The sequence below is a fragment of the Methanosarcina spelaei genome (assembly GCF_002287235.1).
Lineage (GTDB): Archaea > Halobacteriota > Methanosarcinia > Methanosarcinales > Methanosarcinaceae > Methanosarcina > Methanosarcina spelaei.
Genome location: NZ_LMVP01000146.1, coordinates 1 through 43041 on the forward strand (window position 1 = coordinate 1; position 43041 = coordinate 43041).

Below are 43041 nucleotides of genomic sequence, written 5' to 3' on the forward strand. Positions count from 1 at the left end.
TGGCGCGGACATACCCCGTTGCTTGCAGCGGGGTGCGCCAGCGCAACTTTGATTTGTAAGTCCCAAAATAAGCGTTATCGAAGTCGGAGAAGATAACGAGTACGGCCATTCCCATACAGAAGTCCTTGAATGATTACGAAAAGCTCCCTTAACTCTGTTACGCAACTTTTATTCTTTAACACATATATAATTTCAACACATATATCTGGCCTAATAAGATAATTTAGGATCTGAGAATTTAGGATCTGAGAATTTAGGATCTGAGAAATATCAGGAAGTGAGCAATCGGGCGATGAAAACTTCCTCGATAGTCTAAACTATCTTTTTTGAACTGAATGTTTAAAATTATAATTTTGGATTGAAATTCTGATTTTTATTGCTTCTTCAGCTCTGTAGAAAATTCTAACGTGTATTTTTCCACCTAATCTAAGCTGAATGACATTATGTTTTTGCATATTTAATTTCAGCCTCTTACAGTTGAGTTAATGGTTTTTTTACAGAGTCAGTAATAATTGACGGAGGTTTAAGGAGGTAGATATAATCAAAACAATAAAAGTACCGGATTCTATAGATACCTCAAAAGAGTTACAAAAGTTGATTGATTCAACAGGAAATACATCAGTTGAATACACTTTTTTGAAAGATCATAATATCGTAATCAATTCACTCCTACGCGTTAATAATAACACTACCTGGGACGGGAATGGTTGCAAATTTACATTGATGGAAAATGCACCAGTTGAGATCTTCGGAGAGCAGGTGCCGTTAATAGCTCCTAAATGTTCTACAGCTGCGGAAAATCTCATTTTCCATGACATTATTTTTGAGGGAAACAGGGATTATCAGAAAGAAGTTGAAGCCCTATATCCCAAACCCTGGGGACATGGATACCATAACTTTTTCACATTGGGTGACCTGCACAAAGTGTCATGTTCAAACTCCCTTAACTGTGAGTTTTACAACCTGTCTTTTGAGGACAATCTGGGAGATGGAATAAGAGTCGAAGGCGGCACTAATATATCGGTACACGATATTACGGGAAAACGTGGGGGACACGACATCATTTGTTACAATGCAGTTCTTGGTGGCGAGGTGTACAACCTCAAGGCCGACCTGGCCGTCAATGCTGGAGTCAGGACAAGGTCAGCGAAAAATATCAAAATTCATGACTGTGTTTTGAATGGTGGTACAGGAATGGCATATTCTCCTGGTATGCAGATTCAATCGACTGCCACTAATTGGGTGTCATCTGGGATTGAAATATACAACAATTATATCCATGATACATGGGGTCCAGGAATCCAGGTGGTAGGCAACGTACCGAATAACGAGACTGTCTCGATTCACAACAATTTATTTGTGAGTTGTGGTGCTATGCCTGCAGCGAACAAACTTCCCAACGTGGGAGCTATTGTTTATGATGGATTTCCGGTTGACATTGAATACAATACTGTTGCAGGATGTTATGGTTTCGGTTTTGTTGCAGCGGATTACGACATATCATCTACATATCCAGCAACAGCAACAATCAAACGGAATATTGTCGTCGGGACAAAGAAAGCTCTATATCCCGGAACTGGCTCAGGAGCAGCTATAGCAAATCTGCTTGGCTCAAGATATATCTTTACATGTCTAGAAAACGATATATACGGCAATATATCCGATTTTTACGATGTAGCGCATTCCAGATGTTTGTCCGTAGATCCTCTTTTCGTGGGTTCCGGTGACTACCGTCTACAAACCTCAAGCCCTTGTAGGTTTAACGGATATCAACTTGGAAGATATAATGGGGTGGACGATTAAATGAGGTGGACGATTAAATGAGGTGGACGATTAAGTGAGGTGGACGATTAAATGAAGTAGACGATTAATCTACTCTTGAATATCAATCATTTTCGTAAAATAACTGTGAATATTATACCCACACTAAAGAAACTTCCTTGTCAGCAACAGGTGAAATGCTGAGTAAAAGAATATTAGGACTACTTATATTGTAAATATGCCTGCCTTAAAGTAAAAACTGTTAAATTTATTCTCACTTGCATATTTAATAGCCTTGTTATATTTCTACCTGATCACCTGTCGGTCACATCAATTGACAACAATGCAGTATTTCTTAGTTTTAGTTACACTGCCATTCTCATTCTCAATTGTAAGGCTTAAGTGTAAGGCTTAAGTGTAAGGCTTAAGTGTAGACACCTGGCTTCTTGAACGTGTGTACAGCAGTAAAAACATGTTTACTGCACTAGTCACCGGATGTCTCTGGCTCAAAGACCTGAAAATACTCTGTCGGACTGCCAGTTGTAACACTTTTGAAGTTGACCGAGAGAGTAGCTTTACCAGTTATGATGCCATTTATAATACTGGATTCAAAATCAACAGTAAGTTTTTCTTTACCTTACTCCTCAACTTTAGCACCATATCCGTAACCCTGCTTTACCCAATAAGATTCATCCTGTGGAGTAGCTCCAAGTTTGTTATTAACCATCTTTGTAACTATTTTTGAAGATCCGTCCTTTGTCCATCCGCCAGGACAATCCCACATAACACAGTTCTGAACTTTCAGTGAACCGGAAGCATGCACATACTGTATAGCGGCGTTTCCGGTAGACCCATGCATGTTCCTTATGATGCAGTGGTCAATCATGTTATTGGTCTGAATGTCTTCAATCTCAATTGCACACCAGCCAGAATGAGTGTCATCATAGATAGTACAATACTCAATAAGGCAGTTAGATGCATTGTCAAGCCTTATACCCGTATTAGTCTGAACGTCAATTTTACAGTTAGAAACTTTTGAGTTCGTTGTCCCTCCAAGGAATTCAACAAAGTCATGCCCGACAGAGGAACTAAGACAATTAGATATTATGACGTTGTTTCCTCCCTTACATGTTATACCGTCATTATAGAGGTATCTCTGAAAATTCAGGTTATGTATCTGTACATCACTACATTTTTTAAGCAGGATACAGTTTCTAGTTTCCCCATGTCCGCCATCACCAACACCAGTAGCAGTACTTATGAATTTCAAGCCGCAAATTTCAAAGTTGCTAATTCCATCGCAATAGATCCAGCCATTCGATTCTTTGCCTCCTCTAGCTCCACCAGTATTTTCTTCACCTTGGAATATAGTTTTTTCACAGCTTTCTCCCTGCAATTTAATACCACTTTTCATTATCAGTCGGTCATCAAGTACGTAAGTACCTGCATGAATATAAACTGTGTCTCCAGGTTTAGCATCATTTATTTCATCCTGGATTATGCTATTTTCTTGACCAGGTTCAACGTATAATATACTCATACTTTACCCCCTAATTTATGAATCACTTGGTTTCACAAACTCAAAATCTGCTTCTTTGAATGCCGTTTTTATAATTTTAGAAGTTTAAAAAATTTAACATTTATAGCAAATAATTTTTTTGTAAACTCACCCCCCGAAATGGATAGTTTGATGAAAACATAAATTTGAGTGGAATTTTTATTCCGGAAAAACAGCTAATTGGTCTCGATTTTGGTAAAATAGGTACGTCTGAGTTCCTGATTAAAAAGAAGATTCATTGCAAAAACATCAGAACAAGCATGTAAATATATAGATGATGAACAAAAGTCAAAAGATCCGAGGAAAATGTATCAATATTATAGAACTATTCCAAATAATTGATTAATATATTTGACTTCATCAAGACCAGAGTAGTTTAAATTCTTGATTTGTCCTTTTTTAACCATATTCAAACTTCAATTCCTTTTAAAATTTTACTTGCAGAGCGAAAAGCCTGAAAACTTAGCATTGGATCAATTATCCGCTTTATAAACCTATGATCTTGTTCTATAACGTTATTCAAATACTTGGCTTGTCTAATTTCAACACTTTTAGACAACTTATTTTCATTTTTCAGTTCATGTATGGCAATAGGATAAGCTGGATTCTTTCAACCGTTTTACTCTTGGAATTTGGTTTTGATTAGAACTCAAAGCTTTCTTATCTTCTTTTCTATTTTAGGTGAATATTGATGTACCCATCTCATGATTGTCGTATGGTCGACTTTTATTCCCCTTTCTACCATCATTTCCTTTAAATCTCTATAGTTTAATACATACTTAAAATCCCATCTTACGTTTAATAAGATAATTTCTCCTTCATAATGCTTCTATTCAAAGGAATTTCTGGCATAATAGGCATAATATATAATCCAAAATTTCTACTTATTTCAGTGAATCCCTCTCATAATTTTTTTGCAACAGAATCACAAACACAAGATAATTGGGTTTGAAGGATAAAAAACAGTGCTTGTGTGGGGAAACCGAGCACTAAAGCCGGGAGGAATAAAGATCAATTAATTTTTTGCCATCCTCTTCCAGCTAAAAGACGATTGACATTTGCTTCAATAGTGCCAATTCCCACTACCGGTTCAATTAGTTGTTGTTCATTAGCCGAAGCTTCACGACGCCATTTTAACAGTTTCATGTTTTCTTCCCTCTTTATTTGATCGGGGTTTTTTTGTCGCGTGTCTTCTACTGCCAATTTTTCCGGGACATCAAATCCTAGTTTCCGATAGTAGCCATAAGAGCCACTCATACGAACTATTTTCACAAAATTCACTTGGGTTCTTGTAAGTTCTAATAACTCTTTCAATAACATAGTCCCGGCACCAGGATATTCTTTCTGAGGCGAATGCCTGCGAAAAGAGTTTCCAAACCCACTAATTTCTAAATATTTATCATTTACCTTATATTGTATAAAGGCAATCTCATCTTGGGGATCTCTTGCTACTAAATCACCCAATCCATTCCGACCAACGTCTACTAGATTACCGTTATATTTCCAAGTGTGAATTTTAGTAAATGCATCGAGATCTTGGATCAATAAATCACGCCGACAACATTGTAAAACTCTACTATTTTTTTCAACGGTCCGATTGATTAATAATTTCCCCAATTGGCGTTGGACTGTTTCAAATGACCTCATCCGGAATTGTCCTTCCGCACGTCTCCCCATTTGATCTGCTTCTTTCTCCAACCCTACATCATCATTCATTGCAATTTCTTTCAACTGCATTGTCAGCTGTACCCTCCCTTGCGCCTGCTGAACCACATGCCACGCCTCATGAGGCAAATGCCTTTCCTGCCCCGGAGCTATGTGAATATTTATCCCCTGTGTATATGCCAAAGCCCCTACTTCAGCAGGTTTATCTGAATTATAATGCACCCTCACATCACTCATATCAATCCCTGACAAACTCTCCACGCCAGCCTTGAGGTTATCAGACATTCCTGTATTATTTTCTCTCTTTGTCTGAAGTGGTTCTTTCTCTTGTGGAATTTCCTGGCGCTGGACACTTTCAAATTTACCTTGCAGTGGTTCTTCTTCCTCTGGGATTTCTTGCCGTTGGACAGTCTCAATCGTCTTACCCTGAAGAGGCTCTTCATCTTCTGGTATCTCCTGCCTCTGCACTATAGGAGCTGCGAAACACGAGTTACAGGCAATTTCAGGCTTATCTTCAAATTTGCCTTGTAACGGTTCTTCTTCCTCTGGAATTTCCTGACGCTGGATACCTTCAAACTTACCTTGCATAGGTAGTTCTTCTTCCTCAGGAATCTCCTGCCTCTGGACAGTTCCAACCATCTTGCCCTGTAATGGTTCTTCTTCCTCAGGGATTTCTGAGCGCTGAATAAACGCTTCATGAACTGTAGAAGAGTTTACAATACCTGATATCAACTGTGCAACAGCCCGGTTTCCAATAGTACGCTGTAACTGCATGACATCAGCGTGGGTGAGATATTTTGGATTGATTCTAGCACGCTGAATGATAGAATAAGGATTAGATAAGGGTATCTGGATTATGGGTATCGCTTGCTTCTGAAAGCTTGTATCCGGTTTTTTGGATTGCTGGATTTGCTGGTGTTCGGGCATGAGTAACATCCCTGTGGAGATTGAACTGTTGAATATAAAATACTTTTAATAAATTTATGAAATATTACTCCTTTACAGTATAAGGACATTCTATAGTTGATTGATTTATTAAATGTGGAAAGCGTGGAATTAACTTTGGAAATTCCTTCTATTTCAGTCGAATAACCTGTTAGCTTGCAACGGGGTGCGCCACCTAAACTTTGATTCGAGATTCCTTTTTCGAGTTTTAAGGACAGACCTCAACTTTTTGATCGCTAAAACAGCCTTGTTACAATTGTTCTTCTCCGATGAAATCGCCGACTCCACTATGTTGCCCAGTCAACGGGTCTCTTTTGCCCAGCATTCTTTCAGAGTGCCAGTCCAATAGGTCATAGTTGAATTGATCGCGCGAGACGAGGTTATATGAACGATCTTTATTTTGAAGGTCTCTCCGGTGGGCATCTCCAATTTTCCATACGCCCTTCTCGTCACTTCTATCTTGGGCTGCACGATGCATTGCGTCAGAGCGTGATTCGCAGACTTCAGCATCGCTCCTGACATCGCCAAAATTGGTTTCCAGTTCGATTATGCTTTTCCACATCAGATCCAATGCTTTCACAGTCTCAGGCACCCTTACAGGTTTGGCATTCAGCAATTTTATACATTCCGAAACGTTACAGAAAAGGGCATTTGCATATTGTTTTAAGGTTAAGAATTTGGTTTTTTCTTGTAAGGACAGCTCAAATCCATCTGTGTCACGTTCAAGGTTGTCAATCATAATTGTCATATCTTTTGAAAAACGATATGGGCCATTTGTCAGTAATTCAATTGCAGTAGCTACATTCACATCTTTCTGAATATATTCAATAAAATTCTGTGGCGGTGCCGCTGATTCGTAATGCCAAAAGTTAGTGAACTTGGCTTTGAGTATTACATGTTCAAATCTGTCTTTAAAGGGGTCTGCCCTTGGTCGCTTATCTTCTAAAAAGTCGGAAACCACCGAGTACTGTCGAGTCCTAAATTCACCCTCTGACCAATAATTGGATGAACCAGAGAATTCCTTACAATAAATTTTTTCTAATTTCAGACGATCTTCAGTCTCAGGATGGTATTCTCCAACAACGTTCAATTTCAAACTATTAAGTGGGGAAATAAACTGGATAATTTTATTTTGGATAACAGGACGGTTTAGCAGAAAATGATCTTTTTGACTTGAAGCCATAAAATGACCCTGATGTGTGATGTTTTTGAAAAGCTGGGATACTTTTGGACCCATTACATCCGCTTCATGCTCCAGCCCCTCGTCATCGTTTACCGCTACGCCTTTCAACTGAACAGTAGGTTTTACACGACCTTGTGCCTGCTGCACCACATGCCACGCCTCGTGAGGCAAATGTCTCTCTTGCCCCGGTGCTACATGAATTTCTGTTCCCTGAGTATATGCCAGCGCTCCCACCTCAGCAGGTTTATCCGAATTATAATGTACCTTTACATCGCTCATATCAATTCCTGATAAATTCTCCACGCCAGCCTTGAGGTTATCAGGCATTCCTGTATTATTTTCCTTCTTCGTCTGAAGAGGTTCTTCCTCTGGCATTTCTTGCCGCTGAACCGGCACCTGTTGAACCGTTGAAGAGTTTCGGATCTCTGATAGCAGCCTGCCAACAGCTCTGTTTCCAATAGTTCGCTGGAGCTGCAAAACGTCAGCAGATGTTAATGATTTTGGATCTATTCTGGCACGCTGGATAATAGCTGCAGGACTTGATGCATGAACCTGCTTTGCAGGAATTATTTGTCTTTCAGAAAAAGACCGTGTTCCTCTGGATTGTTTAATATTCTGGTGTTCTGGCACGATCAAACTCTCCGTGGAAGTGGTATTGTCGAGTATAAGGAATTCAAATAATTTAAGATGTAGTATCTATAGGTTTCATATCTCTCAATTTCATCCATGATCCAACATCTTTTGTACTTCGGCCAAAAATTGTACTACAGATTGCTGTAAATAGTTCTTGATCATTATTTTCTACAGAATATGTTAATTGTGCGTTTTTGCATTCTCGGACTCTAGCTAAACAATTACGCTTTTCCGGTCCACAAAACATTCTTTCCGAATAAAACTTGGTTACTTCTAATTTTGCTGCTCCTCCCTTATTCTCCAACTCCTGCAATATAAGTTGTTCCGCATGAAATCCTTCATTGCCACTACTATGTTTTATTATTTTTTCACCACCTGCTTCGACTCAGTACCAAAACCTAGTGATGAATTTAAAGTTCAAAATCACTAGATTTTGTAATTAGTCATAATCCTTGTGACATAACATAAAAATTGAAGTCTTTAGATGTCGAATATTGATTTTGATGATAACTGGACTCTTCTTGCTAACTCAGGTCTTCAATTAAAAAATACGAAAATCACTGGATTTTGGAACAGAGTCACCTGCTTCAGCTACAGCATAATTATTACATGGACAGTAATCATTAACACGTTTTCTTTCTGACACCACATTTTGACTTATATCCACACCGTACTCAATTTGTCTTAGTGGCTTTTGTGATTGTTCTTGCAACTCTTGTTCTTGCGATGGTAGTTCCTGTGATTCTTTTTCTTGCGATTCTTGTTTTTGCTTTTTCTCTGGGAGTGGAGATTTAAAAGGACTTCTGGCCTTTAGTGTGGAACTTAATCCTGTTGGACGATTTTGTCCTGATCTACGCATCATGCATTGCAAAGGTTTTTCTCCCTCTAGCTCTTGCCTCTGAATGATAGGAGTTGCAAAACACGAAGGGCATGTTGCTTGATTATGTTTGCTTCCAAACATTCCTTGCAGCGATTCTTCCTCAGATATTTCTTGCCGCTGAACTGGCACCTGTTGAACCGTTGAAGAGTTTCTGATCTCTGATAGCAGCCTACCAACTGCCCCATTTCCAATAGTATGCTGTAACTGCAAGACATCAGCAGATGTTAACGATTTAGGATCTATTCTGGCACGCTGGATGATAGCTGTAGAATTTGATGCATGAACCTGCTTTGCAGGAATTATTTGCCTTTGAGAAGATTGTGTTCCTCTGGATTGTTTAATATTCTGGTGTTCTGGCATGATCAAACTCCCCATTAAGTAGCGGACTGTACAAGAATTTAAAAAAGTTGACAACATTCATGAAAAAGACCGAACTTCATTTATGTTTCATCTTTCTGCTTTGTAGACGGGTTTTCAGGAGGTTCGGAGTCCGAATTATTCTCTTGCTGCTTTGGAGAAACTGGTGGAATCCGTAAAAATCTCCTTATATCACGTTTAACATCTTCTTTTTCTTCTTTGGAGGCTGCAGGGTTTAGAAGAGTTTTTATGGACTCTATAATTTCCTCTTCTTCAAATATCCCCTTTCCAAAATCCACAGCAGCACGACGCCTTGTTCCCAGATAACCGATTAGAAAGCCATCTATTGAATAACATATGAGTATAAAAGTTCCATATATACCTCCGGAAGTAGAAGCAGCTCCTCCTGCAGTAGTAGCGTTTAATGCCGGTCCGACGTATCCGGAGAATTGCTGCAACGCTTCCGGTACCTGTTTCAAACTAACCAGTGCAATTGTAACTATGCCTGTGGTGAGCCAATCGGAAATTCGCTCAAGATTGGAATTCTCCGTATACAATCTATTTTTGTTTTCGAGATACATCGGTATTTCAGTCGGTTTTTCAGGTGTTTTTCCGGGTTCTATATTTTGCGTTTCAGTTGTACGAGGTATTCCAAAAATGAAGCCGAGAAACAGTCCTGACAGGAAAGTAGCTATGGCAATAAAGATGGATACCCCGAGTATTGAAGCCTTATCGTACCAGCTATGAGGCAGAACAAGTGCATACACAAAAATGATCACCAGACCAAAAAAAGAGATTCCAAATAAAAACAGCATGAAATTCTCTAATTTCAGAAGGTCTGATAAAGATTTCACACCTAATTCCATATTTTAAACCACTCCTGTTATCAGTCATTTAAGGAATTTTCCCGGTTGTAAACTACGACCAAATCCGATTAGCTAGCCATTACAATTGTATTTTCACATCAGTTCCCAGTTTTTTGAGGAATTTTGAGAATTTTCGAGGATGTTAGAAATTAAGGTTTTAAGAACCCTTTCTATTCAATAGACTGAATTAATTTAAAAAATAATTTAAAATATTAAATTCCCTTAAAAATGATCAGGGAGTTAAATAAGAGAAAGAGTTTCGAATAACAAAGGGATCGTCACACACGATACTTGTATAAACAAGACTTACACCTCATAAATCTGGCTATAAAGATATATATCCAAAAACATACTTAAATCGTGCGTTGAATGTAATTTGCTTAAGAACTGATCCGACCTGAGCTGTTCTTACTCCACAACAACCGTTTCCATCTCTATTTTTTGGCCATCGGGTTTTTCTGCAGTTTGGCCTGCTTCTCCTTGCGATTCCCCTATACTATCCGCAGTTGTACTCAACTCCTCAAGCACCTGGATAGCGCCGCTAATTCGCAGCATAGTGTCTCTAAGGTTTGCCTGCTTATTTTCAAGATCTGCAAGCATTTTCTGGCCGGATTCGAATTCGGCTCTGAGTTCTTGTAAACGTTGTTCCAATTGCTTTTCCGGATATTGTTTCATAATAGGTCCTTCTTAGCTTGACAGCACGAATATATCAATAACACCTCTTCCAGATTCAAGCGTACCGATGGCTTTTCCTATAATCGTTCCAGGACTGAAAAATTCTCCATCTTTTATAGGACTAGCCTTCATGGCATGGCCTGGAGTGGAAGAACTAGTTAATAGATCACCCCTCTTTATCGGTCCATTTTCATCCACCACTTTACAGGGAACACGGCCACATAAAGCAACTGGAAATAGATTTGCTTCTTTAGCATCCCCTCCGTCACTTAACAAAAATCCAGGCTTAGTCGACACCACTCCAAGTACCAGAGGATCATTTGGTTTTTCGGACTTGACCACACTATCTTTATCCTGAGCCAGGCAAATAACATCCCCAGACTCAAGATTCACATCAGAAGGATAGTTTTCAGCAAGGTCTTTGCACTTACTCTTAAATGTACCTCGAGCACAGATGTTGCCATCAACATCCCACCTAAGGGCGATATTTTGCCCATTTTTGATTGTTCCTAAAGCCCCGCCGCTATAACCGAATACTACAGGACCATCAATACTCGTATTTTCTGCAAAAGGCTTGCCATAACCATACCATCCGATTCCATGATTGTTATCTATACCTCCTCTCAGCCAGATGTCTTTGTCGTTAATTCTTATGTCTCCTTGGATATCTAACCTGGCTGATGGATTTGTAGTCCCAATGCCAACATTGCCCTGTACAAGTAGGTTCCCCTTCCCCGGTTCTACATCCCACCAGTCGCCCGTCGTTATCCCCCTGTAAAAACTTGCACGATACGCAAAATGAGTACCGCTTGGGAAATTGTTATCCGGGTTAATCCGTAGAAAAGGGTCACTCCCTTGAAATGCATTTTGTCCAAAGAGCCTGATCTGTCCGTATACATCAAGAGTATCTTTTGGATCCGTCGTCCCTATGCCTACACTGCCTTTTACAACTAGGGTTTCTAACTCACTAGCATTTGCCTTTATATTCCCGTTTACTTCTAACCTGGCTGATGGATTTATTGTCCCGATGCCGACGTTGTGTCCCTGAGGATTAAGACAAATATCTCCGCCAGAAGAACCAGAACTTTTAAGGCAATTTAGCGATGCGTAACCGCCTTTTTTTTCGCTGATTTCCATAATTAGACTGGTGTACCCACCAGCTGATGTATTGGGATTGCCTATTACAATCCCACCTCTGCCTTGAGGATCTACATTCAGCTTGGCTGAAGGAGTAGTTGTCCCGATACCGACGTTGTCCTGTACAAGTAGGTTTTGATTAGAATTAATAGTCCCTGGTACAGTGATACTCCCACCAAAAAACGTATTATCTGCACTCAGTTTTAGCGTTGGAATATTCCTGGTCGAGTTTCCGCAAATCGTCAACTCGGAGACAGTGCCTGTATCATTTGAACCATTTGCTTCAAGAAGAAGAAAATTATTTTCCCCAGCAATAAGTAATTGTCCTTCTTTTTCTGATCCCAGTTTAATCTTTGTTCCATTGACGTGTAGTGCACAATCTGGGTCCGTCGTTCCGATGCCAACTTTGCCTTTTACAACCAAGGTTCCTAACTCACTGGCATTAGCCTTGATATTCCCGTTCACTTCTAACCTGACTGATGGATTTGTTGTCCCGATACCGACATTGGCATTAATTCCTAAGCTTTTAAAGTCTTCCCCGTTCTCTCTGGTAAATAAAACGCTATCATCGTAATCAGGTACGGTAATCTTGAGGCCGCCTCCATCGCCTGGACCTATTTTTCCGGTGACTATGTCCTGAACAGTACCCTCAACATCATTACCGGACCGTTGGATCCTAAGCTCTTCTACGGACTCACCAATTAAGCGTCGACAATTAGGGAGATCGCCATCTCTAGCCTTCAATTCAGCCAATTTTCCGTTATCATTTATCACAGCAACAGCTAGAATAATCGATTTACTTCCATTATTTTTTTCACTTATGTAAGAATCGATTGGTTGCAACCTCACCCAGGGTACCTGCTCCTTCATCCCGACAGCTCCTTGATCAGATCGAAGAATCTCTGAAAATTGTATTGTTACGTAGAACTTCTTTCCTGCAGAATACTCTGCTGTGCTAAGCTTAACAGGTACTAATACCTCGTGATGGTCGCCTCCAGGTGGATTTTTGCCAATGTCACCATGTCCTGTATCTGAAAGTGAAATAAGCTGACCATCAATATCGATTGCAACTCCAGGATTAATTATTACCTCTCCTCCACCTATGGTACCTGTAACCTCCAGACCTCGAGCTATACCCCAATCATGAAGGTTAGAGTTATGCATGCGATCTATAGGAAGATGGAATTCTTCAAAGTCCTCGTAATGGTTTTTACCAATATGATCAGGTTCAAGACAATCGAGTTCCGATTGGGATTCAACGTCCTTTCGATTTCCGGTACTTAGTTGGAGTCGATCTGGGATATAATATATATTTCTTTTAACTGTTTCGAATGCCATTTTCAACACTTCCTTTCATTTCGATTTGCGATTCATCCACCAGGAAGTATTTCCTGGCTTTTGTTCATTAACAATGTTCGCAATCTCCCGGCGAATTCGGAGTTGATCTTCAAGTGAGGTGTAACGCTGCGCAGAAAAAAGAACCACGACACCAAATTCATTCGGTTCTTTCCTCCAAATCCTGGAAGGGAGTTTACCAACAGATGGAAGGTATTCGCCTTTGTCTGTAATGATGAGATTTCCTCTTCTGTCAATTACCATTTTTGTCGGATTTACGAATTTTCGCTCATATGTTACCCTGGTGATAGTTGGCGAATTTTGTGATATATTCTCTATTCGATAGATTGCAGCAGGCTCAGCCATTTTCCTGTTATCCTCTTGAACCTTGTATCCCCATCGAACCCCTGTATCGCATACAAGGAGAGATTGAGAGTTTTCAAAGACCAGGCAGACAGGAAAAATTAGTGGATTGTTTTCAGCCTTTACATTTTTCAAAATGGATGTTTCTGACCAGTTGCCGTTAGGATCGACCCCTACCCTTATAAGATCAGCCGGATCAGAACCGTATTGATCCTTTGCATCAGCAACAATATAACATCCCTCGGAATCTATCGCCAGAGCAGTAGGCTCAATGACTCCTCGCAAAGGATGTTCACTAACAGCCATAGGCGGTCCTTTGTTAACAACGATGATCTTCTGGCCACTATTTACTTCAGGGGAGCGCGGGTATTCTCCTTGGGGATGAACACCGCGGTCCAAGACAACAAATTTTCCAGAACTATCCAATATCATATCCACGGGATGAACGGCTGGAAAAGTCGGATTACTGGATTGATTAATGACCACTTCAATACTCGGATTGAATCTGTAGATAGCAGATTTAACTGAACTCGGGAGATCAATTTCTCCTATATCCACAACATAGTAGTTGTCCTGACCATCGACGACTACTGCAGTGGGATTCTTCAGGCAATCACTGACATAGATAGGTTTCGGCATTGGTATTGAAGAGCTTGGATCAACCTTCCATTCAAGATCTCCTGTGCTGGACAATTTCCACAGTGAAGCTGGCTGTTTCATTGACAAAGAGCTATCGCCTTTATCGACAACGATATAGTTGTTTTCATTATCTACTGCGATAGCGGATGGATGAAGTAAAGTAGTCACCAACTTGTCTTCGTTTGAATTGTCTTCGTGTGTATTAGTTTCGCTTTGGAGTGAAATTGCATTGCTGTAGGCAACTGTATGAAGTACAGCAGTGCCGTTCTCTAAAAATGTAGCGCGAAATACGGCAGCACCATCATCGATAGCTATCCGTGGTTTTGAGTCTGTCGCGTAAGCGTCGAGATAAGCTTGCAGACCTTTTTTTAACCCACGCTCTTGGTATATGGGAACTATATCTGAGATAATTTTTCTCTTCTGATACTCGCTAAAGTCCTCTGGTAATGTGAGTGCAACCCATGATGCCAACCATGGCAAGAAATTCTTATTTGTTTTCCATGGATCAAATATTTGGTTAAGTTCATCGATAGTTTTTTCAAAGTTATTATGTTCGTTGGGGCCGTTGCCAATAGAAAGATCATCTGAAACTCCGCTCAGAATTTTCTCAAAAATACAGAGCACACGACCCAAAAAAGACGAGGAATCATTTTCCTGTGTCCAGAGGACAGATGGAAGGTAGTCGACGTAACTGCTAACGTTTGTCATGGTAATTTTAGCTCCTTATTTTAGGCCTTGTTTACTATAACATTGTGACTTCCACACTGTGACTTTCGGAACTACAAATTATCTCATAATCTGCTAGTTCTACCCAAACACCTGGATCTGTATCAAGAGAAAACGGTCGAGTTGGAGGTATATAGAGGGGGGTTTGAGCATTAATAGATAAATCAGAAATGAAACCAATATCCGAACCTGGTTCGATGTAGTCGAATAAAGTAGATATTGTGATATCCTGTCCAACTTCCCATCCATTCCCCTCAGGACCTCCCAAGACAGGGTGAAGAAATTTCTTTATTTTTTCTTTGATTTCATTCTTAAGCTGATCGGATTTACGTGGATCTGGAGTTAGTCCGATATCTACTGCTTTTTGCCAAATATTGATTGTAACTGTTACATGGATTGGTAAATATCGAGGATAAGTAACAAGCAGCTTGGAAGTCAAAGTGCGCCGTTCATCAAGATAATCGGAAACTTGCTGAATTAATTCTTCAGAAGGCTTAGGTGCACGATCACTCAGAGAAGCGTCCGGTACAATGATTACATTTACATTACCTGTAGATCTGTTCAGCCCTCCGAATGTCCATGGATCGCCTATTTTCGCACTTGGTAGACAATCATACTGTGAAAATAGTCTTGGTGGAAGACACCTAACCTTTTTGACAGCCGGTGTAGCTTCTTTTACCAGGTACTCATAGTCTTCTACCGTAATAGCACGATAGCGGTTACGTAATATCTCAGGTCCGCGACGTTTAGTCTCTTCGATATCTTCTTCATCAAAACCACCCTCTGCAGCCCCCGGATTCGTCACCGAAATGACACCTGCAACATATGTCCGCATGGAATTTACTGTATTTGGAGGCACATTACCTTTAACACCACCTTCCACGTAACGATATGTCTGAGCGCGGATTTCACAATCTATCGGAGGAATTGTTCCGTAGCCTTCAGGAGATGTAGTAGAGTCGTAGTTGCCAAAGCTAATCTTACCGGTCACCGGGTCCAATCGGTAACAATTGCCCGGGCCTCTATTGAAATCGTCGCAGAGCGCCCAGGTCTCCCACTCTCCGAACCCACCGCCCACCTGAGGTTTTCGAACCTGAACTACTAAATGGTCATAAGGATTCATTGTCCTTGGCCTTTTAAAAAGAAGACGATTTTTAAGTTCGAAAGACTGAAAGGGTTTGCCGTTGCTCACACCCAAAAACTCAGGTTGAGTTATTGTAATGGCATTTGTTGCAGAAACGCTGTTAAAGAGGATATGATGTAAATCTATGTTAATATCATCTTCTCGAAAGTTATCTATCTTGATACCTATCCAGTATAAGGATTCGTTTTTTATGTCATCCTTAGTTTGAGGAGGAAAAGATCCTTCCCAATCTTTAGGTTTTTGGCTTGACCAGTCATCAGGGACTTTGAAAGAAAAACGCCCATTTTTTTGAAATGTATTGGTTTCATCGATGATATTTTTATTTTCTATCTTAGACCAGGATCCTGGAGGGAGTTCATTTTTATCAGTATATTTTGGTGAATATGACAAGGTAATACCAATGGGAACCCCATTATTATCCATTTTCACCGGTTTATCAAAACCGAAGAGCAAGGAGATCTCTTTATCGCTTGAAGTATCGAAACCAAGAATAATCATTTTCGACTCATTTTTTTGTCCTAGAAGACTGCCCAGAATGCTGAGAGTCATTTTAGAAAGAGGGGATGTTATAAGATTAGCAGTCACGTCTTGATAATTGCTCTTTTCGTCTCTGATAAAGGCAGTTTGAAGGTTGATTGGTAAAAGATATAAATTATCATCCGTTTCAAAAACAATGCCTTCTTCCGTTTCGGTCTGCTGCGTAGCAGCCAGACTTCCCTTAGGTACTATTGCTGAGGTTGTTTCTGGAGCTGTTCCTGGAGCTAAACCGTAAGTTAAAAATGTTGATGCCGGGACTGCAGGGTCCCTGGTTATACCCAGCAGATTCAAAAACTCGATATAGTTTTTTTCAGGTACTCTATTCAGCCGGTAAATCATCCCTTCAACAATCCAGGCAAATAGCTCAATCAGAGTAATACCGAGATCGCTGGGGTTATGGTCCGTCCACTCAGGTGCGTACTTGGGAATGAGAACCCTGGCTTCATTGACAATATCCTGCCATGTTCGGTCGTCTAAATTTGGTGATTCCAGCCTACCATTTGACATATTTTCCTCCCTTCTCAATAGAACATCCAGAATAGCCAGAATACAAGCTATCTGAATGAAAATTTCTTCAAAACCGTTGTTACTAAATGATCGACATTTTTAGCTGCCCTGTACTGTAAAAAGAACTAAGGCATGTAAACCGTCATATCTGTAAAATAAGATGCTGCAAGGTTCTTCTTACGAAAATAACCTTAACGCGGTGAATTATGGAGTAACAGGAACTGCATTTGAACAAGGACGCGGAAAAACTCTTTAGACAATCAAAATCTATGTTGAGAATTAAAAAAACCAGGAAGAAAAAACACATCAGCAATAGAACTATTTGATTTTGAGTGAGTTCACGTATCAAACCGCCTTCCCAAACATCCGCTGCTGCTTCGAGTAAGGTAAATAAGCATAACTCTGACTATTACTCCGAATCTATCGCTCCAAATAAAAGGGATAGACAAGATTTCCCGGCTCGTTGGTAGACTTTATTCTATAATAAACCTGGATTATTAGTCTCTCTTCTGAATTATCATTTTCTACAATCACTTCATCCAGAGCGATGCGGGGTTCCCACTTTGTCAAGCCTTCTTCAACATAATGCCGTGCCAGATTAGCAGTTGCAGCATTGTTCGGTGCAAAAACAAGACTCTTTAAATTACACCCGAAGTCTGGCCTCATTACACGCTCATTATACTGAGTCCCTAAAATAATCAGTATGGACTCCCGGATTTTCTGTTCCTGTTTCGATACATTAATCCCGCCTCGTTGATTGGTTTGTAGTGGGAATGCAAAACCTTTGCCGAGAAAATCGGTGTTCATGTTAATCACCTCTGAATATAGTGCAACATTTTACCCTCATTTTTTAGTGAATGCGATTCTAATTCTTTGAGTAGGATCTCTTTAAAAGATAAAATAACCTTCGAATTCAAAAAAACATTTAAGAGTTAATCTTAAGGTGATTGTTGCTTTTTTGCTGGTACAGAAGACTAAATTCAACTTTGAAATTATTTACTTCTAATCTCCTATGTAAACAGAGCCTGTTGCATTTACTTTTGCATTCGTGACTTGCAAAGTAGTAGATGACGGCGAAGGAAAAGTCCAGGTATTTGCATCATCTTTGTCTCTGACAGCTTGCTTTTCATTTATAAAAACTGTAGAACTACCTTTTTCAATCGTTGCATTATTTTTGACAGTATTTACTACTGTACCTCCCCCAAGTTGGTCACCTGATTTAGGTGTTGAATTACTAGTAGCCTCGCTGTCACTTCTTGCTGCAGGCTTGCTCAATATAAAAACGTTAGAACTGCACGATTTATCAATAGAACCTTTATAGGTGAAAGAAGCTAGACTATCAGTAGGTTTACCAGACGGTGAAAGTATCTGGATCCAAACCGTATTAGTTCCATCTGAACTGATCTCATCACCCTCTTTTGCTGCTGGTTCTGCCATATACATCAAACCTTCCAAATTTCATTAAATTACAATTGAAGTAAAGTTTTAGTTTGAAATTACAGCTATCATTCTGAATTATGCTCAAATTCAGTACTGGACTAACCCTCGTTATCAGTTTAGATGTATTTCCTTTCCTTTAATTGTAACATTACCTTTTGCCTCAATAATTATATTTCCCGTTGCTGAGTCCATTTTTATCATCGATCCTGCTTTATCCTGTAAAAGAAGATTTTCGCATCCCGGCGTCTCGTCAAACACTATTTGCATTCCTGATTTCGTTTTGATAATTTTCTTTTCGTTTAAGCCCTTGTTCACCTCAGGCGGCCTTTTCTCTCCGTTCCAGAAGCTGCCAAGAACGACAGGTTTGTTGACATCTCCATGTTCGAATGCTACCAGTACTTCGTCACCGATATCCGGCAAGAAATAGGTTCCCCATGAAGTATTCTTATTACCTCCTGCCATAGAGACAGCAATACGGGCCCAGTTGCTCAAATTGACGTCTGAAAGGTGAGGGAATGATAACTGAACTCTTCCCAATCCTTCGGGGTCGATATTATTTTCTACTTTACCTATGACAACACCCTGAATTTTTCTCTGCTCGTTTGGAGGAGGCATTTCCGAAATTTTATTTCTCAGGCTCTGGAGCAGTGTGCTGGTATATTTCTGGGAGACCTCAAACTGTGTTGTATAGCCGCTCTCATTTATTGTGTGCGTTACTCTGCTGAGTGTATATTTTCCACTAAAACGTTTGCCAATTCCCCTTATTTCAACCATATTCCCTGCTCTGAGTTTGGGGTTACCGATAGTGCTCCCGGAACCTTCAAACAAGCCTTGAAGGAGCTGCATGAGAATCGATTTGGCAAGCATTTTTGCATCAAGATAATTATCCACGGGCTTGTCACGCATAACGTTTCTTCCCAGTTTTACCAGTTGATCGACAAAATCACTGCCGAGCCGTTCAATAATATCGTCCAGGTCAGACCCGAGAGAAATCGCAGGCAATATGGCAACGATATTTTGGGCAAGTTTATAATCATACCCGCGGACTTCCTGAATTCCGAACTGTCCGGAAGTAGATAAGCGGGGGCTGAAGCTGCTCAGGTTTTCACCCCATTCCAGCACTACCATTTCCGTTTGGGGGCGTGGAAGTCTGAAATAGAGCTTATCCCAGCGAACATACACATGAAAAGCGTTCCTTTCAGCAAGTTCTTTCAAAAGTGCCCAATCACTTCCGGTTTGCTGAACAGAATCCCTGGGAGGGGTCAACGCCGGGTCAACCACCGGTATAAGCAGGTTTTCAGCTGCAATCCGGGCAGCAATCAGGCTGTCGTTCACGTACTTGAATGTAAACCTCGACGGACTATTATGCCGCATACGGTGGGATTTATCGTACCCTGTGATTGTAATTGTCGGAGCTCCACCTTGAGGGAAAGATGGATTTATTGCCGTAATCTCACCCAGCATCATTGGTTGCAGGTCTCCGGCATAACCCATGTAAACCTCAACATCCTTGCCCATATTGAATAAACCTGAGTCTGTAAAACGCAGATCAGCGTTATTGAGCCGTAATGTAAACATATCCGCGGTATCGAGGTTATTATCATACGTCAGTTCCATGACAGCGCTTGTGACATCAGCAGCCATTGTCAAACCTGCAATTTTTACCTCAAAATCAGGTGCATAATATCGATCCAATTGAACACCTCGATCTTAACTGCTTTTTTTTGGCTGTATAATTAACGTCATTCCCGGCTTGAGCTTGCGTGGATTATCAATGTTATTTGCTTCTGCTATTTCCCTCCATGCACCCGGATTGCCTAATACCTCACCAGCAATGCCACTCAAATTTTCACCTTCTATGACATTGCGTACGGTTGGAGGACCCAGAAAAACCCCGTGTTTGATTTCGAAGTCAATCGCTTCGTACTCTTTAAAACTAACAGATAATTTTGCCCTGACAGGCGTTCCATCTTGCAGGAACATGATAAAACGCTGTCCTGCACTCTCTAACACGCATTTAAAATTGAATTTTCCCCAGGAAAAGAGGAGGATTGGTGGAGCTTGAGTTTTTAAACCTTTATCAAGCAGGGATGTAATCTTACAAATTTCATCTCTTACATCGTTTTTCTTTTCAAATGTATCAAAAAAAAGTTCCATTTTCAGATTCCGAATGTTACCCCGCACATATTGAATAGGAGGAGTTTTGAGACCAGGTATTGCGATTTCAGCAAAGTTATTACCCAGGTCAAGTGAGTATTCTTCAGGATTGAACATCACAAAAACTCTCTCTCCTGTTTGTAAATTTGTTATGACCGCTTTTTCAAGCCCCGTACTATCATCCCCCTCTTTCAAACTCGATTCTGATCCTATTCATAATATCTCGATAAACATCATCTTTAATTAATTTGAATTGCTGATCTGATAACTGAAAAACTAAATTCGAGTCCGTAATTGGTTCGGAGGGTAAATTTAAGTCTCGAGAAGTCAGTGCAGTTCTTGGAGTCCGGACCTGAGTATGATATTTATTGGGTTTGGTGAAGCTGCCTGAAGAAAGGTTTGGACTTGTCGAGCTTTCATAACCCCCATATGTTTCAGAACTAAACCTATAATCTTTTAAAGAATTACCAAAAAAACCCTGATCTGGTACTTTTTTGTTCATACTGTACGGTTCTGTGGATGGAAGGTACCGAAGAACTTTTTTCTCGTTACCTATTGCTTCTTGCTCTTCATACCCATAACCTATCTTCCCGGGCCCTGGTAAATTATGGTCTTGAATTTCTGTTTGTGCAATATGAGTTAATTCATGACCAAGAAGCGAAATGCCTTTTCTATCCCGAGGGTTGTATTTTCCTGCTTTGAAAAAGATTCTATTTTCGTATGTTAAAGCATCAGCATCAAACTGCTTCGTTAACTCATCAGAAGCCTGGTTTGCATATATCTTCACAGCTGGAATCCGAATGTTTAGGATACCCGCCAGAAAATACTTCAAACTGGAATCCAGGTAAAAATAGCTGCTTTTTTCAGCTTTTTTCTCAAAGCTGTCCTTTTTCCTGCTAATTTCAGAGTCCGATTTCGAATGATGGATAACTTTACTCTCCGGTAAGCAGCTTTTTTTTAGCTTTTGAGCTTGTACGCGGTTTTTAATGAGGTCAAGTTCAGATCGTGCTTTTAAGTTATTGATCATACCTGAAAATGTTTTGATATTTACTTCACTTGTCCGAATTTGAGAATTACCTTTCTTTTTGTGGGAAATAATTACCGGTTCCCATAACCCGGATTTAAAAAGGTCCGGATTAAACCGCTTTTTTGTTGACTTCTCTGTAAACTGCTTACCAGACAACGTATATAATAACATATGAAAAAACTTATTCAGATAAGCATACTGTTCCAGAAATTTATTTGAGAATTCTATATGTGTTGGAATTATTTTTATCCCCGAAACAATTAAAGAAGTAGTTTGTTTCTCAAAACCCAGGGAGATAAATTCCCCAATCTCCTGCTCTTTTTTTGCTTTGTTTACTGGTTCCATGTTATAATCCCCTATTTATATAACCTGGAATTTTAAGCCAACAAAATAAGACTCTGGCTGTGCATTATAATGATTAAGAAATTGACGTTTTCATGGCTGAATTTCCAGTACAATAACAGATTGTTTTGTGCATTGCGAAAGGCCCAAACCGGCCTGACTGAACGACCTGACTGAACAGCCTGACTGAAATATGGAAAAGTCCGTCTTGATCAGTATGTAGAGGCTTGATTTCTTGGAAGGCTTAATTAAGGCTTAACTAAGGCTTAATTAAGGCTTAACTTATTCTCTCCGCGTGTTAATCTTACTATTTCCTGTACCCACTCATGACGTTCCTGATGCTCCATATACATGATTTCCTCATAAGACCAGTGAAAATGGCATGCAATCAGGGCTACCTCCCGACGGAGCTGATCCGGGGGGTAGCCTAATATTCCCCCTGCGGTTCTGGCTCCACCTCAAAACCTTTCTGGCAGTGAGGGCACACAACCTTCAGAGCTGATGTCCCATTCCCGTTGATGCGGTTGTAAAAATCCTGAAGGTATGTAAAGTCGGCTGAATACAGGCCTTCAATAACCTTCGGGTTAATCTGCTGAAGATTTCCCAACCTGGTAACCACTCGCGATAGAAGAATGACAGCCAAGTACGCTGAATTTGACTGTACCCTCGGGTCTTTAAGAGGCAGTATTTCATCAGCTGCAGTTGATAGTCGCATCACACCTTTACAATGCAGGTCTCCTTCAGAGTCTACATAACCCAGAGGTAAAGTAAATTCAAATTCAGTTTGGAACATGGAACCCTCAAGAAAGCGCTCTTTCCAATCTTTCACAGCTTATAGTAAGGGATTCTATTGCTACATCTTTACCTGTGGAGTTTAAGTCAGGTCCATGCCATTTACTGGGCCAGGCACTAAAGAAATTCCATCGAATTTTTTCTGTCCCGGTATCGTCCAGTATGATAATAGAACCATTTTTGCGTTGAATTTGTCCCGAAACCGCAGCCAGGTGCCAGTCATAAAGTTCATGAGAGTCAGTTATACCCCGTTTAAGCGTTATATCGGAATAACTCACTTTTCCAGGTAGTTTACGCATAGTAGCAGAATCACCCCCTTCACGAAACTCAACAACCTCGATATCAGAGCCATATCCACTGGCTTCGGAAAAACTTGCCTGTACTATCCCGTCAATCTCAACCAGGAACCTAAAATTCTTGTACGGATCAACTCCCATCAGAAATCCTCCTTTTATACTCCCCTTGTAAAATTAATCATTCACCGGTAGTTTGCTGGATACGGAATATGACAAACTCGGCTGGCTTGACGATTGCCACACCAATTTCGGTCACTACTTGCCCGGCCTCACGTACTTCCGGTGGATTAGTATCCTTATCACATTTTACAAAGAACGCCTGCTTAGGTGTGTCGCCAAATAATGCACCGTCTCTCCACTGCCGCAAAAGGAAGTCACTGACGGTACGAGTTATGCGCTGCCAGAGAGCGGGGCTGTTCGGCTCAAAAACCACAAATTGGGTTCCTTGCTCTATCGACTTACGTAAAAAATTGAAATATCGGCGCGTGCTGATGTACTTAAATTCACCATTATCATCGCCTCCCAGGGTACGTGCCCCCCAAATATTGAAATTGCCATCAAAAGCCCGGATAACGTTGACACCTTTTGGGTTTAAACCTGCTTGATCATTGGGACTTAGCTTGTAATCCAGGTCTACCGCACCAAGGACAATTTCATTGGCAGGAGCTTTGAACACTCCCCTCTCTGCATCCACCCTTGCATAAACACCAGCCAGATGTCCACTCGGGGGCTGTGATATATTTGTCTGACTAATCGGATCGAGTACTTTGATCCAGGGAAAGTAAAGAGCAGCATATTCACTCGTATGAGTGTCACCTTTGATTCCATCTACGGTAAAAGTGCTTGGGCTTTGTATACCATCAAGAACTGCTACCCGGTCCTTCATATTTACGCAGTGACCAATAATCGCGTCCTGTTGAGCTGTTGTTATCGCACCTGGCACAGCAACGATTGCGATATCATCGATCGGCTCGAATTTATTCAGCAAATCTGCCAAATTTGTTAAAGAACCTCCTGTTGCGACTCGGATAACCCAGCAGCGCGTACCGCCATTATTGAAGAAGCCGTAGACTGCATGTTGCAGTTGCAGATAGGCTTTGTAGTCGTCATCACTCCATCCTGCTGACCCTTCATTTTCTGGCTCTTCTGCTGGTTCTTCTACGGGTTCTTTTTCGGGTTCTTTTTCTGCTGTCAGCGATTTTTGTTTTTTCGTGGGCTGAAAGTCGCCGAAGTTATTTTTGAACTGCTCCCAACCAGTAATGAGTTGAGGTTCGCCAGCTGGTGATACCGTGAAATGCCCCGTTACATCATCTTCTTTTTTACCAGGTTTAAGTGGCATTTGCACATCATCCATAACCACACCTATGAACCCAGCTGTGCTTGTTCCAACTCCAGTAATCGGGCGCGCAAGTGGCGTTACTTCTTCGACATATACTCCAGGATACAGATACTGTGTCATCTTTTTCCCCTTGTTTCTTATAATTTATATTTTACATGCCTATTTTTCTTTTATATATAACAAAAAATGTATAGTAACCTTCAAAATATAGTCAAGGCTAATAATTTGAGAAAAGCTGGTCTACTCAAATTTGCTGATCGAATCTCAACAAAAATGATTACTAATCTTGTTTAACTGACCGGATAGTTACTTGAATTTTAGAATGGAAGTAAAATATTTTTTGAAGGCGTTTTCAGAAAAATGGGTTAATAATTGATGTCGTAATTCCCGTTAGCTATTTTATCAGATGTGGGGACAATAATAGACTTATTTAAAACTTTATCGTCCAATGACAAACACAAAGTATAGGTACCTGAGTTCATATGGCCCCGTGTGTAATGCCCATCGACCCCGGTCTTCGTTTTAATGTCAAGTTCGACGAGCGTCACAGTTACGTTCTCTACTGGTGCATTATTTGAAGTAACGTCCACCTATACTGAATGATTCTTCTCTGGTTGCAGGAGAGATTTTGTCTCTTCAGGCGAGATTCGCTGTCCCAGCGTAATTACATCAGTTATGACTAGAGGTACATCCTTAGGTAGTAATGTATCCAGGGAAAACGTTACTGTCACAGTAAGCGATGGGCGCACTTTATTACCAACAGCTGTCCAGAATTCAGCCGGGTTCTTGAAGCATTCTGTCTGCGCTATTATCATTGGCAGAGGAGGTTCTTGCCCTTTGAGGCTTCCCTGTAGAAACTTCTCCGGAATCGTCGGATATTTTGAAAGGACATTTAGTATTTGACCAAGTAACTGATGCTCTGTTAAAGGCAAATCTGCTCCACCAACAGGCCACGCAGTGATCAGATATGAACACGCAACGCGCAGTGATGGATGATATATTATCGCCTGTCCATCTTTGCGTTCAATCCTGGGCTCATTGCTACGCAGTTCAACATTTTCACGAATATCATAAAGGAACAAATCTACCGTATTCCTCTGAGGACTAAACTTATCATCCGGCCGATCGAACACTATTTCTACCGACTTCAGAGGATCGGGCGGTGTAGGATCTGTAGGATCCTCAAGAATTGCTTTTAGGGTCTTGCTCAAGTCCTCGATCATGCAGGAAAAACCTCCCTGTCATATTGAAATACATTCCATGTTCTCCCTAATTTCTCATACTCCCATCTCACTGCCTGTATGATATGAGTCATTCGAATAGTGCCTCCTTCTTTCGCTGCGTACAATGCTGCTATAAGGGCTATATTTTTTATGTGGCCTCCTGAAAGTTTTATCTCACGTGCAAGGATACTAAAATCCACATCACTTCCAATCGGAGCTTCTTTAGGGAAGACCGCTTCCCATATGTTTAGCCTGGATTCCTCATCCGGGAAAGGAAAATCGACAATAATATGCAACCTTCTTACAAACGCTTCGTCCATATTTTGGCGCAGGTTGGTGGCAAGTATAGTAACTCCTTCATACTCCTCCATCTTTTGCAGCAGATAGTTTATTTCGATATTGGCATAACGGTCATGAGAATCTCGGACTTCGGACCTCTTTCCGAAAAGCGCATCTGCCTCGTCGAAGAACAGGATAGCATTACTCGATTCAGCTTCCTTAAAGATATTACTTAGATTTTTTTCGGTTTCTCCAATGTACTTGCTGATCACACAGGATAAATCAATTTTATAAAGGTCTAATTCCGTATGCCTGGCAATAACCTCTACCGCCATAGTCTTTCCTGTACCCGAAGGACCGGAAAAAAGCACGTTCAGTCCTTTTCCCAAGGATAATTTTTTATCAAACCCCCAGTCCGAGTAAACAACCCCCTTATGTTTAATGAATCCGGACACTTCTTTCAAATGCTCCTTTATATCCTCAGGCAGGACTATGTCATCCCAGACATATTTGGGTTCAATCTTTCTGGCGAAAGTGGAAAGATTCCTGCTGGACTGAGCCTTACAGCCCGCGTAGAGACTTTCCATAGATAATGCAGGACTTGAGGGATTTTCCCCTCCTGAGTAACTGCACGCTGCACGGACAGCATCCCTTATTTGACCTCCGCTGAACCTGAATTTGCTCGCAAGAGATTTCAAGTCTGTTTCTCTATCCACCTCGTAATCTTTCAGACATGACTCCCACAACTGTTTGCGAATCACGTATGAAGGCAAAGGAAAAGGAAATGGAGTAAAACCATTACTTATTAAACCTCCACAACATTCCATGAATTCCTTTCCTGCCAAAAATATCCATCCAGGATAGGACTTTAAGGTCCGGATCAGAAATTCTTGAACATTCTTTAGTTCTCTGTTTGCGAGAAATAAATCAAAATCTTGAAGATATAGTGCAGAATTTTGCAGAAGCGCTTCTCGCATTATGAGATCTGCGTTATCAAGGGACTGTCCTTCAAGAAAAACCTCCGAATTCACTACAAGAAGTTTTACTCCTGCATCCCTGCAGATAGCTTCTGCGGCGATTTTCTTCCCGGTCCCTGGAGAGCCGCTGAATATAAATTTCAGTGGGAACTTATTTTCTCTGTACCGGCTTGCGATAATCATTAACCTGTTTTTGAAATCTTCAGGTAGAATAAGGTCTTCAAAAGACCTTCTGGGTTTCAGTAAATAAGAAAAATTCCGAATTTTCAGATCTATCTCGTCAAGTCCAAGCAAAAAGTTAATTATTCTTTCATCAATTTTGATGAAACTTGATATGATGGAAGAACCAGATTCTACCTGTCCTTCCACTAAATGAACCAGATGGTTATTTAATAGAGCGGCAACAGGTGAGAAATATGCTCTTGCCTTGATTTTCTCTTCAATTGTCGGGCAGAGCAGATTAAGTACCAGATCAATTCCTGGCCTTTTTTTGGTTACATCGTTTTGGAGATAAGCATAGATTTTTTCGTATTTCAGATCAATTTCTGGAGCGAGCCCTATTAAAAGAATATCGATCTCAAATTCATCCAGACTGAAAAGTTCGGAGAGAGTATGAAGCCTCAGTTCTCTACAATTTTTTAAGCTTTCGAGTTTTCTGTTATTGATTTGTCTGCGTATCACTTTAATTTCTTCCAGCCCGGTGGCCGGTAGAGCTTTTTGTTCTTGCCCAAAACCGGAGGATTTTTGAAGCTTTTGTATTTCGTCTTCCGAAACATAAAGCCCCATGAACTCATCCATATACTCCGGCAAATCTGCCCTAACTCTTTCAAGGTAGATGTGGATTAACCGGTTAATTCTGGAAAGTTCATCCAGAAGATATTCGAGGTTATTGGCGTAAAGTGTCATGGAAATTAGGATTTACCTTTGTCTCACATTAAGGTCTCAGGCTTTCTTCCGAACTGGATTTTCAGAATTCAGTCCCAGAACTTCTCGATAAGCGCGAACCAGAACTTCATAATCCCGAAGTTTGCCTTTCGATTTTAACCGGTCCACTGCAAGCATAAACAGTGGGGCGTATTCAGGAGACAAATTTTTTTCCGCAAATTTTCCGGCCAGAATTTTCAGTTCTTTTTTGGAAGAGTATTTCTTCGGATTCTTTTCGTCTACGAAGTTAAAGATAAATCCACAATTTCTATGACCGATCGTTCTTGTTGAGGGACTTGCAGTAGTTTTAGTATAATCTCTGAATATTTCCTCTTTATTTCTAAGAAGCTCACCACATTCGCATATTATTATTTGACCACCCCCAGGTTAATAGCATTAAAAACAGCTCTATAAAAAACCTATTTAACTAACTTTGATAGATTTCAATAAACGATTCCGCAAAAAGTTGCAAAAACGTCCTTCTTCGACGCAGTGTAGTTATAAAAAAGTAAAGTTATAATTGATGTAAAAATCAGTATAAAGTAAACTTTATTCTCAATTTTGTGTGTATCCATCAATTCTTAGAGAATGACTCCCTTAATTTTGGCTCCAAATGAACTTGACAAGTCTTAACAATGTCCAAAAAATATTGTGATTTCTATGAGACTTCACTCATTTCTATTACAGTCAAGCTATTGGTCTCATAAAAATTAACAAAAATATACTTTTTTGATTCTATTATCCAGGAAATTGGATGGAAATGTCAAATTCCTCAGTTTTTTGATGAATTTTGAGAATCTATGTTTGGTTTCCTTAAACTCGCATCTCATTAGCGATATGAATAATTGAGAAATAAAGCCAAATGAGAGCTCAAGAAATACAATCTTCTGACCACACTCTCAATGGTTTAATCTGAGTTTCGTTTTTCAACCAGTCAAATGTTTTCTCAATGGGATCCCGGATAAGTTCTCCACGCCAGCCTTAAGATTTCAGTGTATCGGTATTATTATTCCTCTTTGTCTGAAATGGCTTTTCCTCCGGGATTTTTTGGCACTGGATGGTTTCAAGTTTTCCATGTAGCAGTTCTTCCTCTTCTGGCATCTCTTGGCGTCGGATAGTTTCAGACGTTTATCCTTTAAAGGCTCTTCCTCCTCCTGAATTTCTTGCCGTTGAACTGTTTTAGCTGTAGGAACGAATATTTCTGATGGCGATTTACCGACTGCCCGATTTCCAATAGTACGATGAAGCTGCAAAACATCTGCTGGAGTTAGAGATTTAGGATCTATTCTGGCACGCTGGATGATAGCTGCAGGATTTGATACATGGATCTTTCTTGCAGGGATTATTTGTCTTTGAGAAAAACTCGATCTTCTGGATTGTTTAATGTGCTGTTGTCCTGGCATGATAAAACTCTCCTTAGAAGTTAATACTGAATGTGAAAAACTTCAAAAAATTGGGGAAAAAAAATGGTTCATGACAGCACAAAAATTACAGATTTCTTTAATTTTCAATTCGAAAAAGAGGCTTTTGAGAAATCTCAATTTTCAGCTCTGCGTCGTGCCGGAGGTTTTGGCAATTTCCGTTGTTTTTTACAACTTTATTCTCCGCAAGCGTGGTTTATGGCTTCACTGCCTTCTGGCACTAACCGTTGACCCTACGTCCGAGGTAGTCTGTCAAACTTACCATAATTTTATCAAGATCATCCGGATGGTTAAACATAAAGCTGCGCCATTCAAGGATAACCTTATTGCCGGGGTCGGTTTTGCCTAGAAAAGTTCCAAAGGCCCTCATTTCTTTTCGTTGAGCGCCGGTACCCGGGAAATGCTTACCTGTTAACAGATCCCACCCTTCAATAAATTCTTTTTCTTCGAATGGGTCATGTATGGGCAGCGCATATTCCACCCAGGCCTTTAAGGTTAAACCGGTGAACGATGTACCTTGAACGGCATAATTGGATGGAAATACATCTGAATTGCCGTTAACGGCTTCGTTCTCAGTTACATGGTCATTGATTGTTTCGATTAAAGCCAGCAGAAACTGATCATACTTGATTTCTTGCCCTAAATGAGTCGCCACGAGTTGTAATATTTTTGCATAATCTGTTTTTGCCAGCAAAAGAGCCCGGCTCTCTTCTATTTGAGAGTTTCGTTTATCAATAGGTATCTGTGCCATCAAAGCAACTATACTGGCTAATATTTTTATGCTTTCTATATCCCATCCCTTTCTAAACCTGCTTCTTGTCCTGGAAAAGGCACTTCTCCATATTAATTGATTTGGCTTTCTCAAGAAATTTTCTTTATAATATAGGGTTAATATTTCGCGTTCTTTGGCTGCTGTTTCCCCGCTAGCAAGTGCTTGCCGTACAGCAGGTTCCCTGCCAAGCGCCTCCCCGGACAATACTCTCGAAAGTTTTTCCAATTTTACCCCTCCAGTCATCTGCAACTGGCCAGAAATACCGTCCCAGCGTCTTGCTTTATTGTAGAATTGATGCCACGAAGATCCATTTAACCGGGGAATCTTATCCAGGCCTACCCAGCCCTGCGGGCTTGCCCTGCTTGCTTGAAAAATAGCCAGGATATCTGCCCGGATGTTTTGGGCTAAGGTTCTCGATGTTTCCTGAGCCGAGTCACTGACTTCATCAATTGGTCTGGTAATGAACTCAAGCTGGCTTCCCGATTGGCTAATATCGGCAGTAATGTCATAGCCATTTCTTGATACGATTACTTCACCTTTTTTGTGTGGCACCCAATCTCTGCTCCAGAAGGCGTATTTATGAGTTTCAATGGCACCAACTTCATATTCGAACCCAATCTTTCTCATTATTAGAGGAGTTGACGGAAGGGCCGCAGATATACCGCGAGATTGTACACTCGATACCTGATCAAGAGTCGGGAGAGATGATTTCTGCAGCGCCTTAAGACCCATCAAATCCGCTTCTTTTTCCAGATATACGTCGCTACTGATTTGAGTGTCCTTCATTTGCATATCGTATTTCACTCTCCCCTGCTTCTGCTGCACAACATGCCATGCATCATGCGGCAAATGCTTCTCCTGTCCTGGAGCCACATGGATGTCCACCCCCTGGGTATACGCCAGAGCTCCAACTCCAGTAGGTTTATCCGAATTATAATGCACCCTAACATCACTCATATCAATTCCGGATAGTCCCTCTACGCCAGCTTTTAAATTATCAGGCATACCTGTATGGTTTTCTTTTTCCATCTGTATAGGAACTGCAGAACACGAAGGGAACTTTTCTTGCTCAGATCTACTTTTAAACTTTTCCTGTAATAGTTCTCCTTCCTCAGGGGTTTCTTTGCATTGGACAGTCTCCGCCATCTTGCCTTGAAAAAGCTTCTTTTCCTCTTCAGATATTGTCTGCACTTGAATTGGATGTTCCTGTTTAGATTTGAAAGGAATCAGCCCAATTTCTGTAAACAGCTTTCTAACTGCCCTGTTTCCAATGGTTCGCTGGAGCTGCAAAACATCTGCTGAAGCTAGAGATTTTGGATTTATTCTGGCACGCTGGATGATGTCTGCAGGACTTGATATGTGTATCTGGTTTGTGAGTATGGATCTTCTTTGAGGAGAAGACTCTGGATTTTTGGATAGTTGAATTTGTGAGTGTTCGTGCACGGATAACATCCCTTTGAAGGTTAATGGCAGACTATTAAAAATTCAAAAAATGAAGGAATATAACTCTTTTACAGTATACGAACATTTCATATCAGGTAAATTATTTTCAATTAAAATCTTGCAAGAATTCAGAATTAAGCCAGTAAAGCTCCAGTTAGCGTTATAAAGTTGTTATTCAGGGCTTCTGCTTGTTTTTCTTAAAATAAAAATAGAAAGTGCTATGTAGTAAAAAAATCGGTTTTAAAAAAGATAAATCAACTTTCTTATTCTTCACGAAGCCTTTCCGTATGTGGTTTCGGTGGAGGCAAATAAGGTTCTATGGATTTCCATAGAATGTCGTCGATTCCATGGAATGACATATTGCCAAATTTACTTTCAATTTTATATTATTTTTGGGATAGGCTTGTTATCAAAAATAGTATTAAGCAAATTCTCTATAATAAAATCTCATGTCTACTCTCAAATAACTTATATCTCCTTTTGAAAGAATTTCTTTTCGGAATTCTTCATCTCCTGGTACGTTAAAAGGACCTGCAGTGCCTATTACATCATAATTATTATTTTCAAAAGTGATACTAACCTCTTCATGTGTCGGTTGTTCCCCATTTGTATGGACGGCTCCTTTTACGATTTTGTTTAATTGAGAAGAGCCAGGATAATTTGGATTATCCTTGACATAGTTGATTTCGACTTCCTCATATCCATCTGAGGTGCGTATGATTGTTGGTAAACTTTCAATTGGTACTTTTCCTTTCAGGTATGTTGTCTCAATTGTAGTGTTCTTTACAACTCCTTTTTCTTCACCCTTATAATAGACGAATTTTCCCTCCTCAGAAAAATTGGTTTTATTAAATTGTTCTTTTGTCACTTCTTCTGCAGTGAAAACAGTTCCGTTTTGAACAGGAGGTGTAGGAGGAGTTGTGTTGTTATTATTTTCTGGTGTTACGCACCCTGCTCCCGAAACAATAATAAGAATTAAGATTAAGAAAATTGTGTGTTTACTCATTTATTTATTTCTCCTTTTGATTTATGCTTTACTTTTGTTGATGGTCGGGCATGGTTAACTCTCTGTGGAGATAAGATAGGAATTATTTAGATAGGTGAAAAAAGACACGCGTAGAATTAGTATGAACTAGAAACAGCTCTAAAGAGAAGGTATTAAAATCTACTTTGAAAGGCTGAAATTAGAGAAATAAAAATATGTCAAGCTATTCAGTTAAAACTAATTGAAAGAATCCAAATTAAAGTTTTTCGATAGAGCCGAAAAAACACAAGGAGTCAAAACTCTAATCTCAAATTAGAATTTCGAATTTTCAGTTCAAAAAGGTATAGATTAGACTATCAAGGAAGTTTTCATCGCCCCATTGCTCACTTCCCAACATTTCTCAGATTATAAACTATTTATTAGCAGCCAGATATATGAATTGAAGTTATATAATCATTAAAGAACAGATGTTACGTAACAGAGTTTAAGAACATTTCATGCCATCCGTTAAGTAATATTAATTCTTTACCGTAATTCTACAAAATCCGAAAAATCTAGACTGAGATGATTTCAGATTTCAACAACGAAAACTGATACAAAGAATGTCTTATCTTAAGTAAAATGCTGATTAATAATGAAATATGAATATAAATATGAATATAAAAATAAATATGATAGTTGAGTTGAAAAAGTGGGATACGATTCAACATTGTTTTATGGCACTTATGAATATTATGCAAAATATAGGCCAAATGTTCCAGAAGAAGCAGTCCAAATAATTGTTGAACAGTTTGAGATTAAACCGGAAGATAGAATTTTGGATATCGGATGTGGTACTTGCCAAATGGCAATTGCTATGGATGGTAAATGCAATGAAATGGTTTGTTTGGATTCAGACCTGGAGATGTTAAAGCAAGCCAAAAGGGAAATAGAAAGAGTGAATTTAAAGCAAAAGATTATTTTAGTAAATTGTTATGCTGAAGATTTAATAAATAGAAAAAATGGATTAGGAATTTTCAAACTCGCAATTATTTGTAGAGCTTTTCATTGGATGGATCAAAATAAAGTGCTAACAGATCTTGATAGCCTTATTAGCGAGGATGGCGGAATAGCTATTATTAGTGATGGAAGTTTTTGGACTGGCGAAGAAGAATGGCAACATGCAGTTAAAAAGGTTGTTCAAAAATATTTGGGCGAGGAACGCCGTGCTGGAAAAGGAATCTTCAAAGAATCGCCTGAGCCGTGGGAGAATATAATTAGTCGTTCAGCTTTTAGTGTTGTTGAATCAAAGGAAATCGAAATTGTTCGAACCTGGACTGTTGAGAGTATCATAGGGTGGTTATTTTCCAGTTCCTTTGCCTCACCTAAATATTTTGGTAATCGAATTAAAACATTTAAAAAAGATATTAATGAAACCCTTTTGTCTATTAATCCTGGCGGAATTTTTAATGAACATGATTATTTTAACCTTATTTTAGCATCAAGACCGAGGAAATAATATGGAAAATCTATATTATCCATAAATTAGTTTCCAATGCAAAAAATTATGAAAGGCATTTACTGAAATAATAGAGATTTACTAAACTCCCATTCGATTGATAAGTTTCTACACTTTCCATAATCTGTTTCACCCATCAGTCACTCCTCTGTAGAGCTCAATATCAACAGTTAGAAAAAATTATATACGTTTGTGCTGTAGGACTCTTGCAGAAATTTTCTATAATGAATTGATAAATTTCTGAAGGAGAAAATAACAATGACTATGAACGCAACTGTGACAAGTTCTGTAGTGGGTTCTCAAACCCGAGAAAGACAACTTCTGATGGATGTTCTCGTGCATTTGCAAGATATAGGAGATTTAGCCTTCCATGAAGATGAATTTGCAGGCACACGTGGCCAGAGTAGGCGTTTAGAAGGATTTCAACTTTCTTTCAATCCCCGACTGGATGGCCTGAGTATGCAATACATGGCACATTTGGAAGACATTGGAGATGTTCCGTGGGTATCAGAAGGACAGTTTATAGGCACACGCGGACAGAGTAGGCGACTTGAAGGGTTTGCAATTAAATTAACCGGAAAGCATGCTTCTGAATTCACTGTAAAATATATGGCTCACCTTCAGGGCACCGCAGATACACGCTGGTTTAGTGATGGAGAGTTTTGTGGCACACGCGGTGAGAGTAGACGTGTTGAAGGGATTTGCGTAAAGGTAGTTAAAAAATAATTAAATTTTTGTAAAGAGTAATTAACTCTTTCTTTTTTCCATGTATAGGTTTTTTAATAAAGCCTATACATTTTTCCCAAGTAGGTGAGCACCTAATCTGTGTGGCACGTGCCCGAGTAGAGTGAAATCTACTAAGGTCAGGCCAGATCAGCCTGATAAACTATTATTTCTGTACGCAGAGAATAATCGTGTAATCGAGAGAGTTAGACCCTGCAAATATACTAAAAAACTTAATTCAATTTCTTTTATTTTTTCATGGCTACAGTATCCGATATTCCCCTCTTTTTAGCTGGAATATCCTTTGTATCAGTAAAAAAATGAGAAAGATCGGTTTCTTCAAGTCGTAACCTTTGTTTAAAAGTTCATTGAAAATCTTCTGATAGATACAATGTTCACACAGATATAGATGGAATTTATGCACTGTTGACTTAGATCCATATTTTCAAGGAATGTCTTTCCACATAAAACCTGTCATAACAACGTACAAAATACCATTAATTAACTTTCTCGTATTTGCACATGGCCCTCCTTTATATGGTTTCTGTGAAGGAAGAGAAGGTTCCATGAATTTCCATAGAATATCATCGATTTCACGTGAATGACATGAAGATAAGTTCATAATTTCAACACAATATTGCTTTTGGAATAGGATCATTCATAATTTTACAGATAAAATAGGCTCCATTCATAATTTTACAGAAGTTTTTAGAAACTAAGTAAACTTTATTTGGACCAACGTACTTATAATAAAAATCAAATTTGGTAAAGTTGTAGTTGTGTGTAGGTCCTTTTATACTGAAAGTTGAGAAATATTAAATAACTTAACGTTGGAAAAAGTAAACTGACCTTGATATAACCGAATACAATGAAGGCAGTGTAGCCAATTTGCTGTAGATTTGAAATCCAATATTTATATACAATAGATAAAATTGATCTCATGATATTGAATTTTTAACTCTAAGACTGCTAGAGATTTCGTAATTTTGCAGCAAATTTGCTATACTACCAGTGGAATAATAACCAACTATTGGCTGAGATAAAAATGAAATTCACATTAAACACAAGAAAAGTATTGGAATTTAATAGAATTTTAAATCCATTACAAAATTGCCTCAGAATGCTTGTAAGCAAGCATGAATTAATTTTTTTGTTCACATTATTTTTTTTAGTTTATAACCTGAATATGAGATCAATCATTAGTGGGGATACCCTTCCTACATCTCTATTGCCATTTTGTATTTTGGAGCACCATTGTGTGAACTTAGACAGCTTTGGAGCATATATCGAAACAATTAATAATCCATATATGTTTAGACAAATTGATGGTCATTACTTATCACAATATCCAATAGTTACCCCTTTAATAATCGCCCCTTTGTATTTAGTTACATACATCTTGTTAAAAATTTCCTCTTGTCCAATAGATATGTTTAATCCGGGTTTTCAATCTATTGTGCTTTTAATGGAAAAATTAAGTGCGTCTTCAATTGCTTCACTTTCTTGCATTTTCGTTTATTTATCTACAAAAAATTTAACAAATAAAAAAATCGGAATTATTTCAGCATTAATCTATGGTTTTGGGACCGACACATGGACAATAAGTAGTCAGGCTCTTTGGCAGCACGGCACGGTAGAACTACTCCTTGCCGCTATGATTTATATTACAATTAAAAATGAATTGCTTGAAAACAAATTAAATTATATTTTTTTAGGATTTCTTTCGGGGTTATATATATTAAATAGACCTTCTGATTCGATCCTTGCTTTACCTGTAATATTATATATTTTTCTTAAGATGAATAAAGAAAATATAAAGTGGTTTTTTGCCTTAGTAATCATATCAGGCAGCTTTCTTTTAATTTATAATATTTATTATTTTGGTAATTTTTTGGGTGGCTATTCCAATTTAAGTGATGGGATGAAGTTAAATAGTGAAGTTCTTTCTCGTCTAGTTGGGTTACTGTTTAGTCCAAGCCGTGGATTATTCACATATACCCCAGTATTTTTGTTTTCAGTTTTTGGATATTTAACAATAAAGGATCTTCCAAATGAAAAACTTAGATTTCTCCTTTATGCTCTTGGTTTAGCATGCATACTCGAAATAATGGTATATAGTATTTTTTTCTGGTGGTGGGGAGGACATTGTTATGGTCCCCGTTATTTAACTGGAATTTTGCCTGTTCTTGCCATATATTTAGGGCTATATATGAATAAAGTATCCAAAAAAAGAAATAAATATTCTAAATATTTAATATTTGGGCTTATTGGAATATTTATTATATGGTCATTGTTTGTGCAACTCGTTGGAGCATTTTACTATCCAATGGGTAATTGGGATAGCAAACCAAATGTTGATGAAAATCCCCAAAGACTATGGGATTGGAATGATACTCAGATCATGAGAAGCTTTCATGCAGGTCCCTATGCTTATGATTCACGATGGATTTTGTTGATTCATCATGGTATTGGAAATATATATAATAAAGTCACAAAAATATCTAACTATCAAATTTATAACACTAATTATGTATTTCATTTCTTCCTTTCTTCATCGTAAATCATGCACTGTTAAGATAAATTTGTATAAATACACCAGGAATTCAATAAAATGAAAGTGCTCAAAGGTTCTGTAAATTCTAATTGAACTTTTAGTTCTAATTTATTTGTATTCGGTTAAAGAATCCGTTAACTTTAAAGTGACTACTGTAATTATCGAACCATCCCGATTTGCATTTATAGGTTTATAGACAATAGCAACGAAAATAACACATTTCTTATAGATCTATCCTGCTTTCGGCAGGTCGACATAAAAATTCATTCAATTTTTCTATTGATATCGTTTTTTTCAGAACTATTTAAATTAAATTTAAATTAAAAATTACTAAATGTTAACCATAACATTATTAATATATATTTGTAACAAAAGGAGAGAAACGACAAATCAGAATAGATATCTAGTCCTCATGATACTGATTTTTAACTGAAACTACAAAAACTAATGATGAAGAATATTTAAGTGTTAGAATGTGCTTGCTGCCGAATGTAGGATCTATCTTAACCGAATACAAGTGAAACAAAATTGTATATGGTAAGGTACTGTTAAGTCTTCGGGGGGCGGCTATAATTGCATGTTCGCCTGTAGCTGGAAAAATTTTTATCCCCCGAAGACTTAAAAGTACCAAAGAAGGAAAAGATAAAATGAAACCAACGCGAGTTCCTAAAAATCCTTGTTTTTCTTCAGGGCCCTGTGCCAAACATCCAGGGTATTCTGTTGAAGAGCTGAAGGATACACCTTTTGGCCGGTCACACCGGAGCAAACCTGGCAAGGAAAAATTAGCTGAAGCAATTAAAAGAACAAGAGATATGCTTGGCCTTCCTGATGATTATCTGGTAGGTATTGTACCGGCTTCCGATACAGGCGCTTTTGAAATGTGCATGTGGTCTATGCTGGGGTGTCGCAGAGTTGATGTTCTGGTTTGGGAATCATTCAGTAAAGAATGGGCAACCGACATCACTAAACAGTTAAAATTAAAAGATACCCGAGTTTTTGAGGCAGAATACGGGAAATTACCGGATTTAAAGAAAGTCGATTTCAAGAATGATGTCGTCTTTGTATGGAATGGTACTACTAGCGGAGTCAAAGTACCCAACGGCGACTGGATTCCTGACAACCGGGAAGGGCTTACGCTTTGTGATGCCACCTCTGCTATATTTGCTATGAATATACCCTACCATAAATTGGATGTCATTACCTTCTCATGGCAGAAGGTTTTAGGTGGGGAAGGTGGACACGGAATGCTGATTTTATCTCCGCGGGCCGTTCAGCGCTTAGAAAGCTATACTCCTGCCTGGCCATTGCCCAAAATTTTCCGGCTGACCAAAGGTGGTAAACTGAATAAGGATATTTTTGAAGGCTCTACTATTAACACCCCATCCATGCTGGCTAATGAAGATTGGCTGGCAACACTAAAATGGGCAGAATCTGTCGGAGGGCTTAAACAACTTATCCAGCGGACAAATGAAAATCTGGAGGTCTTAGAGGCATTTGTCGCTAAAAACGACTGGATTCATTTTTTGGCGGAAACAAAAGAGATAAGGTCCAGTACCAGTGTCTGCTTTAAAGTTGATCTATCCGACGAAAAGCTTAAAGAACTGATTAAAATGCTTGAGAAAGAAAAAGTTGCTTATGACATCGGTTCTTACCGTGATGCTCCTTCGGGTTTGCGTATCTGGTGCGGTGCTACCATCGAGAAAGAGGATTTACAATGCCTCTGTGAATGGATCGAATGGGCTTACAATTCGGTTCAATAATATAATCCTTTTTGTTATCAGCAAAAAAAGGTTCGTGAGAGATCGTTAATATCTTTTTTGCTGATAGCGAAAAGATGTTTTATCCCAAAATAATTCCGCTCTTTAAATATATAAAACACTATTTGTAATAATATTCAGGTTCTCTTGTAAAACTTGTATTCTCATAACTTCAAAATACGAACGTTTTGAGATACAACGTTCGTATTTTACCCAAAAAACCACTTATTTTTCGGTCAATTTTCATGAAATTATCATAATACAAGCTTTCCAATATTTTGTTCTTATCCAATATTTTGTTCGTATACTTCTTTCATGGATGTGGACTTGTTATCTTTGGCTGAAAAAGGTTCTCACAGTTACAGAAATGACCGATTTGTTAATTTCATCCCTATAAGTTCAGACCTATTTTTGAAGTCAATACAATTACAGGCCTTCGGTAAGTGGAGCTTCAAAGGTTACATGATCATGAAGAATAGTACCATACAGAAAGAAATCAGATTATCATTTATAACCTGAGTTCCCAAATTTTAAGCGCATACACTTAATTCTGCAAACATATAAAGTCAATAGATTGTGGTTTTGAAATTGGAACTTATGATTTATGTGCTTAAGCTTAAACGCATACTCCTATATCAGGAGACGTTTATGCGCCCAAAAATGCGGAACTTAGGTTATAAGTTTTGTAAATTAAGCACGTTTACCTCATTAGACAGTTTTCTACGCTAATATAAAATAGAATCGCAACAAATATTTTGAAGAAAAACATGTAAAAACTAGGCTTGGAGTGACCATGAGACAATTTCTCGTAGCTATAACAAAAGAAGACGACTTCTTTATTGCAAGATGTCCTGAACTCAATGTGACTTCTCAGGGTAAGACCCTCGAAGAGGCCGAAAAAAATATTAAAGAAGCTATAGAACTGTACATTGAGAGCTTCGGGACTGAAGACCTTCCGCAACAAGTTTCCAAACCTTATCTGACCTTTGTGGAAGTCGCCCATGTCTAAATTACCAGTTGTATCCGGAAAAGAACTTGTAAATGCATTAGAGAAGGCTGGATTTGTTGTTGTAAGGCAAAAAGGAAGCCATGTATCACTTCAAAAGATAACCAGTGAAGGAACTTACAGAACAGTTGTTCCTTTACATACAAAACTTGCTAAGGGGATACTTCTTGATATTCTTCATCAAACCGGCTTAAGCAAAGAAGAATTGATAGGTTTACTCTAAACCTGATAAATAGAGCAAAATATCCCATATATTTGATGAATAAATTGGGTCGTTTGCTTTCGATTTTTATTGTTTCATACTCACGAACCATTCATATTTTTGAATTGATATTCAATGAACTTTTATTTTTATGGTTTAGCTTATTCGTGTTGAGATAGCTTATTGTCTTTATACAATTGTTTTTCTATTATATCATTTTCATATATATTCAATTGCCTAAATATTTAATATAATTACACATTAACCAAGGAAAGTTATAATATAGAATCATATTTTGGACTTTTAAAGATCGTGAATGAAAAAAAACAAGGAGGATTTCAAAAATGAAATGTCAACAAGTTAATGTTTCTAGGAAAATATTGTTTTGTTTGGTTTTATTATTTATTGGATTGATGAGCGCTTATGTTGCGCATGCTGAGACTTATAATTTTGTTAAGAAATGGAATTCTCAAGGCAACAACAACGCTTTTAGTTATCCAAGAAGTATTGCTGTAGATTCTTCTGGCTATGTTTATGTTGCCTTTTTGCATAAAAATCGAATTGAGAAATTCGATAGCAACGGAACTTTCCTTACAGCATGGGGTTCGTATGGTACCGGCAACGGACAATTTGAAGAACCATCTGGTGTTGCTGTAGATTCTTCGGGCAATGTTTATGTAGTCGATCCAAGCAACAATCGCATTGAGAAATTTAACAGCACTGGTGGATATCTTACACAATGGGTTTGTAATGGTAGCGGCTACGAACATATATATGGACACTATTCTTGTACATCCGGTATTGCTGTAGATTCTCTGGGCAATGTTTATGCTGACAATCCTCACAACTCCCTCATTCAGAAATTTGACAGCAACGGCAGATACCTTACACAATGGGGCTCTTTAGGCACCGGCAACGGACAATTTAATGGTTCAATAGGTGTTGCTGTAGATTCGTCGGGCAATGTTTATGTTGCCGATCAATATAATAATCGAATTCAGAAGTTTGACAGCAACGGAACTTTCCTTACACAATGGGGTTCTTCGGGAAGCGGCAACGGAAAATTTAAAAATCCATCCGGTATTGCTGTAGATTCTTCGGACAATGTATATGTTGCCGATTCAAGCAATAATCGCATTCAGAAGTTTGATAGCAATGGTAACTATATTACCCAATGGGGTTCGTACGGCACCGGCAACGGACAATTTAATGAGCCATTTGGTGTTGCTGTAGATTCTTTGGGTAATGTTTATGTTGCCGATCATAGTATACTGTGCATTCAGAAGTTTGCTCCAAATATCAGTAAATCTACCACTAATTTCATAGATTTCCCTTCAATTATTGTACCTGTTGCTGCAATGCTTGTTTTAACAGTAATATTTAGATATAAAAAATGGTGAGGTTATCCTCTTTTAAACTCTTTATCAAAATTCCAACATGTATTTCTTATCGGAGTGTTCTTTTGAATCAGCACGGACACTCTGGCTACACTGCGAGTTTGTCCATATGGTAGGAAATAAAGGTGGAAGACTTCACCTTAAGCTTTGAATAGCTTCATTAAGTTTTGGATCAATCACTTTCCTTTCAATATTCAACCTACTCAATAACAAATTATTTTCTGATTCAGATACTGAAAGTTGCTTCTCCAGGCTTTCTAATTTTTGCACTAAGATTTCTGCTTCATCGGGTGAATAATTCGATTTTTCAGATATGACTTCATCTAAAACTCTTATTAGTTATTCTAAAAGAATTATATCGAGATTCATCTCTAAAGGGCGGCCACTGGCAAAAAAGAAGAAAAGGAGAATCGGTAATTGCCACAAAAAGTGTGTTATATATGACACATTGTTAACAGCATCTATACTATAATTTGTTTTGCATGGATACCTTCATAAGAGGCTATCAAATTAGCTCTAAAAAATTCAGATCTAATTTGACAATCGTTTTTATGAAGATCTCCTATGTGTATTCTTATCTCCAACCAGTTCTACGCTATCTTATTAGCAATCCAATATAAGAAAATAGATGCGTCCACGAATAGTGAAAAAGAAGATAAGTTTTTAAATCAAAATTCTAATTTGAGAACCTCAAATATTTTTTTTGCTTTTAAGGCCTTTTCGTTAACTTTGGCAAAACCTCAATTGAGTTCGCATTCTCAACATTTATTGTATATTTCAACAGACTTTGAGGTGGAACTGGATGTCGATTTCATGCAAATAGGTCAAAATTGAAGGCTGATTTCTAATGCAAAATCGATAGCTTTAAGGCAAGAAAATTCCTTACGATGATCAATAAAATGTCCTTTATTTTTGTAGATTCATTTGAAAATCAGTGTCATACTTGAACTAGATTGCTAGACGAAAAAATCTTATTTTTCCATACCTCTGGTATATTCTTCAATACGTTCAATTGAATCGAGGATGTGGCTAAGATAAATCGAGTCGTTTTTTTCCATGCAGAGATCACTTTTGCTTCTTTTTTAATTCCTTCAATAAGGTATGGGCTTATCGACCCTTCGGTTAGTAAATCGACTCTCACTCCAAGAAACTCCGATAGCTCTCTCTCAATCCTAGCCATAGTGAGCAGACCTTTCGTTTCGGAAAACTCTACAAGAACGTCGATATCACTTTCCGTTCTTTCTTCCTCTCTTGCATAAGAGCCAAAAATAGCTACCTTTGTTGCTCCTTCTTTCTTGAGGAATGAAGATATTTTTTCGAATAACTCTTTACTCTGGGAAGCACTCTCCATATCATCATAATTTCGTTTGTTACAATTTAAACATATCCTGATGAAAGAGAGCCAATTGTTTTGTCTTAGAATTTTGGCTCTTCGTTGTTTTGTGTGGATATTCTCATAATATTCTCCTAAAAACCAATGCGGCCTTGAATTGAAAACTATCTATCCATAAGGAAGGACGTAGAGCCATATACATTAGATTTAAAGCTGGTTAACGTGTGGCTCAACTCCCACGAC

At 38.8% G+C, this 43041-nt stretch carries 36 protein-coding genes and 2 pseudogenes; 9 read left to right on the forward strand and 29 right to left on the reverse strand.

Annotation, left to right across the window (positions count from 1 at the left end; all coding sequences use genetic code 11):
• Positions 1-594: 594 nt before the first annotated feature.
• Positions 595-1803: a right-handed parallel beta-helix repeat-containing protein gene (locus tag ASJ81_RS08900; protein ID WP_141241637.1), complete on the forward strand. Its 1209-nt coding sequence runs from the start codon at positions 595-597 to the stop codon at positions 1801-1803.
• A 595-nt stretch (positions 1804-2398) separates the two neighbouring features.
• Here the strand turns inward: ASJ81_RS08900 and ASJ81_RS08905 are convergent.
• The 25 genes and pseudogenes from ASJ81_RS08905 to ASJ81_RS09015 form a co-directional block, all read right to left on the reverse strand.
• Positions 2399-3301, reverse strand: a complete 903-nt coding sequence (locus ASJ81_RS08905) for a right-handed parallel beta-helix repeat-containing protein (RefSeq protein ID WP_095644162.1) — start codon at positions 3299-3301, stop codon at positions 2399-2401.
• A gap of 335 nt (positions 3302-3636) precedes the next feature.
• Positions 3637-4130 (reverse strand): annotated as a pseudogene (locus ASJ81_RS08910) (DDE-type integrase/transposase/recombinase).
• Between the two features lie 200 nt (positions 4131-4330).
• On the reverse strand, positions 4331-5911 hold the full coding sequence (locus ASJ81_RS08915; protein ID WP_212556055.1) for an eCIS core domain-containing protein: 1581 nt from the start codon (positions 5909-5911) through the stop codon (positions 4331-4333).
• A gap of 268 nt (positions 5912-6179) precedes the next feature.
• Positions 6180-7742 carry an eCIS core domain-containing protein gene (locus tag ASJ81_RS08920; RefSeq protein ID WP_212556056.1) on the reverse strand — a complete coding sequence of 521 codons (1563 nt, stop codon included), beginning with the start codon at positions 7740-7742 and terminating at the stop codon, positions 6180-6182.
• Between the two features lie 52 nt (positions 7743-7794).
• Positions 7795-8112, reverse strand: a pseudogene (locus ASJ81_RS24575) (nucleic acid/nucleotide deaminase domain-containing protein); the annotation flags it as partial.
• Positions 8113-8286: 174 nt separating this feature from the next.
• Positions 8287-8985 (reverse strand): hypothetical protein, encoded by a 699-nt coding sequence (locus tag ASJ81_RS08930; RefSeq protein WP_095644164.1) that lies wholly within the window; start codon positions 8983-8985, stop codon positions 8287-8289.
• Between the two features lie 80 nt (positions 8986-9065).
• Complete coding sequence (locus ASJ81_RS08935) at positions 9066-9848, reverse strand: hypothetical protein (protein ID WP_095644165.1); 783 nt, start codon at positions 9846-9848, stop codon at positions 9066-9068.
• A 408-nt stretch (positions 9849-10256) separates the two neighbouring features.
• Complete coding sequence (locus tag ASJ81_RS08940) at positions 10257-10523, reverse strand: hypothetical protein (RefSeq protein ID WP_095644166.1); 267 nt, start codon at positions 10521-10523, stop codon at positions 10257-10259.
• A gap of 12 nt (positions 10524-10535) precedes the next feature.
• On the reverse strand, positions 10536-12998 hold the full coding sequence (locus ASJ81_RS08945) for a hypothetical protein (RefSeq protein ID WP_095644167.1): 2463 nt from the start codon (positions 12996-12998) through the stop codon (positions 10536-10538).
• 15 nt (positions 12999-13013) lie between these two features.
• Entirely contained in the window at positions 13014-14705 is a 1692-nt protein-coding gene (locus ASJ81_RS08950; protein WP_095644168.1) for a phage tail protein, read from the reverse strand.
• Between the two features lie 34 nt (positions 14706-14739).
• Positions 14740-16911: a baseplate J/gp47 family protein gene (locus ASJ81_RS08955; RefSeq protein WP_095644169.1), complete on the reverse strand. Its 2172-nt coding sequence runs from the start codon at positions 16909-16911 to the stop codon at positions 14740-14742.
• 420 nt (positions 16912-17331) lie between these two features.
• Positions 17332-17718, reverse strand: a complete 387-nt coding sequence (locus tag ASJ81_RS08960; protein ID WP_095644170.1) for a GPW/gp25 family protein — start codon at positions 17716-17718, stop codon at positions 17332-17334.
• 195 nt (positions 17719-17913) lie between these two features.
• Positions 17914-18348 (reverse strand): PAAR domain-containing protein, encoded by a 435-nt coding sequence (locus ASJ81_RS08965; RefSeq protein ID WP_095644171.1) that lies wholly within the window; start codon positions 18346-18348, stop codon positions 17914-17916.
• Positions 18349-18462: 114 nt separating this feature from the next.
• Complete coding sequence (locus ASJ81_RS08970) at positions 18463-20046, reverse strand: phage baseplate assembly protein V (protein WP_095644172.1); 1584 nt, start codon at positions 20044-20046, stop codon at positions 18463-18465.
• 15 nt (positions 20047-20061) lie between these two features.
• On the reverse strand, positions 20062-20703 hold the full coding sequence (locus tag ASJ81_RS08975; RefSeq protein ID WP_212556057.1) for a CIS tube protein: 642 nt from the start codon (positions 20701-20703) through the stop codon (positions 20062-20064).
• Positions 20687-21880, reverse strand: a complete 1194-nt coding sequence (locus ASJ81_RS08980) for an eCIS core domain-containing protein (protein ID WP_095644173.1) — start codon at positions 21878-21880, stop codon at positions 20687-20689. The genes ASJ81_RS08975 and ASJ81_RS08980 overlap by 17 nt, the downstream gene beginning before the upstream one ends.
• Positions 21881-22143: 263 nt before the next feature.
• Entirely contained in the window at positions 22144-22311 is a 168-nt protein-coding gene (locus ASJ81_RS24425; protein ID WP_338037444.1) for a DUF6760 family protein, read from the reverse strand.
• The gene (locus tag ASJ81_RS08985; RefSeq protein WP_095644174.1) at positions 22305-22670 is read right to left on the reverse strand and encodes a hypothetical protein; all 366 of its coding nucleotides are present in this window, start codon (positions 22668-22670) and stop codon (positions 22305-22307) included. The genes ASJ81_RS24425 and ASJ81_RS08985 overlap by 7 nt, the downstream gene beginning before the upstream one ends.
• Positions 22671-22677: 7 nt before the next feature.
• Positions 22678-23106, reverse strand: a complete 429-nt coding sequence (locus ASJ81_RS08990) for a phage tail protein (RefSeq protein WP_095644175.1) — start codon at positions 23104-23106, stop codon at positions 22678-22680.
• Positions 23107-23143: 37 nt separating this feature from the next.
• Positions 23144-24424 carry a phage tail sheath family protein gene (locus ASJ81_RS08995; RefSeq protein WP_095644176.1) on the reverse strand — a complete coding sequence of 427 codons (1281 nt, stop codon included), beginning with the start codon at positions 24422-24424 and terminating at the stop codon, positions 23144-23146.
• A gap of 245 nt (positions 24425-24669) precedes the next feature.
• Entirely contained in the window at positions 24670-24852 is a 183-nt protein-coding gene (locus ASJ81_RS22125) for a hypothetical protein (protein ID WP_141241639.1), read from the reverse strand.
• 42 nt (positions 24853-24894) lie between these two features.
• Positions 24895-25527 carry a DUF4255 domain-containing protein gene (locus tag ASJ81_RS09000; RefSeq protein WP_095644177.1) on the reverse strand — a complete coding sequence of 211 codons (633 nt, stop codon included), beginning with the start codon at positions 25525-25527 and terminating at the stop codon, positions 24895-24897.
• Positions 25524-27689 carry an AAA family ATPase gene (locus ASJ81_RS09005; RefSeq protein WP_095644178.1) on the reverse strand — a complete coding sequence of 722 codons (2166 nt, stop codon included), beginning with the start codon at positions 27687-27689 and terminating at the stop codon, positions 25524-25526. Before ASJ81_RS09005 ends, ASJ81_RS09000 begins: the two co-directional genes overlap by 4 nt.
• A gap of 36 nt (positions 27690-27725) precedes the next feature.
• The gene (locus ASJ81_RS23695) at positions 27726-27872 is read right to left on the reverse strand and encodes a hypothetical protein (RefSeq protein ID WP_245859982.1); all 147 of its coding nucleotides are present in this window, start codon (positions 27870-27872) and stop codon (positions 27726-27728) included.
• An 824-nt stretch (positions 27873-28696) separates the two neighbouring features.
• Positions 28697-29110, reverse strand: a complete 414-nt coding sequence (locus ASJ81_RS09015) for a hypothetical protein (RefSeq protein WP_095644180.1) — start codon at positions 29108-29110, stop codon at positions 28697-28699.
• Between the two features lie 63 nt (positions 29111-29173).
• Here ASJ81_RS09015 and ASJ81_RS09020 point away from each other — a divergent pair, with 63 nt between their 5' ends.
• Positions 29174-29359 (forward strand): hypothetical protein, encoded by a 186-nt coding sequence (locus ASJ81_RS09020; RefSeq protein ID WP_095644181.1) that lies wholly within the window; start codon positions 29174-29176, stop codon positions 29357-29359.
• Here the strand turns inward: ASJ81_RS09020 and ASJ81_RS09025 are convergent.
• Positions 29349-31343: an eCIS core domain-containing protein gene (locus tag ASJ81_RS09025; protein ID WP_212556058.1), complete on the reverse strand. Its 1995-nt coding sequence runs from the start codon at positions 31341-31343 to the stop codon at positions 29349-29351. The two genes, ASJ81_RS09020 and ASJ81_RS09025, sit on opposite strands and share 11 nt — an antisense overlap.
• Positions 31344-31764: 421 nt before the next feature.
• Positions 31765-32349, reverse strand: a complete 585-nt coding sequence (locus ASJ81_RS09030; protein WP_095644182.1) for a hypothetical protein — start codon at positions 32347-32349, stop codon at positions 31765-31767.
• A 670-nt stretch (positions 32350-33019) separates the two neighbouring features.
• Here ASJ81_RS09030 and ASJ81_RS09035 point away from each other — a divergent pair.
• Together ASJ81_RS09035 and ASJ81_RS09040 are read left to right on the forward strand one after the other, a co-directional pair.
• Positions 33020-33826, forward strand: coding sequence for a class I SAM-dependent methyltransferase (locus ASJ81_RS09035; RefSeq protein WP_095644183.1), 807 nt, complete (start codon positions 33020-33022; stop codon positions 33824-33826).
• Positions 33827-34084: 258 nt separating this feature from the next.
• Positions 34085-34552 carry a hypothetical protein gene (locus ASJ81_RS09040; RefSeq protein ID WP_095644184.1) on the forward strand — a complete coding sequence of 156 codons (468 nt, stop codon included), beginning with the start codon at positions 34085-34087 and terminating at the stop codon, positions 34550-34552.
• A gap of 442 nt (positions 34553-34994) precedes the next feature.
• Here ASJ81_RS09040 and ASJ81_RS24580 read toward each other — a convergent pair whose 3' ends face one another.
• Positions 34995-35207 (reverse strand): transposase, encoded by a 213-nt coding sequence (locus ASJ81_RS24580; RefSeq protein ID WP_095644185.1) that lies wholly within the window; start codon positions 35205-35207, stop codon positions 34995-34997.
• A gap of 600 nt (positions 35208-35807) precedes the next feature.
• Between ASJ81_RS24580 and ASJ81_RS09050 the strand changes: the two genes are divergently transcribed.
• The 5 genes from ASJ81_RS09050 (at position 35808) to ASJ81_RS09070 (ending at position 41468) form a co-directional block, all read left to right on the forward strand.
• Positions 35808-37109, forward strand: coding sequence for a glycosyltransferase family 39 protein (locus ASJ81_RS09050; protein WP_170943260.1), 1302 nt, complete (start codon positions 35808-35810; stop codon positions 37107-37109).
• Between the two features lie 641 nt (positions 37110-37750).
• Positions 37751-38863: a phosphoserine transaminase gene (locus ASJ81_RS09055; RefSeq protein ID WP_095644187.1), complete on the forward strand. Its 1113-nt coding sequence runs from the start codon at positions 37751-37753 to the stop codon at positions 38861-38863.
• A 790-nt stretch (positions 38864-39653) separates the two neighbouring features.
• Positions 39654-39869, forward strand: a complete 216-nt coding sequence (locus tag ASJ81_RS09060) for a type II toxin-antitoxin system HicB family antitoxin (RefSeq protein ID WP_095644188.1) — start codon at positions 39654-39656, stop codon at positions 39867-39869.
• Complete coding sequence (locus tag ASJ81_RS09065) at positions 39862-40089, forward strand: type II toxin-antitoxin system HicA family toxin (RefSeq protein ID WP_095644189.1); 228 nt, start codon at positions 39862-39864, stop codon at positions 40087-40089. Before ASJ81_RS09060 ends, ASJ81_RS09065 begins: the two co-directional genes overlap by 8 nt.
• Positions 40090-40613: 524 nt before the next feature.
• Positions 40614-41468: a 6-bladed beta-propeller gene (locus ASJ81_RS09070; RefSeq protein WP_245859984.1), complete on the forward strand. Its 855-nt coding sequence runs from the start codon at positions 40614-40616 to the stop codon at positions 41466-41468.
• Positions 41469-42402: 934 nt separating this feature from the next.
• Here ASJ81_RS09070 and ASJ81_RS09085 read toward each other — a convergent pair.
• On the reverse strand, positions 42403-42816 hold the full coding sequence (locus ASJ81_RS09085; RefSeq protein WP_245859986.1) for a nucleotidyltransferase family protein: 414 nt from the start codon (positions 42814-42816) through the stop codon (positions 42403-42405).
• Between the last annotated feature and the right edge of the window lie 225 nt (positions 42817-43041).

Bases quoted from the DNA above. Each gene is read 5' to 3' on its own strand.
- ASJ81_RS08905 (WP_095644162.1), bottom strand. From the start codon at position 3,301: ATGAGTATATTATACGTTGAACCTGGTCAAGAAAATAGCATAATCCAG.
- ASJ81_RS08915 (WP_212556055.1), bottom strand. From the start codon at position 5,911: ATGCCCGAACACCAGCAAATCCAGCAATCCAAAAAACCGGATACAAGC.
- ASJ81_RS08930 (WP_095644164.1), bottom strand. From the start codon at position 8,985: ATGCCAGAACACCAGAATATTAAACAATCCAGAGGAACACAATCTTCT.
- ASJ81_RS08935 (WP_095644165.1), bottom strand. From the start codon at position 9,848: ATGGAATTAGGTGTGAAATCTTTATCAGACCTTCTGAAATTAGAGAAT.
- ASJ81_RS08940 (WP_095644166.1), bottom strand. From the start codon at position 10,523: ATGAAACAATATCCGGAAAAGCAATTGGAACAACGTTTACAAGAACTC.
- ASJ81_RS08945 (WP_095644167.1), bottom strand. From the start codon at position 12,998: ATGGCATTCGAAACAGTTAAAAGAAATATATATTATATCCCAGATCGA.
- ASJ81_RS08950 (WP_095644168.1), bottom strand. From the start codon at position 14,705: ATGACAAACGTTAGCAGTTACGTCGACTACCTTCCATCTGTCCTCTGG.
- ASJ81_RS08955 (WP_095644169.1), bottom strand. From the start codon at position 16,911: ATGTCAAATGGTAGGCTGGAATCACCAAATTTAGACGACCGAACATGG.
- ASJ81_RS08960 (WP_095644170.1), bottom strand. From the start codon at position 17,718: ATGAACACCGATTTTCTCGGCAAAGGTTTTGCATTCCCACTACAAACC.
- ASJ81_RS08965 (WP_095644171.1), bottom strand. From the start codon at position 18,348: ATGGCAGAACCAGCAGCAAAAGAGGGTGATGAGATCAGTTCAGATGGA.
- ASJ81_RS08980 (WP_095644173.1), bottom strand. From the start codon at position 21,880: ATGGAACCAGTAAACAAAGCAAAAAAAGAGCAGGAGATTGGGGAATTT.
- ASJ81_RS08985 (WP_095644174.1), bottom strand. From the start codon at position 22,670: ATGTTCCAAACTGAATTTGAATTTACTTTACCTCTGGGTTATGTAGAC.
- ASJ81_RS08990 (WP_095644175.1), bottom strand. From the start codon at position 23,106: ATGGGAGTTGATCCGTACAAGAATTTTAGGTTCCTGGTTGAGATTGAC.
- ASJ81_RS08995 (WP_095644176.1), bottom strand. From the start codon at position 24,424: ATGACACAGTATCTGTATCCTGGAGTATATGTCGAAGAAGTAACGCCA.
- ASJ81_RS09000 (WP_095644177.1), bottom strand. From the start codon at position 25,527: ATGATCGAGGACTTGAGCAAGACCCTAAAAGCAATTCTTGAGGATCCT.
- ASJ81_RS09005 (WP_095644178.1), bottom strand. From the start codon at position 27,689: ATGACACTTTACGCCAATAACCTCGAATATCTTCTGGATGAACTTTCC.
- ASJ81_RS09015 (WP_095644180.1), bottom strand. From the start codon at position 29,110: ATGCCAGGACAACAGCACATTAAACAATCCAGAAGATCGAGTTTTTCT.
- ASJ81_RS09020 (WP_095644181.1), top strand. From the start codon at position 29,174: ATGGTTCATGACAGCACAAAAATTACAGATTTCTTTAATTTTCAATTC.
- ASJ81_RS09030 (WP_095644182.1), bottom strand. From the start codon at position 32,349: ATGAGTAAACACACAATTTTCTTAATCTTAATTCTTATTATTGTTTCG.
- ASJ81_RS09040 (WP_095644184.1), top strand. From the start codon at position 34,085: ATGACTATGAACGCAACTGTGACAAGTTCTGTAGTGGGTTCTCAAACC.
- ASJ81_RS24580 (WP_095644185.1), bottom strand. From the start codon at position 35,207: ATGATCCTATTCCAAAAGCAATATTGTGTTGAAATTATGAACTTATCT.
- ASJ81_RS09055 (WP_095644187.1), top strand. From the start codon at position 37,751: ATGAAACCAACGCGAGTTCCTAAAAATCCTTGTTTTTCTTCAGGGCCC.
- ASJ81_RS09060 (WP_095644188.1), top strand. From the start codon at position 39,654: ATGAGACAATTTCTCGTAGCTATAACAAAAGAAGACGACTTCTTTATT.
- ASJ81_RS09065 (WP_095644189.1), top strand. From the start codon at position 39,862: ATGTCTAAATTACCAGTTGTATCCGGAAAAGAACTTGTAAATGCATTA.
- ASJ81_RS09085 (WP_245859986.1), bottom strand. From the start codon at position 42,816: ATGGAGAGTGCTTCCCAGAGTAAAGAGTTATTCGAAAAAATATCTTCA.